The sequence below is a fragment of the Chitinimonas koreensis genome, from assembly GCF_014353015.1.
GTDB classification, from domain to species: Bacteria; Pseudomonadota; Gammaproteobacteria; order Burkholderiales; family Chitinimonadaceae; genus Chitinimonas; species Chitinimonas koreensis.
On the sequence record NZ_CP060704.1, the window covers coordinates 5127712 to 5181304 of the forward strand.

Consider the following 53593-nt stretch of genomic DNA (forward strand, 5'->3'; position numbering starts at 1 on the left):
GCGAGCACGGTCTCGCCGTGCAGGCGCTTGGGCACGATCTCGCCGTTGCGTTCGACCGCGATGCGGTGGCCGGCATGGCCGAGCCGTTCGATCAGGCCGGCGAGCGACAGGCCGGCGTCGACCTCGCGCGCTTCGCCGTTGACGGTAATCTGGATCACGTGATGGCTGGAGCTATCGATTGCGAAGCCGCGATTTTAGCAGCGCGGCCGTGCCGGCTGCGGCCGATATCGACTGAATCGACGGCGACGGGGCAATCGGCCCGGCCGTAGAGGCCGACGTCCTCATTGAGCGGCCCGCAATGCGAGCGGGAGGTCGGACATCCGTCCGACCGCGCCGCGAACCTAGCAGGCCTTCGGATTGAGGTCCGAGCTACGGCGGCCGATCACCGTGGGAGCGGCTTCAGCCGCGAATGGCGGTATGTGGCGCCCCAGGCATTCGCGGCTGAAGCCGCTCCTACAGGCACCGCCCGGCCAAGGCGACGCCGATCAATGTCCGGTCTTGAGCCGATGGATGCGCACGACGGTCTCAAGGCTGCGCAGCGTCTGCATCACCCGCGCCAGGTGCTGGCGGTTCTCGACCTGCACCGTGAAGCTGATCTCGGTGTAGCGGTCGCCCTCGGCATCGTTGTCCATGCGCACGTTCTCGATATTGGCGCCGGCTTCCGAGATCGCAGCGGCGATCTGCGCCAGCACGCCGCGCTCATGGATCGCCAGCACCTTGATCTGCACGTCGAACAGCTTGCCCGGCGGCACGTCCCACTCGACCTCGAGCAGCTTGTCCGGATCGATCCGGCCGTGGCGGCCGACCACCTGCGGGCAGTCGTGGGTGTGGATCACCAGGCCCTGGCCCTGCTTGATCAGGCCGATGATCGGATCGCCCGGGATCGGGTTGCAGCAGCGCGAGAACTGCACCGCCACGCCCTCGGTGCCGCGGATCAGGATCGGCCCCGGCCGCGCCTCGCCCTCGGCCAAGAGGCCCGCCAGCGTCAGCAGGCGCTGCGCCACCACCACGCCGAGCCGCTTGCCGAGGCCGGTATCGGCCAGGATCTCGTCGCGGCGCGACGGCGCGTTCTCGCGCAGGTAGCGCTCCCAGGCTTCGGGCGGGATCTCGACCGCGTGGTTCATCAGCGCGCGCACCGCCTGGCTCAGCATGCGCTCGCCGAGCTGTACCGCCTCCTCGTAGCGCATGGTCTTGATGAAGTGGCGGATGTGCGAGCGCGCCTTGCCGGTGACCACGAAGTTGAGCCAGTTCGGATTGGGCTTGGCGTGCGCGGCGGTGACGATCTCGACCTGGTCGCCGGTCTTGAGCACGCTGCGCAGCGGCATCAGGTCGTAGTTGATGCGCGCGGCGATGCAGCGGTTGCCGATGTCCGAATGCACGGCGTAGGCGAAATCGACCGCGGTCGAACCCTGCGGCAGCGTCAGGATCTTGCCCTTGGGCGTGAAGACGTAGACCTCGCCCGGGAACAGGTCGACCTTGATGTGCTCGAGGAATTCGACCGAATCGCCCGACATCGACTGGATCTCGAGCAGGCTCTGCAGCCATTGGTGGGTCTTCTGCTGCACGTCGCTGACGCCGTCGTCGCCCGACTTGTACATCCAGTGCGAGGCCACGCCCGACTGCGCCACCTTGTGCATGTCCTGGGTGCGGATCTGCACCTCGATCGGCGTGCCGTAGGGCCCGACAGCGCGGTGTGCAGGCTCTGGTAGCCGTTGGGCTTGGGGATCGCGATGTAGTCCTTGAACATGCCGGGCCGCGGCTTGTACAGCGCGTGCAGGTGGCCCAGCACCAGGTAGCAGGTCGGCACGTCCTGCACGATCACGCGGAAGCCGTAGATGTCGAGCACCTCGGAGAAGCTCAGGTGCTTTTCCTGCATCTTGCGGTAGATGCTGGCTAGGTGCTTCTCGCGACCGTAGACGGTGGCTTCGATGCGGGCGTCGACCAGCTTGTGGCGGATCGATTCGAGGATCTTGCCGACCACCTCGCGGCGATTGCCGCGCGCGGCCTTGAGCGCCTTGTGCAGCACCTCGTAGCGCATCGGGTGCAGGTAGCGGAAGCTCCAGTCCTCGAGCTCCTGGTAGATCGCATGCAGGCCGATGCGGTTGGCGATCGGCGCGTAGATCTCCAGCGTCTCGGCGGCGATGCGCTTCTGCTTGTCCTCGCGCATCGCGTCGAGCGTGCGCATGTTGTGCAGCCGGTCGGCGAGCTTGACCAGGATCACGCGCACGTCGCGCGCCATCGCCATCAGCATCTTGCGGAAGTTCTCGGCCTGCGCCTGCTCCTTGCTCTGGAATTCGAGCTTCTCGAGCTTGGACAGGCCGTCGACCAGCTCGGCGATCGGCTTGCCGAACTTGTCGATCAGCTCGAGCTTGCTGACGCCGGTGTCCTCCATCGTGTCGTGCAGGAAGGCGGCGGCGATCGCCTGGGCATCGAGATGGTGGTCGGCCAGGATGTCGGCGACCGCCAGCGGATGGGTGATGTAGGGCTCGCCGCTCTTGCGCGCCTGATCCTTGTGGCAGGCCGCGCTGAACATGAAGGCCGAGACCAGCAGCGGCAGGTCCTCGGCTTGAGGTAGCCCGACACCTTGGCCAGCAAGGTATTGACGTCGCGCGCGACCTGGACCGCATAGGCCTCGGGACGGGCAGGTCGTCGGCTTCGATCATGGCTTCAACCCTTGCCACATCGTTTGATATGCACAGGTCGTCGAAGCATGCGCGCCCGAGCGAAGCGAGGCCCCTCGCGGCGGCGAGGGCGGGGGAGTGGAATGAATCAGGCTTGAGAGCCCGGTCGAGCAGACACGGACCGCAAGCCCCGGCTTTGCCGGGGCCGATGCTGCAAGTTGATAACTCGATGCGGTCGGACTCATAGACAGGCTCTCAAGGTACAAAAAGCGGGCATCTGCCCGCTTTTTGGTCTTCCGTCCGCCGCCTCAGCTGCGCGCGCGGTGGAGGATCTCGATGCCGATCTTGCCGGCGGCCATTTCGCGCAGGGCCAGCACGGTGGGCTTGTCGCGGCCCGGCTGGTCGACCAGCGGGTCGAGCCGTTGGCGATCTGGCGCGCGCGGTAGGCGGCGGCCAGGGTCAGGTCGAAACGGTTGGAGATGCGGTCGAGACAGTCGTCAACGGTGATGCGGGCCATGATTTGATTACTCCGGTAGAACGCGGGCCGGCCAGCCGGCCGGCCCGATGAAAAGGGGACGGGATCAGCCCTTGAGGCTGGAAATCAGCGCGCAGTGGCGCTCGGCCTGAGCCGGCACGCGGCAGCGCTCGGCGCGGACGATGCCGACGATGTCGCGCACGGCCTGGTCGATGTGTTCGTTGACGATCGCGTAGTCGAATTCCTCGAGCCGGCCGATCTCGCCGCGGGCGTTGGCCAGGCGGCGCACGATCGCCTCCTCGCTGTCGGTGCCGCGGTTGCGCAGGCGCTGCTCGAGCACTTCGCTGCTCGGCGGCAGGATGAAGATGCCGACCGAATCGTCGAAGGCGCGGCGCACCTGTTGGGCGCCCTGCACGTCGATCTCAAGCAGGATGTCCTGGCCGGCGGCCATCGCCTCGGTGATCCAGCTCTGCGAGGTGCCGTACAGGTTGCCGTGCACCTCGGCGTGTTCGAGGAAGTCGCCGTGCTCAACCTTGGCCAGGAAGGCCTCGCGCGTGACGAAATGGTAGTCGCGGCCGTCTTCCTCGCCCTCGCGCGGTGCGCGGCTGGTGAACGAGATCGACAGCTGCACCCTGGAATCGGCGGCGAGCAGGCCGCGCACGAGCGTGGCCTTGCCGGCGCCCGACGGCCCCGCGACGATGAAAAGCTTGCCTTTGCTCATGGAGATGTTTCTCTATCGGACTCAAACGGGCTTCACGGCAGCGTAACACAATCGCCGCGCCGCTCCCATGCGCCTGGGCGCACTGGTATTACTCGATGTTCTGCACCTGCTCGCGCATCTGCTCGATCAGCACCTTCAGTTCGAGCGAGGCTTGCGAGGTATCGACCGCGACCGACTTGGAGCCCAGCGTGTTGGCTTCGCGGTGCAGCTCCTGCATCAGGAAGTCCAGCCGCTTGCCGACCGCGCCGCCGGTCTTGACGATGCGGCGCAGCTCGGTCAGGTGGGTATCGAGCCGGGTCAGCTCCTCGGCGACGTCGACCTTCTGCGCGAACAGCGCGACTTCCTGCCGCACGCGGTCGTCGTCGACGCTGCCCAGCGCCTCGACCAGGCGCTGCTTGAGCTTGTCGTCGTAGGCCGCGACGATCTCGGGCAGCCGCGGCTGCACCTCGGCGACGATGGCGGCCATCTTGTCGGCGCGCTCGGTCAGGCTGGCCGCCAGCTTCTCGCCCTCGCGGCCGCGGGTGGCGGCGAAATCGGCCAGCGCGATGTCGAGCAGTTCGAGCGCGGTCTTCTGCATGGTTTCCGGCGTCACCGCATCGGTCGCCAGCACGCCGGGCCAGCGCAGCAGCTCGCCCATCTTGAGGCCGCCGGCATCGGGCGCGATCTCGCGCGCCTCGGCGGCCAGCGCGACCAGCTGCGCCAGCAGATCCTTGTTCAACTGCAGCTTGGGCTGCGCCTCGGCGCGGGCCGAGAAGCCGATGCGGCAGTCGAGCTTGCCGCGCGAGACCTTGCCGGCCAGCTTCTCGCGGATCTGGTTCTCGATCAGCCGCAGCTCTTCGGGCAGGCGCAGGCTCAGGTCGAGGAAGCGGTGGTTGACCGCGCGCAATTCGACGCTCAGGAGGCCACCGGCCAGCTCACGGGTGGCGACGGCATAGCCGGTCATGCTGAGGATCATTGGAACTCCCTGGAAACGCCGCTTTGACTTTGCCGCGGGGCAAAACCACAATCAGCGGCAGAGCAACCCGTTGTCATCGACCGCGGGCGCAAACTAAGGCCCGAATCTTACCCCATGCCTCCGCCGAACAACCAGCCGCTCGCCCGTGGCTACCAGCTGCTCAACTACACCATCGTCAAGCAGTTGTCGGCGGGCGGCTTTTCGATCGTCTACCTCGCCCACGACGAGAACGACCAGCCGGTCGCCATCAAGGAATACCTGCCCAACGCGCTGGCCCTGCGCAGCGAAGGCGAGAAGGTGCTGGCCACTTCGGCCGAGAACCTCGCGCTGTTCCGCCACGGCATGAAGTGCTTCTTCGAGGAAGGCAAGACGCTGGCGCAGATCCGCCATCCCAACGTGGTGCGCGTGATCAACTTCTTCCGCGCCAACGACACCGTCTACATGGTGATGGAGTACGAGCGCGGCCGCACGCTGCAGAAGGAAATCCAGCTGACCGAGGGCGGCGTGAAGGAGAACATGATCCTCTACGTGTTCGCCCACCTGCTGAACGGCCTGCGCGAGGTGCACCTGAAGAAGATGCTGCACCTGGACATCAAGCCGGCCAACATCTACATCCGCCGCGACGGCTCGCCGGTGCTGCTCGACTTCGGCTCGGCGCGCGAGGCGCTGGGCAATTCGATCAACAAGTTCACGCCGATGTACACGCCGGGCTTCGCCTCGCCCGAGCAGTACGCCGACCGCGACAAGCTCGGGCCGTGGAGCGACATCTACAGCGTCGGCGCCAGCGTGTTCGCCTGCATGAGCGGGATGGCGCCGCAGGCGGCCGACCAGCGCACCAAGGACGACAAGTACCAGTCGGTCGAGAAGATGTGGGCCGGGCGCTATTCGCGCACGCTCCTCACGCTGGTCGACTGGTGCCTGGCGCTCGATCCGCTGGCGCGGCCGCAGAGCGTGCGCGAGGTACAGAAAGCGTTGGTGGAGATCGCCAACGAACCGCAGCCCAAGCCGGGCCTGCTGACAGGACTCAAGAACAACCTTGCCCGCATCGGCCGCTTCGACTTGAAGCGCGGCAGCGGCAAAGGGGAACAACGATGAAATTCACCATTTTCCAGGAGACGCGCCGGGGAGCGCGCCAGTACAACCAGGACCGCATGTGCTACTCGTACAGCCGCGACTCGCTGCTGATGGTGGTGGCCGACGGCATGGGCGGCCACCTGCACGGCGAGGTCGCGGCGCAGATCACGGTCGAGCTGATGGCCGAGCTGTTCCAGAAGAAGGCCAAGCCGGTGATCCAGAACCCGCACCAGTTCATCGCCGACGGTTGCATGAAGTGCCACGACGCGATCTTCAACTACGCGGCCAACCATTCGCTGCTGGAGACGCCGCGCACCACCGTGGTGGCGGCCATCGTGCAGGACGGCATGCTGTACTGGGCCCACGTCGGCGATTCGCGGCTCTACCTGGTGCGCAACGGCCAGGTGCTGGCCCGCACGCGCGATCACTCCAAGGTGCAGCAGCTGGTCGACATGGGCCGGCTGACGCCCGAGGAGGCCGAGCGCCATCCCGAGAAGAACAAGATCTACAACTGCCTGGGCTCGATGTTCCCGCCCGAGGTCGAGATCGGCAGCAAGATCCCGCTGATCGACGGCGACACCGTGCTGCTGTGCACCGACGGCCTGTGGGGCGGCGTCAACGACACCGAGCTGGCCCACGTGCTGTCGGGCTATCCCTCGCTGTACGCGCTGCCGCAGCTGCTCGACCGCGCCGAGATCCGCGGCGGCCCGCACGGGGACAACCTGACCGGCGTGGCGGTGAACTGGCACGAGGAGGACGACGCGCCCTCGACCGTGGCGCTGTCGACCCACAAGCTGTCGGACGGCGAGATCACCACCCGCCTCAACACGCTGAACTCCGACAAGGCGCTCAAGGAGAGCAAGGAGATCACCGAGGCCGACATCGAAGCCGCGATCCAGGAAATCCAGAACGCGATCAACAAGTACTCGCGCTGATCGTTCGCCCCTCCGTACGCCGCGCGGCCCCTCCACGCGGCGTTTCGTTTTCATCGATCGCAACACAATCCATGCCGCCGCGTTCGACGCCGTGCCGGCGAAGCTGAAGGCGCGCGGCTACCGCTTCGTCTGCCACGATGAGGCGCCGGCCGACCCGGCCTACGCCACGCCGGCCGCGGACGGCATGAGCGGGCTGCAGCGCTGAGCGCCGGCGCGCGGCCTGGCCGACGACCTGCGCAACGAGCCAGATCCGCCGATGTGGCTCTACCGCGCCTTCCGGAAACTCGAGGCGGGCGGCGGAAGCGGCCCCGCTATACTGGCGCCGCATTTCAATCCCACCGCATCGAAAGAGGTCCGCCATGCGCCCGTCCGGCCGCCAGCCCGATCAGCTCCGTCCCGTCCGCATCACCCGCCACTACACCCGCCACGCCGAGGGCAGCGTGCTGGTCGAGATGGGCGACACCAAGGTGATCTGCACCGCCAGCGTCGAGGAGAGCGTGCCGCCCTTCCTCAAGGGCAAGGGCGAGGGCTGGGTGACCGCCGAGTACGGCATGCTGCCGCGCGCCACCCACACGCGGATGAAGCGCGAGGCGGCGGCCGGCAAGCAGAGCGGCCGCACCCAGGAGATCCAGCGCCTGATCGGCCGCAGCCTGCGCGCAGTGGTCGACCTGGCGGCGCTGGGCGAACGCCAGATCAGCATCGACTGCGACGTGATCCAGGCCGACGGCGGCACGCGCTGCGCCAGCATCACCGGCGCCTTCGTCGCGCTGCACGACGCGATCGGCGGCCTGGTGGCGGCCGGCAAGCTGGCCGCCAGCCCGATCCGCGACCACGTCGCCGCGGTCTCGGTCGGCATCGTCGGCGGCGTGCCGGTGCTCGACCTGGACTACCCCGAGGACAGCGCCTGCGATACCGACATGAACGTGGTGATGACCGGCTCCGGTGGCTTCGTCGAACTGCAGGGCACCGCCGAGGGCGTACCGTTCAGCCGGGCCGAGATGGATCTGCTGGTGGCGCTGGCCGAGGCCGGCATCTACCGGCTGATCGAGGCGCAGAAGGCCGCGCTGGCCGGCTGACCATGGCCTGGGGCTTCCGTGCCGGCCGCCAGCGCAGCGGCTACCGCACCTTCACCTTCCTGCACCTGAAGTGGCCGCGCCGGCTCGGCACGGCCTTCCTCGGCTGCGACGGCCACCTGATCCACTACCCGGACGGCAGCCATATCCCGCCGCACCGCGACGCGGTGGCCCACGGCCGCCACTACCGCATCAACCTGGTGCTGTGGCGGCCCCGCGCCGGCGGCGTGTTCGAGGCGCTCGGCGACGATGGCCGCCGCGGCTGGGCGCTGGGCCAGCGGCTGTTCTTCTTCCGGCCCGACCTGATGACCCACAGCGTGAGCCGCTGCGAGGGCGCGCGCTGGGTGCTCAGCTTCGGCTGGGCGCTGGCCGATCGCGGCTGAGCCGCAACGTCTTCTTCTGCACCGCATCGATCCGGCCGTTCTGCACTAGCATTGATTGCAAAGGCAATCCGGCGGGAACGACCGGGAGCCGCGCAGCAACGATGCATAGAGGAGAAGAGGACATGAACCGCAGACAGCGCAGCAGCAGCCAGAGCTTCAGCCCGATCCCCGCGCCCGAGCGGCCGAGCCGCAAGGTGGAAGCGCTGCTCGACCCGCCGACCACGCCCGCCAAGCGGCAGGAGTACAGCCAGGTGGTGTCGAGCGGCATCAAGCCGGACATGCGCCGGCGCAACTCGGTATCGCTGCCGGGCTCGGAATACAACCCGATGATGCGCATGCACCAGAAGGCGCCGCAGCAGCAAGGCGTGCAGCAGCCGGATTACCACTACCACATCACCCATCCGGACAATTTCCTCGGCATCGTCGAGCACGGCGGCCTGATGCCGCGCGGCTTCCTGCCCAGCGAGCCGTCCGGGCTCGACAAGCAGACCGGCCGCGACAAGGTGCCGAACACGGTGCTCAAGCGCTTCGAGCACTTCAAGACGCAACAGCGGGAAATGCTCAAGGAAAAACCGTTCGGCCTGGATTTCCCGCAGGAACTCAGGCAACCGCACATGAAGTCCGAGCTGGAGGCGCTGCATACCGACCTGAAGGAGGGGACCAACCAGGAAAACCTCTACATGGGCCGCAACGAGCATTCGCCCAAGACCTATATGGACGGTTTCACCGAATCGGGCGCCGTGCTGTTCCGCACCCGGGCCAATCCGGATCCCGACGTGAATGGCTTCATCAAGGACTCGCAGGGCCGCAAGAACGACATGCGTTCGCGCGGGCTGATCATTCCGTCGTCCCATCTCGAATACGCCAATGTCTCGCCGGAGATGGCCCGCACGCTGATGGACAAGGAGCAGTCCAAGTTCGAGGAACTGGACTGGCAGGCCATGCCGCAACCGACGCCGCCCGACCCGCAAACCGATCGCATGATCACCGACTTCATGCTGAAGCTGCCCTTGCCCAAGATTCCGAAGAAATTCAAGAAGCTGTGAGCGATCGCCGCGCCGCGGGATCCGACCGTCGCGCTTGACCCGCGGCGGTGCGCGGCCTGACACTGCGGCGCTTTCGCCGCCTGCCGACGGTGCAGCATCACGCAGCACAGCCCATGACCCCAGCTTCCGCCTCCCCGTCTTCCGCCCCGGTCAATCCGCGCCGCATCTGCCTGGCGCCCATGCTCGATCGGACGCACCGCTAAATAGAACATCAATTAATCAAGACGTTAAGAATCATCACCAAGGACGTGTAGCAAATTCGAATGCACCAAAGGTGCGCAACTGCCGCCCGATTGGTCATGAACATGTCGAGCCCGCCCAACATGGCGGGCTTTTCCATTTGCAGCAAAGGGGATGGACGGCGCCATGCCGGCGCCGCAGTGCATGTGCAAGCGCTTGGCTGCATGAAAGTGCAAGTTTTTCGAGGGCGGTTAGACCGGGCCGCCTACGTGGACTGGCGCGCCTCGTGGGCCGTCATGCACCTGCACGGAAAGCGCCACATCAAGCGGGCAGGCGTGGCGGGGCTACGAGCGCGCGCCGGCGGTGCTGAGGACGCAAAAAAGCCGCCCCGGCTGGGGGCGGCTTGGCCGGCGGCGGCGGCCGGGACGGCGGGGCGGATCAGGCCCGCGGCAGCCCCTCGCCGCGGTCGCTGTCGTCGTCCAGACGGTAGGGCTCGAACCGGATCACCTCGTCGCCGAACCAGTCGTTCAGCTCCCGCATGCGGTCCTGCAAGGGCTGCAGCTCGTTTCGAGCGAACACGCGCGCGGCCTTCTCGACGTCACCGAACCCGCCCGTGTTGTTGGGCATGATGCCCATCAGCTGGGCAGGCACCCGGTGTGCTGCGAGCTGGTCGTCGCGGGTCACCGATTTGATGCCGAGGAACTCGTCCTTGGCGGCAACCTCGGAGATCGGCAGCAGCTGGATGCCATCCTTCTTGCCGTTCGGCGCGTAGAGCAACAGGTTGCGGAAATTCCCCGGCCCCTTGCTGCGCTTGAGCGCATCGCGCAGGTTGTCGAGGTCCGCTTCCTGTTGCAGCGCATCGGTCATGTAGAGAATGAACCCGGCGTGGCTCCCGTTCAGGTAGTAGCGCCGACGGAACAGCGTGGCGCTCTCATTGAGCCAGGTGCTGTTGTTCGCGCTCAGGTATTCGGGCAGGCCGTACACCTCCTGATTGATGTCGGGTTCGAGCAGGTGAAACACCCGACCCCGCTCGAACTCGTGCTCCTTGCCATCGCCCGTGACGTACCAGTAGGTCTCAAGGTCGGCCCCGCGCCGCGTGTACTTGGCCAGCGGCGGCGCCAGTTCCATCGGCCGGCCCGTCACGCTGCGCCGGTCCTCCATGTAGGCATTGCCGAAGGTGAGGTAATCGAGCACCCAGCGCGAAAACGCCGTCCGGCTCAACAACGGGTGGGGCTTGTAGCAACTCACCAAGATGTTGCGCTTCGCATAGACCGCGCTGCTGTGGTGAACCGCGGCGCGGAACGTGCGAGCCAGGCCGTCCCACGACAGCGGCGGCTCGTACCAGCGCCCCATGTGCAATGGACACTCGAGATAGTCGAGCAGCTGGCGCCGGTCGAGGACCGACTCGGGATCGCCGAAGGTGAAAGCCTCCATGGCCGGCAGCGCCGGCGCTACCGACGCCGCCGGCGTAGTGGTGTGGCCATGGACGCCGTGGCGCGCGGGTCGTTTACTCATCCGATTATCTCCATGATGGTGCGATTCGTTGGGGTCGAGCCCTCGAGCGGCTCGTTGGCCATGGCGTGCATGACTGCCCACGCCACGTCGGCGTGGCTGACCTCTTCGGATCGGCTGGCCTCGAACGTGGCGTGGCGGCCGCTGGCCGTGGTGGTCTTGTGGATGGCCATGAAGGCGGCGGCGACGTCGGTCGCGCCGGCATCGAACTCGAAGCGGCCGTGGCTGATGACGTGCAGGGCTTTGAGCACGAGGCGGGTTTTGACGTCGACCGAGTAGTTGTACGCGGTGACACCGGGGAAAAACTGCTTGACCAACTGGTAGACGCCTTGCCCGATGCCCGTCGTGTCGATGCCGATGTGCGCGACGTTGTAGGTCTCGGTGATGCGCTTGATCTTGTCGGCCTGGGCCTGGAAGTCCAAGCCCTTGAACTGGTGCTTTTCCAGCAGCCGGAACTTGCCGCCCGGCACAGCCGGCGGCGCCAGGACTACCAGCGCGGCGCTATCGCCAGTATGCGCTGGGTCGTAGCCGATCCAGACCGGTTTGTTGCCGAACGGGCGGGCCGCGAAGGGTTTGAAATCTGCCCACACCTCCCAACTGTCGACCATGCAGCGTTGCAGCATGGCCAGCGGAAACACCGACTCGCCGTCGTCGATGAACTGGCATAGGTACAGCTGCGCGAATTCCTCGGCGCTGTTCTCGAAGCGCAGCTCGTCGACGTCGAACAGGTCGCAGCCGCCGGCCTCGGCGTCCAACAGCGTGACGATCTGGCGATATTGGCGGTCTTCACACAGCCGGCCGGCGGCCAGCGCCTGGTGCGACACGTCGAGCGCGATCTGCTCGGCCTTCGAGCGCCCCCGATTGAACAGCTTGCCCGACCAGAACGGATAGGCCTCGTGCGACAGGCTGGACGGCGTCGAGAAGTAGGTCAGCCGCCATTGCTTGTGGCTGGCCATGCCCGCCGCCACCTTGCGCAGCTTCTGGAAGCCCGGAATCCAAAAGTATTCGTCGAGGTACAGGTTGCCCGAGTAGGACTGCGCCGTGCGGAAGTTCGTCCCGAGGAAATGAAGCTTGGCGCCGTTGGGTAACTGGATCGGATCACCGCGCAGCTCGACGCCGATGGTTTGCCGGACGAAGTCGCACAAGTAAGCCCGGAACTGGTGGGCCTGCGCCTTGCTGGCGCTCAAGAAGATCTGGTTGCGGCCCGTGGTCAGCGCGTCGACCACCGCCTCGCGGGCGAAATACCACGTGGCGCCGATCTGCCGGCTTTTCAGGATATTGCGGATGCGATGCTTGCCGGCATCGAACCATGTTCGCTGGTAGGCGAACATCGAATCCATGAACGCCTGGACCAGCTCGTCGCGCTGCTCGTCGCTGATTGGGTTGCGTTCGGCCTGTTTCCGGTCGCCCTTGTTGCGGCTCGCAATCTTCGGGTTCAGGTCGGTTTCATTACCGCCGCTGCGGTAGCGCTGCACGCGCGCCAGGCGCTCGACCTGGCGGCCGAGCAAGTCGATTTCCTTGTAGTCCCCGCCCTCCTTGATCGGCTTCGCAATCAGCTGCTGGATGCGCGCCTCGAGTGCAATCTCGACGCGGTCGATCGGGTCCGTCTCGTCCCAGCTGTCGCGGCGCTTCCAGCTGTGGATAGTGGCCGGCCGCAAGTCGAGGTGCTCGGCGATGCGCTTGATGCGCCAGCCCTGCCAGTACAGCGACCGCGCCAGGCGGCGCGGGTCGACTTCGGGCGGTGCGAGTGCAGGTTCGGGGGTACGTTTGGCGGCCATGCCGGCATGCTGACCGCCCGCGCGAGCCCTGCCACGCAGGGCCATTTGTGCCCCGCCGTGGCACAACCAAACCAAATGGACCGCCCCCGGAGCCCGCCCGAAACTGCCTCCATCGCCACAAGGAGGCCGAGATGTCCGCCAAAACCAAGTTCTTTGCCGTCGCCACCGAAGGCGCCACCACCGACGGCCGCACGATCGATCGCGCCTGGATCGCGGAGATGGCCGCGCAGTACAGCCCCAAGACCTACGGCGCGCGCGTCAATCTCGAACACTACCGCGGCGTGCTGCCCGACGGCCCGTTCAAGGCCTACGGCGACGTGGTCGAAGCCAAGGCGGAAGAAGTCAACGGCAAGCTGACGCTGTTCGTGCGCATCGACCCCACGCCCGAACTGGTCGCCATGAACAAGGCACGCCAGAAGGTCTACACCTCGATCGAGGTCAATCCCAAGTTCGCCGATACCAGCAAGGCGTACCTCGTCGGCTTGGCGGTCACCGACAGCCCCGCCAGCCTGGGTACCGAGATGCTGCAGTTCTGCGCGCAGCACCCCGACGCGAGCCCGCTGGCGTCCCGCAAGCAGCACCCAGACAACCTGTTCACGGCGGCGACCGAAACGGCCATCGAGTTCGAGGACGACGACGCGAACGCCGGCGCCGCGCTGTTCTCCAGTCTGGTCGCCAAGTTCCGTTCCATCGGCAAGCGCGCCGACCGCACCGACGGCCATTTCGCCGAGATCGCCCAAGCCCTCGAAGCGGTGGCCGACCACCTGGCCGACAGCGAAGGCCAGAACAACGAACTGCGCGACCAAGTGGCCCGGCTGGAAGCCCGCCTCGGCGAGACCGAGAAGGCGGCCGCCAACGACCGCCAAGCCTTCACCACCTTCCGCGACAAGCTCGACGGCACGCCGGCCGGCAAGAGCCGCCAGACCGCAACGGGCTCGAGCGGCGGCGCGATCACAGCCGACTACTGACCCGCGTCGCGCCCTCCCCCGTCACGAAAAGGAACCGCCCCTCATGCGCAACGAAACCCGCAAGCTGTACGCCGCCTACCTGGCGCACATCGCCAAGCTCAACGGCGTCGATGACCCGACGACGAAATTCACCGTCGACCCGACGATCCAGCAGCGGCTGGAAACCAAGGTGCAGGAAAGCAGCGACTTCCTGCGCCGGATCAACATCACCCCGGTCACCGAGATCGAAAGCGAAAAGCTCGGCCTCGGCATCGGCGGCCCGTTGCCAGCCGCACCGACACGACGCAAAACGAGCGGCAGACCACCGACCTGTCCAGCCTCGACGCCCAGCGCTACCGCTGCGAGAAGACCAACTCCGACACCCACATTTCCTACGGCAAGCTGGACATGTGGGCCAAGTTCAAGGATTTCCAGACGCGCATTTCCGGCCTCGTCATCCAGCGTCAGGCGCTCGACCGGATCGCCATCGGCTGGAACGGCGTCTCGGTGGCGGCCAACACCAACCGCGCCGCCAATCCCAAGCTGCAGGACGTCAACAAGGGCTGGCTGCAACACTGCCGCGAACAGGCCCGGGCCGCGTGCTGAAGGAAGTCCGGGCCGGCTCGGGCAAGATCAAGATCGGCGGCGGCATCCCCGCGGCGGATGGCTATCGCAATCTCGACGCGCTGGTGTACGACATCACCGGCAACCTGATCGACCCGTGGCATCAGGAAGACCCCGAACTGGTGGTGGTCTGTGGCCGGGAACTGCTGCACGACAAGTATTTCCCGATCGTCAACGGCACCGATGATCCATCCGAGAAGCTCGCCGCCGATCTGGTCATTTCGCAGAAGCGCATCGGCGGCCTGCCGGCGGTGCGCGTGCCTTACTTCCCCCCGAACGCGCTGCTGGTGACCCGCCTCGACAACTTGTCGATCTACTGGCAGGAGGGCAGCCGCCGCCGCACCGTGGTCGACAAAGCCAGTCGCGACCGCATCGAAAACTACGAGTCCAGCAACGACGCCTACGTGGTCGAGGACTACGGCCTGGTCGCCCTGGCCGAAAACATCGAGCTGGTGCAGTGATGATCAGCCCCGCCCGAGCCCACGCGATGCGGGCGGCGGCTGCCGCCCAACAGGCGGCGCCGGCCGACACTGCGCGCGCCGATGCCACCGCCTACGAGCTGATGCTGGCCAAGCTGCACGCCGACAAGCGTCGGCTCAAGGCCATCGAAAGCCAAGCCGCCAAGATCGAGTGCAAGCGCAAGCTGCTGCCCGACTACGTCCACTGGATCGACGGCGCGCTACGCGGCACCGGCGCGCAGGACGACGTGCTGATGACGGTCCTCGTGTGGCGCATCGACGCGGGCGACTGGCGGGGCGCCCTCGATATTGCGGCCTATGCGCTCAAGCACGGCCTGCTGTTGCCCGACCAGTACCAACGCAACCTGCCCTGCCTGATCGCCGAGGAAATCGCGGACAACGCGCTGAAGTTCGAGTCCGTGCCGCGCGACGTCCTGATCGAGACCGACCAGATGCTGGCCGGCCACGACATGCCCGACCAAGTCCGGGCGAAGCTGGCCAAGGCCATCGGCTACGCCCTCGTCAAGGAAGCCGGCGACGGCACGGCGGGAACATCGCTGTTCCTGAAGCAGCAGGCGGTTCAAGCGCTGGAACGTGCGAAGCGGCTGCATGACAAGGTCGGCGTCACCAAAGACCTCGAACGGCTCGGCCGCGAGCTGAAGAACTCCGCCCCGCCGGCGCCCCCGCCGGCACGGGCTGACACCGGGCGTTCCCCGCGCCGGGCGGCAGGGGGCGGCGACGTGCATCCGCACCGTTCAAAGCCCCCTCCACCGCCCCCTCCGATTCCTTCGACCTGACCGGACGCCATGCAAACCGCCTTCATCGCCACCCCGACCACGCCGACCGCTGCGCCCGACCCCATCACCAACACGCCCTTTTTCCCGCCGATCGACCTGACGCACGCCCGCGAGGTCCTGCGTCTGGACGGCACCGTCACCCGCATCCGCCTGCGCTCGGCGCTCGTCGAGGCGATGACGCACGCCAACGGCGAGCTGGCGGCCTGGGCTGATGGCCACAAGAGCCAGGGCCGCGCGACGCTGGCCGCCGTACAGGCCGACACCATCGACGGCGAAACCGTCCATGTGCAGCGCTACCGCCGCGGCGTTTACGCCTGGGCACATGCCGAGCTGCTCGACCGCCAGGCCAATGTCGACACCACGCCCGCCGGCCAGCGCCAAGCCGACGCGACCGGCCCGACGGCCGACTCCCTGCGCGCGGATGCCCGCCGCGCCTGGCGCGAAATCCTCGGCCGGTCTGGCTGGACCGTGGAGCTGCTCTAGTGCGCGTGATCGCGCGCCAGGGCGACAGCCTCGACGCCGTTTGCTACCGGCATTACGGCCGATCGGCCGGCGTGCTCGAGGCGGTGCTGGAAGCCAATCCCGGACTCGCCGCGCTGGGCCTGATCCTGCCCGAGGGCACCGCCGTCGAGCTGCCGGAAGTTGCACCACCCGCCACCCAACCGCTCATCCAACTCTGGGAATGAACCAATGGCCGAACCCATCACTGCAACCACCAGCGCCACGCCCGCACTGCTCGGCGTCACGCTGCTGGCGCTGTTCCCCGGCCTCGACGCCGCAACCGTGCTCGGCGCATTCGCCGGCGCCGCAGTGTTCGTGGTCAGCGCTCGCGAGCTGACCCGCTGGCAGCGACTGGCCTACTTCGCCGCGGCCCTGGCCGCCGGCGTGGTGCTCGGCCGTTTCGCCGCCGACCTGCTCACCGGCTGGCTGCCGATGCGCGTCGCCATCCCCGCCGGCGTCGGCGCGCTGCTGTCCTCGGCGGTGGTCATCAAGCTGCTGCTGTGGCTGATCGGCCAGGCCGACAACCCGGCCGGCCTGCTCGCGGAGCTGCTCGACACGATCAAGCAGCGAGGGGGCCGGCCATGACGCTGCTGACCTGCCTCTATGGCCTGTGCTGCGCAGTCATCGCCCTGCGGCTGGCGACATTCGCCCGAGGCGCCGGCGCGCACCGGCCGCGCGCGGCCTGGCTGGCCTACCTGCTCACCGTGGCGGCCGGTTCGGTGCCTATCCGGCTGATGCTGGGCCAACCCGTTGCCGTCGACCTGGCCGGCCTGCTGCTGCATGCCGCCTTGGCCGCCGCCCTACTGGCCGTCCGCGGCAACGTGGTCGACCTATTCCGATCTCCCTGCGCGTCGCATTCCGGCGTGCTGTCCCGTCTCCTGAAAGGTGGTGCCCGATGAGCGTCCTGAAAACCATTGCGAAAACCGTCCTGAAGGCCGCATTGCGGCGGCACGACGTCGGCCTCGACGTGGTCGAGCTGCAAGAGCTGCTCACCATCGCGGGCCACGTCGTCAAGGCCGACGGCCTGTTCGGCGACGCAACCGAGGCGGCGGTTCGCGCCGCGCAAGCCCGGTTCGGCCTGGTGGTCGACGGCCAGGCCGGCCCCAAGACCCTGGCCGCGCTGCGCGCCGGTGACGCCGATCCGCGCCACCTGCGCGAAGCCGACCTCGTCGCCGCGGCCGACAAGCTCGGCGTGCCGCTCGCCACGGTGAAGGCGATCAACGCCGTCGAGAGCAAGGGCGTGGGCTTCCTGCCCGGCGGGCAACCGGTCCTGCTGTTCGAGCGGCCCGTCATGTATCGCCAGCTCAAGGCCGCCGGCCACGACGCCGACGCGCTGGCCGTGCAGTTTCCCAACCTGGTCAGCCGCGAGCGCGGCGGCTACGCCGGCGGCGCGACCGAATGGCACCGCTACCTGTCGGCCTGCCATATCGATCCGGCGTGCGCGATCGAGGCCGCGAGCTGGGGTGCATGGCAGGTGATGGGCTACCACTGGCGCGAACTCGGCTACACATCGGCCGCGGCCTTCCTGGCCGAGATGCAGACCAGCGAACGCGCGCAGCTCGATGCGTTCGTGCGTTTCGTCCTCAACGACGAGACGCTGCTCAAGGCCCTGCGCGCGCGCAAGTGGGCCGAGGTCGCCCGGCTCTACAACGGCCCGGCCTACCGCGACAACGACTACGACGGCAAGCTGGCGCGCGCCTACGCGCGGTTCGACGCGGCCACGGCGGGCAACGATGCTCAAGCCGCAGCAGCTGCGTGAGCACCTGGCCAGGCTCGTGCCTGGCCTGGCCACCGAACCGGACAAGCTGCTCGTGTTCATCAAGAACGGCCGCATCCGCTCGACCGGCGGCGGCTCGTTGTCGTTCGAATACCAGTACACGCTCAATGTCGTCCTGCTCGACTACGCCGGCCACAGCGACGCAGTCTTCGTGCCAATCCTGGCCTGGCTGCGGGCCAATCAACTCGACCTGCTGCAAAACGCAGACCGCCAGGCGCAGGGCTTCAAGTTTGAAGCCGAGCACCTCAACAACAACAGCGCCGACCTGTCGATCGAACTGGCATTGACCGAGCGGGTACTGGTCAAGCAAGTACCGGGCGGCCTCGACGTCCGGCACCCCGACGAGCCGGCCGATCCGCACGCCGGCATTGAGCGCTGGCAGCTCTTCGTCAAAGACGAGCTGCTCGGCGAATGGGACGCCCATCCATGGACGACCTGACCGCGCTCGCCGACTGGTGCGACCAGTTGCTGGCGCGGCTCAGCGCCGGCGAGCGCCGGCAGCTCGCCCGCGAGATCGCCCGCGACCTGCTGCCGGCCAACGCGCGCCGCATCGCGGCCCAGCAGGCACCCGACGGCACGCCGTACACCCCACGCAAGGCCGGCGCGGCCCGCGACCAGCGCGGCCACATCCGCCGCGGCGCCATGTTCGCCAAGCTCCGAACGACGCGCTGGCTACGGGCCGAGGCCACGGCCGAGCGCGCCACGGTCGGTTTCGCCGGCCGCGTCGGCCGCATCGCCCTCGTACATCACGAGGGCCTGCGCGACCGCGTGCGCCCTGGCGGCCCCGAGGCCATCTATCCGGCCCGCCCGCTGCTGGGCCTGGCCGCCGCCGACGTCGAGCGCATCCGTGACACCGTCCTCGCACACCTCGCCGGCCGCTGACCGCACCGCTCGAGTACCGCCGTTTATGGCGGGGCGGGATCTGGCCAGCCTCGCCAAAAGTGGCGATGCGATCCGCTCGCCGTTTTTGGCGAGCCTGCAGGACGACTTTCCGGGTGCCTTTTGTGCCCCGCTCCCACACAACCAGACTCGCATGACCCGCGCAGGCGCGGGCGGCATCCTGCCCGCATGAACGCCAACGCCGAAACCAACCGCCGACTCGAGAGCGTCCTACGTGATGGGACGGTGTTCGCCGTCGACCACGAAACGGCGCGCTGCCGGGTCAAGTCGGGCGGTCTCGAGAGCGAGTGGCTGCCCTGGCTGGCCGCTCGCGCCGGAACGACCACGACCTGGGATCCGCCCACCATCGGGGAACAGGTGCTGGTGTTTGCCGCCAGCGGAGAAGGCGCGACCGGCCTCGTGTTGATGGGCATCTACAGCGACCAGATTCCGCCGCCCGACCGCAGCCCCCACACCCACGTGCGCGCCTACCCGGACGGCGCCCGCATCGCATACGACCACCAGCTCAGCGCGCTGACCGTCACCGGCATCAAGACGGCCCTCGTTGACGCATCCGACAGCATCACCGCTACGGCCGGCAAGTCCATCACAGCCGAGGCCGGCGAAACCGTCATGGTGAAAGCCGGCGTGTCGGTGACCATTGACGCGCCAGACACCCACGTCACCGGCAACCTCACCGTGGACAAGCTGCTCACCTACCTCGGCGGCATGGCCGGCTTCGGTACGCCAGGCAGCGCCGGCGGCAACGTGGCCACGATCCACGGCACGGTGCAGACCGTCGGCGGCGACCTGATCGCCGACGAGATTTCGGTGAAGCAGCACGTCCACATCGAGCAGGGCGACAGCCAGCCCACCAGCCCGGCCCGGAGCGCCTGACCATGGCCGCCTATCTCGGCATGCACGCCAGCACCGGCCGATCCCTGGCCGACGATGACCACATCGCCCAATCCGTCGCCGACATCCTGACCACGCCGGTCGGCTCCCGCCTCATGCGGCGCGAGTACGGCTCGCAGCTGTTCGACCTGATCGACCAGCCGGCCAACGGCGCGACCGCGATCCGCCTCAACGCCGCCGCCGTGATGGCGCTGATGCGCTGGGAACCGCGCATCCGCCTGTCGCGCGTGGCCATCACGCTGGGCAGCCAGGCCGGCGCCGTCGACGTGGCGATCGAGTACAGCCGCCGCGACGGGCTCAGCGCCGGCGAGCCGCGCTCGCTCGCCCTCACCCTGCGAGGCCGCCCGTGACCGTCGTCGACCTGTCCCGCCTGCCCGCCCCCGACTGCGTCGAGCCGCTCGACTACGAGACGATCCTGGCCGACAAGCGCGCCCGGCTGCTGGCCATACTCCCGGCAGAGCAACGCACCGCGATCGCCGCCGCCCTGGCGCTCGAATCCGACCCGCTGGCCAAGCTGTTGGAATTGGAGGCTTACGCCGAGCTGGGCCTGCGCCAACGCGTCAACGATGCCGCTCGCGCGCTGATGCTGGCCTACGCCAAGCGCGGTGACCTTGACCAGCTCGCAGCCCGTGAAGGCGTGATCCGCCAGGTGATCGACGCCGGCGACCCTGCCGCTATCCCGCCCCGCGCGCCGGTCTACGAAGAGGACGATCGGCTGCGCCGTCGCACGCAATTGGCCTGGGAAGGCTTGAGCTGCGCCGGCAGCCGCGAGGGCTATGAGTTCCACGCGTTGACCGCTGCGGTCAATGTGCTGGACGTGCAAGTCGAAAGCCCGGCGCCGTGCATCATCGACCTCTACGTGGTCGACCGGCGTGGCGACGGCGTGCCGGACGCCGCCCTGCTGGCGGCCGTCCAAGTGGCGCTATCGGACAAGCGCGTGCGGCCGATGGGTGATCGCGTCACCGTCCGCGCCGCACGGCCTCGGGCCTACACCGTATCGGCCGGCCTGCGCATCGCTGCCGGGCCGGATGCTGCGGTGGTCCTGGCCGCCGCCCGCGCCGCGTTGGTCGCGCTGCTGGACAAGACGCGCACCACCGGCGCGACCGTCTCGCTCGCGATGATGACCGCGGCCCTCGTAGTCGAGGGCGTGGTCGACGTCGAGCTACGGGCGCCCACGGCCAACATCGTCTGCGCCCCCGACGAATTCCCGTCGCTGGTCGCCATCGTCTTGGATCGCCTGCCATGACGGCCCGCCTGCTCCCGCCGAACGCGACGGCGCTCGAGCGCGCGCTGGCCGACGTGCTCCCGGCCGCCGTCGATCCGTCGCCGCTGGCCACGCTGCACGACCCGTGGCGCGCGCCGGCGGCCTTCCTGCCGGCGCTGGCCTGGCAATGCTCCGTCGAGGGCTGGGACATCGCCAGCAGCGAAGCCCAGCGCCGCGCCATGATCGACGCCTCGTTTCGCGTCCATCGCCACAAGGGCACGCCCTACGCGATCGAACAGGCCCTCGCGGTGCTCAACGTTCGTGCCGACCTGGTCGAGTGGTGGCAGACCACGCCGACCGGCCAGCCCGGCACCGCCACGCTGACCGCCTGGGTCAATTCCGTCGTGGCCGGCGAATCGGCCGTCATCACGCCCACGCTCTATGGCCGGCTGGCCGACTACCTGGGCGCCGTCAAACGCCATTCGATCCACCTGACCATTCGGCTCGGCGCGCGGCTCGACGCCGGCCTGGTGCTCACGGCCGGCGGCCAGGCCTTCACCGCCCTGCGCCACACCGCCCGCGCCGTCGGCGTCACCGTGCCGCCGCTGCGCGCCAGTTTTCAGCCGGTCGTTGGCGGACAGCTCTTCGCCGTGCAGCGCCACGCGCTGCGCCCCAGCGCGCCCACGCTGCCTCCCCTCGCCGCCGGCCTCTGCTTCGCCGCCGCAGCCGGCGCCGTCTCCGTCATCCGTCTACCGCTGGAGGTCCGCCTGTGAGCGACGTCATCCCATTGGCACCGCGCATCCAAACCGCGGCGCTCGGCGCCCTGTCTCGCGCCACCCCGCCCGGCATCGCGCTGGAAATCACCCACATCGCCATTGGCGACGCCGCCTATGACGTGGGGCAAGGTCACCTCACCTTGCGCCACGAACTGGGCCGCTATCCCGTGGCCGCCGGCAAGGATCAAGGCGACGGCCGCCTGCATGTCGAGGCACTCGCCGACGGCCCGGCCGCGGGCTGGATCAACGAAATCGGGATCATCGCGAACGGCAACATCCTGCTGGCCGTGTGGAGCCACCCGACCGTCAAGGTCGGCTACAAACCTGCCGGCCAAACGATGCTGCTGGCGTTCGACCTCGACTTGTCCGAGCTGCCGCCCGGCAGTGTCACTGTGGTCGCCACCGCGCCCGATGCCGGCCTCTGCCTTGCCAGCGAGTTCGCCCAACTGGCCGCGGGCCACCTGCGCGAGTTGCGCCGCGGCGTCATCCAGCGCGATCGCCTCGACACGCTCGAACGACGCGCCAGCCAGGCCGAGGCGCGCGCCGGCGACCTGAGCCAGCGGCTCGACGCGCAGGCCGCCGACCAAAGCCAGCGAGCCACCGCGCTCGGCCAGCGCATCGATCAGCAGGCCGCGACCATCACCGAAAAACACGATGCGGTGCTGGCCATCGCCGCCGCCAATGCCGCCGGCCTGCTCAAGTTGCAGCGCCTGCAAGTCAAGACCATCCCCGTCAAAGGAGCCTGATCCATGTCCCTGGAATCGAACATTGCCGACCTCGTCAGCGCAGCCAACGCGCTGACCGCCGAATTCAACGCCAAGGCGAGCAGCATCAATACCGCGGTGGCCAGTGCAATTGCCGCCATCCCCGTCAACGTGGTGTCGTACTACGTCGACAGCGTGGTCGGCGACGACAGCGCCACCGGAGCGCTGGAAGCCCCGCTGAAGACGCTCAAGGCTGCGATCGACCGGACTCCGACCGGCGGCGCCGCCACCATCTACCTCAACGCAGGCACGACGCAACGGATCACCGCACCGGTCACCATCTTCAACAAGTACCTTTACATCGGCTCCTACGGGGCTGGCGACAAGCCCGTGCTGCAATCCGATGCCTTGGTGCAGGCCGGCCAGAACACGGCTTACGGCTTGACCCTGCGCGAATCGACCATCGCGTTTACGGGCCTGAAGCTGCGAACTGCAACGCTCGCAGATGGGGCGCTACCCGTCGCCGCGGCAGGGCTGATCCAACGCGCCGACCGCGCCGTCGGCAACATCATCGTCGGTAGCTGCGACATCGAGCTGAACGCGCAGCACCTGGCAGGAACCGCAACCAGCGGCGGCATGCTGCGCATGCATTTCTACAGCTCGGCGGTCACCCGTCCCAGCACTGACGGCCGCCTGCTGGCGCTCTCCGGTTCGGTCGCTGACGTCTCCATCAACGCCCTCACGCTGCCGGCCGGCACGGTCCTGGCCGACCTGTTCAGCGGCATCGTCCGCGACGGCAGCAATGTGCCGCGGAACTTCAATTCCAACATCGTCCTGTAGCCGCACGGGCTGTGCCAACCACTCCAATCCATTGAGGACCGACATGTACCTGACTCTGACCTACGACGGCGCCGACCTCGTCAACTGGACGCCCGAAGAACTGCGCGAACGAGGTGTACCCGCGACCATCATCGCCGCAGCCATCCTCGAGAAGCACCTGGCCGCCCTGCGTGCCGAACGCGACCGGCGCCTGGCTGCCTGCGACTGGACCCAGATCGCCGACGCCGACCTGACCAACGAACAGCGCGCCGCCTGGAGCACCTACCGCCAGGCCCTGCGCGACCTGCCCGACACCGTCGCCGATCCGGCCGCGCCGGTCTGGCCGGACAAGCCGTAGCCGGCGCCCGCGCCGCTGGCCGTGCCTGAGCCGCACACAACCAGCGCGCGTATCGCCCGCCCCGCCCGCGCGCCACGATAGGCGCACTAATGCCCGCCCCACTGGAGAGCTTCCATGCCCACCGATTACCACCACGGCGTCCGCGTCACCGAGATCGCCGACGGTATCCGTTCGATCCGCGTGCCCTCGACCGCCGTCGTCGGCATCGTCTGCACCGCCGCAGACGCCGATGCTGCGACGTTCCCCATCGACACCCCGGTGCTCGTCACCAACATGAAGGCCGCCCGCGCCAAGGCTGGCACGCAAGGCACGCTGTCCAAGACCCTGGCGGCGATCAGCTCGCAGTGCGACCCGCTCATGGTCGTGGTTCGGGTCACCGACAGCGGCACCGTCGCGACTCGCAACACGGCGGTGATCGGCGGCGTCAACGCCAGCGGCCTGTTCACCGGCATGCAGGCATTGCTCGGGCGCAATCGACCCTGGGCGTGAAGCCGAGAATCCTGGCCTGCCCTGGCCTCGACACGCTCCCCGTCGCAACGGCGCTGGCCAGCGTCGCGCAGAAGGCGCGCGGCATGGCCTACGTGGCGGCCGACGGCGCGACCACCAAGGAGGCCGCGACGACCTACCGCAATAATTTCGGCCAGCGCGAAATCATGGTCCTGTGGCCCGACTTCACCGCGTGGGACAGCGTGGCCAACGCCTCTTCGACCCTGTGGGCGACGGCGGTCGCGGTCGGCCTGCGCGCCAAGCTGGACGAGGAGGTGGGCTGGCACAAGACGCTGTCGAACATCCCCGTCAACGGCGTGACCGGCCTGTCGCGTTCGGTCTATTTCGACCTGCAATCCACGGCCACCGACGCGGACTACCTCAACAGCCACGAGGTGACCTGCCTCATCAACGCGCAAGGGTTCCGTTTCTGGGGATCGAGGACGGCCAGTAACGACCCGCTGTTCGCGTTCGAGAACTACACCCGCACCGCGCAGGTGATCGCGGACATGGTCGCCGAGAATCACATGTGGGCGGTCGACAAGCCCATGAGCGCGCAGCTGGTGAAAGACATCCTCGCCGGTATCAACGCGGGCTTTCGCCGGTTGAAGGCTGCCGGCTACATCGTCGACGGCCAAGCCTGGCTCGACGAAAGCATCAACACGGTCGACGCGCTGAAGGCCGGAAAGCTGACGATCGACTACGACTACTGCCCGGTCCCGCCGCTGGAAGACTTGGGCTTCCGCCAGCGCATCACCGACCGCTACCTGGCCGACTTCGCCGCGCGCGTCGCGGCCTGACGCCAGCGCCGCGGCCGCCGGCCGCTACTGAAAGGACAACCGAAAGGGCAACACGATGGCACTCCCCAACAAGCTCAAATACTTCGACGTCTTCACCGACGGCAACAACCACGGCGGCGAGGTGAAGGAAATCACGCTGCCGAAGCTGGCGCGGAAGATGGAGGATTGGCGCGCCGGCGGCATGGACGGCTCGATCAAGGTCGACCTCGGCCAAGAGCCGCTCGAACTCGAGCTGACCTTCGGCGGCGTGGTCCGCGACGCGCTGTCGGCCTACGCGGCCACGACGCACGACGCGGTCCTGCTGCGCTTTGTCGGCGCCTACCAGCGCGAGGACGTCGACAACTACGACGCCATCGAGATCGAGGTACGCGGCCGTTACCAAGAGATCGACATGGGCACGGCGAAAGCCGGCGACGAAAACGACTTCAAGGCCAAGCTGCCGCTCAGCTATTACCGACTGGCCATCAACGGCGCGACGGTTATCGAGATCGACAACATCAACTTCGTCCATATGGTCGACGGCGTCGACCGTCTGGCGAAGGCCCGTAAAGCCCTCGGCCGCTGATCGTCGCCGGCAACACCGCCCACCGCTCACCCCATCCCTCGGAGCCCACCACCATGGACCTCAACAAAGACCAGCAAGCCCAAGAAGGCCAGCCGCCCCAGAACCCTGACACCGTCACCGTGACGTTCGACACGCCGATCGTCCGCAGCGACCAGACCATCGCCAGCGTGACGCTGCGCAAACCCAAGGCCGGTGCGCTGCGCGGCGTCGCCATGGTCGACCTGGTGCATATGGAGGCCGGCGCCGTCATCACGGTGCTGCCGCGGATCAGCACGCCCACGCTGACCAAGCAGGACGCCGAGCGCCTCGACGGCGCCGACCTGGTGCAATGCGGCCTGGCGATCGCCGGTTTTTTAACGCCGAAGGCGCTCGCGGCAGTCTCCCCGCAGTCGTAGACGACGCCATGGCGGACATCGCGACCGTGTTCCACTGGGGACCGCGCGAGATGGACGAAATGGACGTATCGGAGCTGATGGATTGGCGCGAGCGCGCCCGAATCAGGAGCGGCGCCGAGGAATAGGCCGCAGGACGTAGAGACGGTGACCGGGCGGACTGCGCGAACAGCCCACCCGGACCCGACCCACTGCATACCCAGTGAGCCAGCGAGACCGCCCCCCCGACGTCGAGGGACGGCGAGCCTAGCACAACACCCGCTCACTCAACATGGAAACGATCCGCTGCACCAGCTGTAACCGCAAGCTCGCCGAAGCCCGCGCCGAAGCCGGTTTCGAGCTGGCGATCAAATGCCCGCGCTGCCGGGCCTACAACATCTGGAGGGCCGCGCGCCCCTGACCCCGCGCGCCACCGAGCGCCATGGAATCATCTATGGCGCTCGATCCATCCCCTCGCCTCACCCTGCACAACGCCGACTGCCTCGACGTCCTGGCCACGCTGCCCGATGCCAGCGTCGACGCCATCATCACCGACCCGCCCTACTTCAACGCCCGCCCCGACCACTGGGACCGCCAATGGCCGAACGCAGACGCGTTCGCGCGCTGGCTTGGCGACGTGCTCGACCAGTTCGCCCGCGTGCTGCGGCCGGCCGGTTCGCTCTACCTGTTCGCCTCGCCACGCATGTCGAGCCGCGTCGAAGGCCTGATCGGCGAACGCTTCCGTGTGCTGAACCACGTCGTGTGGGTCAAGACCACCGGCGTGCATCAGAAGGCCTGCCGGGCCGCCCAGCGCAGCTACCACCCGCAGACCGAGCGCATCGTGTTCGCCGAGCACTACGGCGCCGAGCACGCCGCGGCTGCCGCGGCCGGCTACGCTCGCCAATGCGCCACACTCCGCGGCCAGGTGTTCGAGCCGCTGCGCGCCTACCTTGACGGCGAGCGCCAGCGCGCCGGCTGGAGCGGCGCCGAGATCGATGCGGCTTGGCGAGCCTGGCGCGGCAAGTCGGGCGGCGGCATGGCCGGCCACTGGTTCGGCCGATCGCAATGGGCGCTGCCCACCCGCGAGAACTACGAGTGGCTGCAACGGCTGCTGAACAGCCGCACGCCGGGCGTGTTGGCTGCACCGCATGCCGTCCTGGCCGAGGACTATGTCCACCTGCACGCACGCTATGACGTGCTGCGGCGCGACTACGACACGCTCAAGGCCGAATACGCCGCGCTGCGCCGGCCGTTCCAGCTCGCCGCCGAGGCACCGAACACCGACGTGTGGATATTCAACCCCACGCCGGCGCGCCCGGGCCGGCATCCCTGCGAAAAGCCCCTGCCCTTGATGCGCCACATCGTCCGCACCTCGACCCGACCCGGCCAGGTCGTACTCGACGCGTTCCTCGGCTCGGGCTCGACCGGCGTCGCGGCCCTCGAGGCCGGCTGCGACTTCATCGGCATCGAGCAGGATGCGGCGATTTTCGCGGCCGCCCGCGATCGGCTCACGCGCCGGCAGCCCTCGACTTAGCCGGCGTCGACCACCGCCGGAAGCGGCGATGGCAGATCCGTGGGCCATCGCCGTTTCTGGTGGTGGCGGCCGACCTCGCCAAATCCGGCGAGGCAGCAGTCTCGTCGATTTCGGCGATGCTGCAGGCGGCCGGCCCACCGTCGCATGTGCCCCCACCTGGCACAACCAAACCCAAGGGCGACCGCCCTACGCGCGCGGCAAGATCGACCGGCCCCACCACCGACACCGCCATGTCCCAGACCCTCAAGCTGCAAGTCCTCCTAGCCGCGGTCGATCGCGTCACGGCGCCGCTGCGCAACATCAGCGCAGCCGGCAGCAAGACCGTCGGCCGGGTCAAGGAGCTACGCGACCATCTCAAGCAGCTGAACGAGACGCAGCGAACCGTCGACCAGTTCGACCGCCTCAAGACCAGCAGCCAGGAGACGGCGCAGTCCTTGGCTACCAGCACCGGCAAGCTGCGCGAGCTGTCGCAGCAGATAGGCGCGGCGCGCGCGGCGGTGGCGCCGCTGTCGGCCGCCTACGACGAGCAGGCGCGCAAACTGGAAGGCCTGCGCGCCGAGCAGCGGCGCCAGAAGGCCGAGCTACAGGCCACGACGGCCGAACACGCCACCGCCAACGCCGAATGGAAGCGCACCGCCGATCGCATCAAGGCAGCGCACGCGCAGATGGCCGCGGCGGCCGAGCCCACCGCCACCCTGCGCGCGCACTACGACGCGCTGGTCAAGCAGCAACAGACCAACCTGACCACCGTCCGTGCGCTGGAACAGCGGATGAAGGCGCTACGCGAGGAGAACCGCGCCACTGGCGGCGAAGCGCGCAAGCTGACCACGCAGACCGCCACCCTCAAGCGGGAATTGGGCGAGGCCGGCAAACCGCTCAAGGCGCTGGAACGCGAGTTCGGCACGGCCCGGAAGGCCGCCGCGAAGCTCAAGGAAACCGGCGCTGGCCAGGCGGCCCAACTGCAAGCCCTGCGCAGCCGGCTGGCCGCCGCCGGCGTCGAGACCGGCAACCTGTCCAGCCACCAGCGCCGGCTCAGGAACGACACCCTGGCCGCCAGCCGCGCGCTGGCCGAGGAAGAAACCCGGCTCCGCCGCATCAACGAGCGGTTGCGCCAGGTGCAAGCGGTCAAAGCGCACTACGCGGCCGGCCTGGCTACCCGCGACAAGATCGCCGGCGCTGGCATGGCCACGACCGCCGCCGGCGCCGCCACCGGTGCCGCCGTGCTGGCGCCGGTCAAGGCCTACGCCGAAGCCGAGGACGCCGCGAAACAGTTGTACATCGCCATGATGCGACGGGGCGGCATGGTCGCCCCCGAGTTCGCCCGCGTCACCGCGCTGGCCGATGCGCTCGGCAATCGCCTGCCGGGCACCACAGCCGATTTCCAGAACATGATGACCATGCTCATTCGCCAGGGCATGACGGCCAAGGCCGTGCTCGGCGGGCTGGGCGAGGCCACCGCCTACCTCGGCGTGCAACTGAAGATGGCGCCGGCCGACGCGGCCGAGTTCGCCGCCAAGATGCAGGACGCGACCCGGACCACCGAGGCCGACATGATGCGGCTCATGGATGCGATCCAGCGCACCTATTACCTCGGCGTCGATCCGTCGAACATGCTGCAAGGGTTCAGCAAGGTCTCGCCGGCGCTGCGCACCCTGCGGATGGAAGGCCTGAAGGCGGTCAACGCGCTGGCGCCGATGCTGGTGATGTTCGACCAAGCCGGCATGAAGGGCGAGGCCGGCGGCAACGCCCTGCGCAAGGTGCTCGACCTCGGCCTCGATCGAGAGAAGCGCGAGAAGGCCAACGCCGCGCTCAAGGCCAGCGGCGTCGGCATCAACCTCGATCTGTCGGACGGGAAAGGCGAGTTCGGCGGACTCGACCACATGTTCGCCGAGTTCGCCAAGCTGCGGCACCTCAACCGCGAAACACTGATCGCCGCGCTGAAAACCCAGTTCGGCGACGACGCCGAAACCCAGCAGGTGCTGTCGATCCTGATCGACAAGGGCCGGGCCGGCTACCTCGACACGCTCGACCGGATGCAGGCCCAAGCGGATCTGCAAACCCGCGTCGCCGAGCAGCTCGGCACCCTGCGCAACCTGTGGGACGCCGCCACCGGCACTATGACCAACACGCTCGTGCGGTTCGGCGAAGCGATCGCCCCCGAGCTGAAGGCCGCAACCGAGTGGATCGGCGACGCGGCCGAAGCGGTCGGCGCGTTCGCGAAGGAACACCCGGTACTGACCAATGCCGTCATGAAAACCGTCGCGATCCTGGCCGTGCTGCTGACCGTCATGGGCGCGCTCACGCTCGGCCTCGCCGCCATGATGGGGCCGATGCTGGTCGTGCGCGCCGGGCTGGGCCTGCTCGGCATCCAGTTCGGCGGCACGCTGCGCTTGGCCGGCAGCGTCGCCGGCATGATGGGCCGAACGCTACCGGCGGTGCTGGGCAAACTGGGCGGCCGGCTCGGCCAGTTGGCGCCGGCGCTGGCTGGCTACTGGCGCGCAGCCGATCCGGCCACCGCCGGCCGCTCGACGCTCCAATTCGCCAAGACCCTGCGCGAGCGCATCCCGGCGGCGGCCGGCGCCGCCGCGCAAAGCGTCCGCCGCTGGGCTGGCATGCTCAGCGGCACCGCGGCGACCGAGCTGACCGTGGCCGAAGTCGGCGTGCGCCGCTACACCGCTCGCGTGTGGCAAGCGGTCCAAGCCCAGCGGGCCGCCATGGCCGCCCGCTGGACCGGGGGCCGCCAGTACCTGGCCACCCGCGGCATTGGCGGCATGGCCGCCGACGCCGGCCGGGGCGGGCTCAATCTCGCCAAGGGGCTGGCGCTCGCCCCCATCACCGCCGCCACCAGCGCCATGCGGCTGCTGGGTCAGGTTGTGCTGTTCGTCGGCCGCGCCGCGTTGATGAACCCCATCGGGCTGGGCATCACCGCCATTGCCGTGGCGGCGCTGCTGGTGGTCAAGTATTGGGAGCCGATTCGCGCGTGGTTCGGCGGCTTCTGGCAGGGCCTGCGTGAGGGGTTGGCTCCGATCGGCGAGCTGTTCGGCCGTGCCTTCGGTGTGATCGCCCCGATACTCGCGCCACTGCGGCCGGTATGGGACTGGCTGCTGGGGGCGCTCGCGGACGCATGGAACTGGGCGTCGCAGCTCTTCGAGCCCTTCCATGCCACCCAACAAGGGCTCGAAGCCGCCACCGCCAGCGGCCGCGGCTTCGGCCGCTGGCTCGGCTCGCTCATCACCATCACCACCGAGTTGCTGGCGGCGTTCGCCACCCTGCCGCTGCGCTTCGTGGAGATCGGCGTGCAGCTCATGCAGGGGCTGGTCGACGGCATCACCCGCGCGCTCGGCACCGTCAAGGCGGCCATCGTCAACGCCGGCGATCAGACCATCGGGTGGTTCAAAGAACGGCTCGGCATCCACTCGCCCAGCCGCGTGTTCGCCTCGCTCGGCGGCCACACCATGGATGGCCTGGCCATCGGGCTGGACCGCGGCAGCCAGGCGCCGCTGGCGGCCATGCTCGCGCTGACCCGGCAGCTGACCCAGCCCATCGTCGGCGCCGTCGCCCTCGGCACCAGCGTCGCCGCGCCGGCCGGCCAGGTCGCGGTCGACCCGCTCGCCGCGCTCGGCCGCATCACCATCGACCACCGCCCACCCCTCGCCGCGTCGCGGCCGGCCGCCGCCGAAGCCGGCCCGGCGCTGGTCATCCAAGAGCTGCACGTCCACGCCGCGCCCGGCATGGATGCCCAGCAGCTCGCCCGCCTCGTCGCCGACGAGATCGCCCGCCAGACGCGGGCCACCCAAGCCACCCGCCGCGGCCGCCTGGCCGACGGCGATTAGGAGACCGCCAGATGCTGGCCCTTGGATTTTTCGTGTTCACCCTGTCGACGGTGCCCTACCAGCAGCTCGAGCGGCACCTGGCTTGGCGTCACGCCTCGACCAGCCGCGTCGGCGTCCGGCCGGCCCGGCAGTTCCTCGGCCCGGACGACGAGACGCTGACCCTGTCCGGGGTGCTCGCCCCAGAAATCACCGGCGGCGATGAATCGCTGGACAACCTGCGCAGCATGGCCGACGAGGGCAAGGCGTGGCCGCTGGTCGGACTCACCGGCGAGCTGTACGGCCTGTTCGTCGTACAGTCGCTCAACACGACGCACGACCACTTCCTGCCCGATGGCTCGGCCCGTCGCATCGAGTTCACGCTCACGCTGGCGCGCGTCGACGACGATCAAATCGACCTGCTCGGGAGCTACCTGCAATGACCGATACCCGCCCCCGCATCCCGCCGGCGCCGGTCTTCCGGCTCACCCTGGGCGGAAAGGACATCACGGCGGATTTCGCCACGCGTCTGGAACAGCTCACGCTGACCGACAACCGCGGCTTCGACGCCGACGCGCTCGAGGTGACACTGTCCGACCACGACGGCCGGCTCGACATTCCGCCGCGCGGCGCCCAGCTCGCACTCAGCCTAGGCTGGGCCGGCGGCGCCATGGTCGACAAGGGGCTATACACGGTCGACGAAGTCGAGCACAGCGGCACGCCGGACAAGCTCACGCTTCGCGCCAGGTCGGCCGACCTGCGCGCCGGTCTCACGACCAAGAAGGAGCGCAGCTGGCACCGCCGCACCGTCGGCGACATCGTGCGGACCATCGCCGGCGAGGCCGGGCTGGAGCCGGCCATCGGCGCCGGCCTCGCCGCGCAGGCGATCGACCACGTCGACCAGACGGCGGAGAGCGACATCAACCTGCTCACGCGCCTGGCGCGGATGTTCGACGCGATCGCCACGGTGAAGGGCGGCCGGCTCCTGTTCACCAAGGCGGGCTCGGCCACCAGCGCCAGCGGCCAGCCCTTGGCCGCCGTCACCATCACACGGGCCGCCGGCGACAGCCACCGATTCAGCGTCGCGGATCGCGAGACCTACACGGCGGTGCGCGCCTACTACCAGGACATGCGCGCGGCGAAGAAGGGCGAGGTGCTGGTGGACGGTACGGCGCCGACGGCCGGCAAGAAGGGGAAGAAGCGCGACAAGCGCACCGCGCCGAGCGCCGACAACGTCAAGACGCTGCGGCACACCTACGCCAACAAGGCGAACGCCGAGCGGGCCGCGCGGGCCGAGTGGGACAAGTTGCAGCGTGGTGTCGCTACGTTCGCGCTGACCCTGGCGCATGGCCGGCCCGAGCTGACGCCCGAGCTACCGGCGACCGTGAGCGGGTTCAAACCGGCGATCAACGATTTGCCGTGGATCATCGCCAAGGTGGTGCATACGCTGGGAGATTCCGGCCTGACGACCCAGCTCGACCTCGAGGTGAGGGCCGAGCAGGTCGAATAGCCCCGAGTCCTGCCAAGACACCGACGAACGGCATTGCACACACCAAAGGTATTACATAAAGTAACACCAACAGCAGCGCACTGCTGTGACCGTTCCGGCGGACCCGGAAATCCTAAGAAGCCGGCGTAAGCGCGGCATGCAAGGAGATACGAAATGGCACGCTTCATCCTGATCGACAATAACTCCGGTTACATCTTTGGCGACACCGCTGATTTCGCAGCTGGCCGGCAGTCCGAAATTGAATCCATCATTGATGCCGCTCGCATGATGGACGAGTCAAATGGCGAATATGGGCGTGATTACATCGAATACTGCTCGCTCGGCAACAGCAATATGAGTGGGTACCATGTTTATCGGGCCGACATTCGAGGCAGCGATGCCGTCCCGACAGTATTGGACGGGCAGAACCAAGAAACCATCGATGCCGTAGAGCGCGATTGCGAATATGCGGGATTTGTCGAAATCCTGTGAATTAGACCATGCCCGCTCCAGCGGGCATTTTTACGGAGTACACCATGAGCAAGAAAGCCAGTATTTATCTCGGCGATCGAGCCGAAACGGTAATCGGCGAAATAAAGGATAGCGATAGCCTTTCCGGTCGGTTAAACGCTATAGCCGATCGCTACGGCGAAATCATCGACCGCGCTCGTCGGCAGGTACTGCGGAATTTCAGTGAAACCGAATTGTCGGCAATCCGTATTGCCTGTATGTCATGGGCAACGCGGCAGGAGCCTGCCGGAATCCTCATTGGCGGCATTGCCGCAGAAGTCGAAGATGCGTTGCAAGGTGGCGATCTATCTGTGCAGCAGTGGCAACCATCCGACGGCAAAGCGTTACTGGAGAAACTCAACGCCTTATCGCCTGCCGAGCAGATTGCACTGATCGAATGGCTTGAGCGATAGAGCAAGGCCGCTGTGACACAGCATGCCGGTCGCCAAGTAGAATAGGCAGCATCCAGCCCCCAGCAGTAGGCGCGCCCGATCATCCGGGGCGAGCCGAGCCTGGGGCTTCATCGTTTCAGCAGCACGCTCATCGGCGGGAAGGTGAACGAACGTTCACCGTGTAAAATCGTGACATGTACGCGATTGAATACTTCGGCCGCGAGGTCCGCTTTCGGAGCGCCGGCGCCAGGCTGCCCATCCGCTCACGCCAGGGCGCTGTCAGTTGGTTACCGTGGGGACTGACGAGACAGGAGAATCATGTCGCGTTCCCCCATGGCGCCTGGCTCGATCTGTCCGTAGTCGAATCACCAGACCTGTACGCGCTGATGCCGCGGCCGGTCGTCATTGCTGCGCGCCGCTTCATGTTGACCGGCCAAGACAAGGTAGAACACTGGTTCGACGTCGAGGAAGGCCAGGTCATGCGCGGCGTACTGCTGACCTGGCACGATGAAGCGCGCGTCTACGTCGTGGCGGAGCGCGCCACAGGGATGAAGGGGCGTATCGCCAGCCGTGCGCCGAGATCGGTTACAGCGCCTGAGTTGCGCGCTAATGTACCTAAGACCGCAACAGCAGCCCATTGACGAAATGCCGAACTGCAAATCGGCCATGTTCATCAAGCGATCGCACCTCATCTAGCAGCACTGACTCATCGCTAGTCAGCGCCGCCGTACTATGAATGCCAGAAATGACGTAAAGGACATCAAATCCATTGGCACACAGAACAGCTAGAAATGCAGCCGATGGAGAACTAGTGCCAAGCTCGTAACGCCCGTAAGTCCGTATGGTCAAACCGCCACGGCGGGCAATCTCGGCCTGGGAAAGACGAAGCCGAACACGCTCCAGCTTAAGCCGGCCTCCAATGGCGGAATTTGTGCTCACCGTCATGTTAAAACGCCAAGATGCCAAGCTAAGGCCGCGGCCGTATCTGGATTATTGGTGCCGAGCTTTCGTGCGGCATTGGTCAGTGTGATACGAACAAAATCATGGCCGCGCCGAAGCTTAAATGGCAAATCATGAGGCGGGCACCCTCCAAACAGACGCTTTAGCATTTCCTTTTCGTCTTCATTGAGCGCAACCTCTAACTTGGAGCGATGATCGTAACGGGCAATCATGGCTCCGGCGAGGCCGTGGGCAAATTTTCCCAGCGCAGCGACTTTATCGGCAATTTGGGCTGGCGTGCCATCAATCTCGTATGGACTATCAAGCGATATTGACAACCGCCGCCGGCCTCCAGGGCGAATTGGCGCAATGATTCCGGATCGAATACCGTAAGCCCTGCCAACTTCATATATGTGATCGAAGCCTTTGTAGGTTAAACCATTCCAATGAAAGGGCCGGGGCTTCTTCGCGCGTATCATCGCAATAACGGGGTCAATATCGGCCACGTTTGGAATATCAAACTGAACAGGGGCTTGTCGTACAAGAAAAAAGCCCGCTCACTCAATGCAGGATTGATATAGCCAATCACAAGGGACTCAAGCCCCAATTCATGTGCAAAACTAGAAGTCTCGGCCATAATATCCTTATCGCTACGAATATCGGCATATCTTCTAGGGAATGAGCGGGCATCAAACATTAACGTATAGCCTTTTTATTGAGCGTCACTTATACGCCATGGACAATCGAATCAACAAAGGCCATCACGGCCCGCATGAACGAACTGCCCGACGTGGCCGAGGTAGCAGCCTGAGCGGCAGCGGAAACGGCGAACGAGGCGATGATGGCAACGAACTTTTGCATTTTGCAACTCCTATGAAGTTAAGTGGTTTTGCTCAGGCGCGCTGACCAGGGGTCAACGCTCGGAGCGCCACCAGTATACGAATCGCGTTTTTCTCAACGAAAAAGCGACCGTTCACAGGGTCTGCATGGCGGATATCACTTGTAACTACGAGGGTTTGCACAACATCGCCAACGATGCGGCAGGCCTGATCCGCCAGTAGCTCAGCGGTGGGCGAGTTCAGGATGAGCACCGCGGGGCGGCATGATCCTCGTGACGTCGGATCATCAGGAGACGGTCGCAGTGCGTACAGGAGCGCGTGGTCGTCGTCATAGACCGCAGGCAGGTAGCCGCTATCTCCAAGAATGTGCGCGACCTCCGCTGAAAAAACTGTGTCCGTACAATGAATGGCGATCGTCGGCTTATCGTCAACAACCACACGTGTAATCACGTCGAGGCGCAAGACCGACCGGCCAGGTCCGTACCGGCCAACTCGATAGACGCTGCCGTCTTGCCGCGCGCGCATGACTCTCGTACCTGAATCCTCAAGAGTTCCCAGCCAGGCGTAGCAATCGTATTGCGCGCCATCAACATCAACTCGCGCGCGCACTACATCGATGTCGCAGGCGGCCGAGCTAAGCAATGCCACCGGCGAAACTCCGAACGCTTCGGCCAGTTGCCCAAGCACCTTGATCGTCGACACGCCGTGCATGTGTCGATGGGCCGCTGACCGATGCACCGACAATAGCGTCGCCAGCGTCCTGAGCTGGTGCCGGGGATCACGTTCGTAAAGCGTAAGTAGCCGGCGAACGTTACGAGAAATCACAGCGGAGAGCGCGCCACTGTCTGGCATGTCATCAGGCCCAGGTCGGGCAATGATGTCGAGACGTGATACGAGGCGGCCTGCCTGCCTGCGACGATGGAAGCGGTTGACCTGCCACCCATTGCTATCTGACACCGCAAGTAACGTATCTGACGCATACGGGGTCGTAAGCGTCGGGAGTAGCCAAGCTCGACAACCGTGCTGTTCACCCTCCACGTCAACCTGCGCCGCCACTACCTCACTGCCAGCGGGAGCATCAAGCAGCGATACGGGTGAAACCCCGAGCGCCTTGGCCAGTCGCTGCAATACCGAAACAGTCGCGACGCCATCAAGGTGGCGATGGGCAACAGAGCGATCCACGCCAAGCAGGTCGGAAAGCTTCCGAAGCTGGCGCCGCGGGTTCGGCTCCAGCTCGGCCAGTCGCCGACGAACGTTGCTTCGGATAAGTGCCTGTAGATCCATGAAATGCAGCAAGCTGAGGTTTTAAGCCAAGTGTTGCACATTATGGGACAGTTGATACTTGCGCCACAGCCGACAGCAGGGATAGCGTCCGAGCAAAGGCGATTCATCGACCCACAACAAACGCCATCAGGCGGAGGAAACCATGTACGACGCACAAGACGTTCCAATGCGACGGGCTGCTACCGGAAAAGCACGGGCAGGCAGTCAACAAAACAGGCAAGTAAGTTCAAAGATATTGCCGAGGGCGGCAAATTCAGACCTAAAACAGGCCAGATTGATTGAAGAGTTAATACATCCACAGCAGAAAGATAAATAACAACCATGCTGGGGAGATCATGCGGGAGTGTCACCTAAGCAACGTGAAGCATAACAATCAGCATTTGAAGCTTCTGAAGCTACATAGTGGACTGGAGGGGCTTACGGAAATACTTGAGGCCGCAGGAGAAAAGCCAATTCCAGCCGAATCGATCGCCTATCTATTAAGGCCGATGCTAGATCAGATGGAGAGCATAATTGATGGCACAGGAAAGCCATCGGAGTAAGAAAGTAAAAAGCCCGGCGATGCCGGGCTTTTGCTATTCAATCACTAGCTACTCAAAGTCTGCGCTAATTGCTTGACCGCGGCCCGGCCTCGCTCATCCAGCCGGAGCCAGCAATGTAGTAGCGCGGCCTGGTCGTCAGGAAGCTCGTCCTTGGACTTCTTCCCGGTGACGATGAAAAACACATCAAATCCCTTGGTATGGAGGATGTGCAACGCGTCAGCGTTAGGCGACGTTTCGCCAAGCTCGTACTTGCCGTAGGTGAGCAGGGAGCGCCCGATCACCTCGGCCGTCTGCCGCTGCGTCATGTTCATGCGCAGGCGTTCGGTCTGGAGCCGCTGGCCGATGGCCGAGCTGATGTCTAAGTTTTCTATGCTCATCGCTTGCTCATGCAAAGAAAAGTATGTATCCTTCGCAATGTGTAATACATTTCTTGGCGATCATACCATGACGAACAAAGACGACCTTCCCGCAAAGTCGTATATGCCGCGCGGCCTGAACCTGAGCGCGAAGCCGGTGCCGTTACGCCTTACCGACCCCGAGCGGGATGAGCTGGTAGCGGAATGCAAGCAGCGTGGCGTCACGCTGACCAGTAGGGCGCGTGACCTGTACCTCCTCGGAAGAAGCGCCGAAGCCAATCAGGTGCAAGCGTAGCCTCATCCGAACATTCAGAAAATCCGAATATTCACATCGAGGAAGGTATGGCCACCTACTGCCCGCACTGCAAGACGCTCGCTCCGACACGAACGAGCCGCACGCTGTCCAGCACCTGCACCGAGCGCACACATCAATGCCTCGACGTGGACTGCGGCCACACCTTCGTCACCTACACGGAAATTGTTCGAACAATTCGACCGAGTGGGAAGCCCTGCCCTCGAGTCATGCTGCCAATCAGCGCCCGCACCCAACCCCCACCCGACCGCGATCAGCTCGCGCTGACGCTGTAGCGGCAGCTCCAAACCCCTGAAACCACGCCACCCACGACGGCCAGAAATGGCCGCGAGGGGATCGGCTTGCCTGCTGAAACGCAAACCGGCCACGCCGGAAGGAACGCCCGATGAATACCGCCATGTTGCTCGCCGCCCGCTTCGAGAGCCCCACGGTGCCGCTGGAGCAAATCTCCGACGAGTTCTTCGGCTTGAGCCCGGCCAAGGCGGCCCGCCAGGCCTCGGCCCGCACGCTGCCGGTGGCGGCGATGCGCCTGACCAATTCGCAGAAGGCGCCGTGGCTGGTCCACGTCGACGACTTGGCCGCGCACATCGACGCGACCCGTGCCACGGCCCGCGCGCAGTGGGCCAACAGCGCGACCGCGCCGCGGTAACCCCATTCACCACGAAACCACCAGGAGCGAGGCATGTACGACAAACCCGAGAACCGCACAGCCGCCACCGGCGAGCCGTCGATCATTTCCACGATCCGCGCCTGGATGGCGCAGGAAGGCACCCGGAAGGCGACCGAGCCGACGGCAATCACCGCGCTGCGCGTTCAGTACGGCGAGCTGATCGGCCGCGACGTCTTCGTCCTCGAGCGCAACGGTGTCCGCCGCGGCCGCCTCGACCAAGTGCGCGTCGCGCTCAATGCGCCCGAGCTGGGCCTGCCCGGTTTCCGCGTCGCCTATTTCGTCGCGTTCCCGCCGCGAGACGGCGGTGCCCCCACCGTCTCCGAGGTCGGCATGGTGTTCCCGTCGGCGGGCCACGCCTTCGACGCCCTCGACGCGATCACCCAGCACAGCGCCGCACTTACTTATGGAGACGCACCATGAACCGTAAATCCAACGCTGTACCCGAGAACAACGCCCCAGCCGACTATGCGCTGGTCGAGCAGGTGGAGCCGACCGCCACCGAAGAGTGCGACGGCGGCGTGAGCTGCGGCTGTGGTGGGCTGGGCTGCGGTGGGTTCGATTACTTCATGGACGTACAGTCGGAATTTTCCGGTCAGGCGGAATTCTGCGAGGGCTGCGGACTGGAGGATTGCAAGTGCGCGCTGGCGGCCGCCGCAGATGCCGCCGCCGAGCAGTTCGAGGGCGTACCGCGGGAGCTGTCCAACCCGGCCGAGTGCTGCGATTGCGGCCTGCCGCCGTCGGATTGCCCGTGCACGCCGACGGTCGGCGAACTGACGTCGGCGGGCCATGTGGTGGACGGGCACCCCGTGGCCGATCAGTGCGACGAACTGTTTGAGGTGCTCGGGTCTTGCGGGACGGGCTGCGATTGCCAGCGGGATCGGGACGAGGCGAAGGAGGCGAGGCAGGAATCGGAGGATCAGCCGGACCCTGTGCCGCCGGCCCACCTGGAGCGCACTTTCGGCCACCGGGGCGCGGCCAAGCGCCTGAAGGCGGCCGATCGCGGCGAGGGTAAAGCTACGGCGCAGGACGTCGCACTATGAAGCGCGACCAGTTCCAGTTGCCGATCCACGCGAAGCTGATCGTGGATCTGTTCGCCGGTGGTGGCGGCATGTCGACCGCCATCGAGTGGGCGCTCGGCCGCTCGCCGGACATCGCCGTCAACCACGACGACGACGCGCTGTCGATGCACCGCGCCAACCACCCGCAGGCCGAGCACTACATTGCCGACGTGTTCGAGGTCTGTCCCTACACGGTAACGCGGGGGCTGCTGGTCGGCCTGCTGCACCTGTCCCCGGACTGCACGCACCACAGCCAGGCCGCCGGCGGCCAGCCGCGAAGCAAGAAGCGCCGCGCGCTGGCGTGGGTCGGCTACCGCTGGGCCGGCCAGGTCGCGCCGGACGTCATCACGCTCGAAAACGTCGTGCAGGTGCTCAAGTGGGGGCCGCTGATCGCCAAGCGCGACCCGGCCACCGGGCGGGTGGTGAAGCTCGACGGCAGCGTCGCAGCCAAAGGCGAGCGCGTGCTGGTGCAGGAGCAGTTCCTCATTCCCGATCCGATGCGCGCCGGCCGCACCTGGCGCCGCTTCGTCGCGCTGCTGGAAGGGCTGGGCTACCAGGTCGAGGTCAAGGAGCTGTGCGCGGCCGACTACGGCGCGCCGACCACGCGGGAGCGCCTGTTCATGGTGGCGCGCCGCGACGGGCTGCCGATTGTGTGGCCGGCACCCACGCACGCGAAGCAGCCGACCAAGGGGCTCAAGCGCTGGCGCGCCGCGGCCGAGTGCATCGACTGGTCGATACCCTGCCCGTCCATCTTCGATCGCGACCGGCCGCTGGCCGAGGCCACGATGCGGCGCATCGCCAAGGGGACCGTGCGCTACGTGCTGGAGAGCGCCGACCCGTTCATCGTACCGATTGCGCACTACTACAGCGGCATCGACCGCGTGCATGACATCGGCCAGCCGATGCAGACGATCACGGCGCATCCGAAAGGCGGCGCGTTTGCTGTCGCCGCGCCTACCGTGGTGCCTGTCACCCATCAAGGCGGCGACCGCACGCATGCCATCACCGAGCCGTTACGCACGATCACCGCGGCCAACCGCGGCGAGACGGCGATCAGCGCGCCGGTGCTGGTGCAGGCTGGATATGGCGAGCGGCCCGGGCAGTCGCCGCGGGCGCTCGACATCGAGTCGCCGCTCGGGACGGTGACTGCTGGCGGGGTGAAGCACGCCTTGGCCAGCGCGCAACTGGTCAAGTTCCGCGGGCAGGCATTCGGCTCCGCGGTCGACGCCCCGATGCCGACGATCACCTCGGGCGGCGGCTCGGCCCGGCCGGCCGGCTGCGCACATGCCCTGGGCTTGGCTACCGCCTACCTCGCGCAGGCGAACGATGGCAACAACACCAACCCTGGCCACGACCTGCGCCGGCCGGTGTCGACCATCACGAACAAGGGCAGCCAGCAGCAGCTCGTCACTGCGCGCCTGACGACGCTACAGCGGCGGAACGCTTGGAGCCGTGCTGGTGCACCGCTACCGACCGTGCTCGAGGTGACGGAGACCAACATTGATTCCGAAGGGGATGTGGCCGCCGGGAAAGTCGACTACCAGCTATCACCCGAGCAGGAAGCCGGCGCACTGCGCGTCGCAGCTTTCCTCATGCGGTACTACGGCACCGGTGGGCAATGGGGCGATCTGCGCGACCCGATGCAGACCATCACCACCCGCGACCGCCTGGCGCTGGTCACGGTCACCGTTCGCGGCACGCCCTACGTCGTCGTGGACATCGGCCTTCGCATGCTCCAGCCGCCCGAGCTGTATCGCGGCCAGGGCTTCCCGCGCGACTACCGGATCGATGTTGGCCACGACGGCCGGCGCTTCACCAAGAGCGCGCAGGTGCGCATGTGCGGCAACAGCGTCAGCCCGTATCCGGCGATGGCGCTCATCCGCGCCAATGTGCCCGCGCTGTCGGTCCAGAGCACCCGCGAGCAGGCACAGCGCGACATGGAGATGGCCGCATGAGCCGCATCACATCCGCCCTCGCTACGCCATGCCATGCGCTGACCGCACGCCAGCGCTGGCAAGTCGCCCAGCACGCCCGCCGCTACTACCGCCGTCTGGCCGCTGCCCTGCCGGCCGGCCGTCCTTCGTGAGGCAACCATGTCGACGCAACAAAGCACGCAACACACGGTATCCGGCCAATACGCCTTGGCGCACATCCGGGGATTCATCGCCAGCCGAAAAGGCCAGCTCACGCCGAACGAAGGCGCGCTGATCTGCGCCGTGTTGCCGGGTGACCTCGCCGTGGCACTGATCGGCCTGGCCTGGGCCGCGAAAGAGTCGGCCGGCTCGATGGATACCGACGAGTACGGCCCCGAGTTCGAGCGCCACATGCAAACGCTGTTCGGGGAGAGCTGGTAATGATCGCCGCCCGATCTGTCGCCGAACTTTCGGCCGACACCGCCCGATTCCTGGCCAACTTGTCGGAGACGCTGGAAGGCGCCGTTGAGCGTGGCGAGGTGAATCCCCGCGACCTCGCCCATTTCACCCACGCCACCGAAGGGCTGCGCGGTGCCGCCGATCTGGCGCTCGGCGCGGCCACAACCCTGCTGAAGGTCGAAATCTGACCATGGCCGGCCTGTCCGCAGACGCCACGGTCGCAGCTCGCCAGGTCGAAATCGACCTGAGCAACGTCACGCGCCAGCCGCTGACCCCCGCGCAATATTTAGCCACCAATGAGTTCGGCGATGGCCTGATCGCTGCCAGGAACGAATTGGCGGAAATGGTCAACGCAATGGTCGCGCAGGGCATTGCGGTCGGGCCGACCGGCGTGCAGATGATCAGCGATTTGCATGTGGCGCTAGATGCTATCCAGCGCATGGCGGGCCACCTAGTCCGGCGGCAATGCCTCACGCTGGAAAGCCGCGGGAAGAGCCGCTCGTGAGCTGGAACAATCTCGACTGGCACGACGACGGCACCCAGCAGACCGATGCCGAGTGGCTTGCGGACAATTGCCCGCCGGAATTCCGGCGCCGCCAGTGCAACCTCGAACTCGACGGCGCCGACTATCAGCGCGCGCGCCTGATGGCCGAAATGCCGGCCGGCACGGTCGAACTGACCGAGCTGACCGAAGAGCTGCGGCGCTGGATCGGGCACGACGAGACAACCGGCCGCGACCTTGAGGACTTGGCCAAGCGCGGCGCGGACTGCGCCGGCCGGCTGCTGACCTGGCTGGACCCGGAAGAGGCTGCCGATATGCTGCGAGAGGCGCTGCCCTGGCTTCGCCTCCCGCAGCCGTCGTGCCGCGGCATCACGGCCGAGGGCCTGGGCATGCGCATGGTCGAGTCCACGACCTGGCGGCGCTATCTGCGACGCGAGCACGAGCAGCGCCGCGAAGTGGCAGCCATGGTCCGAGGCGAGGTGATGGCCGGCCGCGACGCGTATTGCTCCCAGCGTGCCTACCGCGATCACACCGCCCGACAGCGCAGCAGCCGGCGTGCGATCGAGGACGCTGAAATCGTCAGCGAGGACGGCGAAATCCTTGACCTTGCCGCGGCCGTCGATGCGAGTGTGAGCAACAGCCACAACCGCCTTGCCGAGCTGGCGGTGCGGGGCAAAGGCATGGAGTTGATCGCCGAAGCCCACGGACACTCGGCAGCGTTCGTCACGGTGACCGCGCCCGGCGCATTTCATGCGAGCCACCGGGTAGCGCACAAGCGGTCACGAGGCCGGCAGGCCTACACCCAAGAGATCAATCCGGCATGGATCGCCGCGGGGCGCCCGTCGCCGGCCGTGGCGTCGTCCTATCTCTGCGGCGTGTTCGCGGACGTCCGAACCGTAGCGAAGAACGCGGGGCTGCACGTTTATGGCATCCGAACAGCCGAGCCGCATGCGGACGGATGCCCGCACTGGCACATGCTGATATTCGGCGATCGCGCCACGCTGAAGCAGTACCTCGCGCTGTTCGAGCAATACGCCTGCCTCGTCGATGCCCACGAGCTGGAAGGCACCGTGCGGGTAAAGCGCCTTGTCGAACGCCGTCAGGCCGACGGCACCTATCGTGCGGTCGAGCGCTGGCAGACCGCCCCGCGCCGCGAACTACGCTTCTTCGCCAAATGGCTGAGGCCGGCAAAGCTCGACGCCGACGGCAAGCGCCGCGGCGGCCCGCTGGCCTACCTGCTGAAGTACCTCACCAAGAACCTGCACGGCGAGAACGACCAGGGCCGTGCGTTCGGCGATGACCACGAGGCCGGCGGCGACACAGCAACCGCCGCCAGCCGTGTGCGTGCCTGGGCGAGCCTCTGGCACATCCGGCAGTTCCAACAGTTTGGTGACGCCCCTGTCGGCGTGTGGCGCGAGTTGCGGCGACTGCGCGGCAAAGCGATCGACGACGACGGCCTGGCGCTGGCCGTCGAGGCTGCCTGCGCCAACGACTGGGCCGGCTATCACCACCTGCACCAGGCGGCGCAGCTCGTGCTGTTCAAGGAGCCTGCCGAGCAACCCAACCGATACGGCGAGCCGCAGGCCGATCGCGTGGTCGGCGTATTCAGCTGGAGCACAGAGGCAAAGGCCCTGACCCGAACGAAGGTCTGGAAGATCAACTGGCGTGCGAAGTCACGCCGGAGCGGCGCAGCCGCGACAGAGCGCGCAGCGCGACCTCGGATTTGTACCAATAACTGTGCGGACCACCCGCCAGAACAATCGCCGGAAACGGCGTCCCCATCGAGCACCGCCGGTTTCGGCGATGCGAGATCCGCACCGTCGCGCCGTTCGGCCTATTTGAACCCCGACTTTTCCGACGATGCAGGCCCGCCGCCCTGGGCCGACCCCGCAGAGAGCCGCCGCTATGCCTGACGCACGCCTTTTCAACCAATGGGCGGGCGCCCTGCTGGCCGTGCTCGCCTTCTTTGCAGCGCAAACCTTCATCCACCACACCGAGACCGAGGAGACCACACCATGTCCGACGAAGTCGACCTGGCCAACGACGCCGTACAGAACCGACTGGATGGCGCCATCGCCATGCAGCGCGCCGCCCTGCACCGGCAGGGCACACCCGAGTGCGAGGACTGCGGCGACGACATCCCGCTGGACCGCCGCGCCGTCTACCCGGCCGCCACGCGCTGCGTCGCGTGCCAAGGCCGCCGCGAAACGCTGAACCGGCAAGGAGTACGAGCATGAGCGCGACAAAACTGCGGGAGTGGGTTGAAGCCCAGCTTGGCCGGGCGCCCGTGCAGTACGACGCGGTCCAGTTGGCCGGCCAAGAATGGTGGGTGCATATCTGGGAGCGCTCGGGCTCGATGGAGCTGACCCACCAGGTCGTAGTCGGGGGAGATCGTCGGTTCTACAAGGTGAGCGACGGCGTCGATAGTCCCCGCTGGGAATATGTCGTAAAGCCAGACGACACGACTAGGCCGGACGACAGCTTCTACGTGCGCCGAGGTGGCTACGCCCCGTCACTGGAAGAGGCCGCCGCTTGCTGCCTGGCGGTCGTTGAACGCCGGGAGCTTGTCGACGGCGTGTGCTGGTTTGAGGGTAACGACGACTGCTGGACCGCCCGCCACGATAGCGAGGAAATCGAGGTACGCCGCAAACAATTCGTCACCGATTGTGTCTTGCCATGGCACTGGGAGCGAAAGCACGCCTCCGCAAAATGCTTGGCCGCGCTCGTCGGGGCCATAGCGACGGCTCCTTGGGCGGGAAGGAGGCGACGCTGGAGGATGCGCGCAGAGCGGCCTTGCGGGCGCCTGCCGACTTCAGGGCGGCGTGCGCCGCGGCGGCAGGACTGGAAGGCAGCGACCTGTTCAGGGCCGGCCGCCAAGCCGCGCTCGTGGAAATTGAGGCGGCAATCGGGCGCATCTCTGCACAGGGGGGCGCATGAGCATCTTGCATGTCGTGAGCGTATCGGGCGGAAAGGACAGCCTGGCAACGCTGCTCATTGCCATCGCGCGATTCGGTCGACATCGCGTAATCGCGATCTTCTGCGACACGGGGAACGAGCACGACGAGGTGCACACCTACCTCGATTACCTCGAGCAAGCGTTGGGCATTGCCATCATCCGACTGCGGGCGAGTTTCGACGATGAGATTGCCGCCAAGCGGCGATTCATTGCCAACGACCGCCGCACCCGGCGCGAATACAAGACCGAGCCGGTATTCGACGAGAGCGGAACGCCCGTACCGGCTCGCGACGGCCGTGGCAGGATCGTCACGCGAACGGTGAAACGCGGCGGCGTGATTGTGGAAGAGGCCGTGCAGAAGACCCGCAAGGTCGGCGGTGGCCGCCGGGTACGGTGGACCAACAAAGCCAAGCGCCGCGCCCTCGCGATTCTTCAGCCAACGGGGAATCCCTTCCTGGACTTGTGCCTATGGAAAGGCCGGTTCCCCAGCCGCAAGGCCCAGTTCTGCACGGAACAGTTGAAGCGCAACCCAGCGGTGGAATTCCAGCTCGACCTCGTCGATGCCGGACATACCATCGTGAGCTGGCAAGGCGTCCGCCGTGACGAATCGCAGAACAGGCGCGATGCGCTCAAGTTCGAACGAGTCGCGCCCCGCATGTACATCTTCCGCCCAATCGTCGACTGGACCGCGATGGAAACCGTGGCCTACTCGACCGCGCGCGGCATGCGGCACAACTCGCTGTATAGCCAGGGCTGCGATCGTGTCGGCTGCATGCCCTGCATAAACGCGGGCAAGGACGAGCTGCGGCAAATCGCGGCGCGCTGGCCTGAACACTTCGCCAGGATTTCCGAATGGGAGGATCTGGTAAGCCAGGCGTCGAAGAGGGGTTTTCCACCTTCTTCAATAAGGAGCTGCACCAGCCGGGCACAAGCGATCGGCGCGTGCACGCGGCTAACGCGGTGGCTGCCGTGATTGAATGGGCGCACACCGCACGCGGTGGCCGGCAGTTCGATATGTTGAGCGATCAAATCGAGCCGAACGCTTGTGCTTCGTCGTATGGCCTTTGCGATCAAGCCGCAGGGTTCGACAGTAAAGTGCAAATCGCGCGCTCGCAGAATCATGCCGCAAACGTCCGGGCAGCCTCACTATCCACACCGGGGCAGGAACTCGCCATTGCTGACGATGCGCGATCGTGCACGCTCGACCTGTTCGACTCCAACGCCGCCGAGGCCTTTGCGCTTAACGTCATCGGCTATCAGCGCGAGACGAGCTGATGCGCTACCCCGGCGGAAAAGGCGGGTCCGGCGTCTACCAGACCATCATCAACCTGATGCCAGCTCACGACCGGTACATCGAAACCCACGTCGGCGGTGGCAACGTGCTCGAGCGGAAGCGGCCGGCCCGATCGTCGATCGCCATCGACATCGATCCGGCCGTCGCCGAACACTGGCGCCGCCAGGCCCTGCCAGGTGTGACCGTGGTCAACGGCGACGCCGTCGCGTGGCTGGCCAATCAGACCTTCACCGGCACCGAGTTGGTATACAGTGACCCGCCCTACCTGATGGAGACGCGCAGGAGCGGGCCGCTCTACCGGCACGAGTACACCGTCGAGGATCACGTCGCGCTGCTGGATGCGCTGAAGCGGCTCCCCTGCCCGGTGATGCTGTCCGGCTACCGCTCCGAACTCTACGACGACACGCTGGCCGGCTGGCGCAGCGTGGACTTTCAGGCGATGACACGGCGCGGGCCGGCGATCGAAACCGTGTGGATGAACTACCACCCGCCGAAGGTGCTACACGAATCGACCTACGTCGGGCGCGATTTTCGCGAGCGCGAGCGCATCAAGCGCCGCCGGCAGCGGTGGCGCGAACGCCTGCTTCGCCTCGACCTGGCCGAGCGCCAGGCCCTGCTCGACGAGCTGCGCGAGCTGCTGGCGGACGGCGGGCACGACCGAACCGAGCTGATCGCCGCGGCGGGAACCGTACTTCCTGCAGGCTCGCCATTTGCAGCGATGCCGGATCTAGTCGGAAACAGCGATGGTCGACCGCACACGCTCGACCTGTTCGCCATCGCAGACGCCGCCGCCGGCGGCATCGCTATTTCTGGCGAGCCTGGCCAGACTCTCACTTGCGATCGTTCTTCCCTGGCGGAAGGGCAATGCAACCAGCAGTTGGCCACTTCGTAACGCGGTCGTGCAACGACTCGGGGCGCAGATTGGTATAGCGCTTCAAGCTCTTCCAATCCTTGTGCCCTGACACCATCGCAACTTGCTCGATCGAATACCCCAGTTCGAAGAGCCGGCTTATCCCCTCGTGCCGCATGTCGTGAAACCGCAAATCGACGATGCCGGCCTCCGTTCGGATTTGCTGGTATGCCGCCGTGACCGATCGCGGGTCGTAAGGAAAAATCCGGTCATCCGTGACAGGGAGCGAGGCCACAATATCCCACGCAGGCCCCAGCAGCGGCACCACTTGGTCGTTCAGCTTCTTGTTGTTGGGGTCTTTACGTTCGCGCGCCAACACGCACCGCTTGTCCCGGTCGAGATCGTCCCATCGAAGCGCCGTTACCTCGCTGATTCGCATGCAGCTATAGATTGCGAATTCGAAGATTACGTCGTGCGGGATGAAGGCATTTGGGCCTGTCTGCCGCTTGCGGAGCCCCTCAAGAATCTTGCCGATTTCGATCGACGTGGGGCGACGATCCCGGCGCCGGCTGCGCCCAATGAGCCCCAGTCGCTTCAGCTCGATCGTCGTGTCGGCGTATAGCTCCAAGACATTCCCGAGCGGCAATCCCCACATCCTCTTGGCGTAAGACAACACGCCATGCAGATATGAAACATCATGCGCGACCGTTGCAGGCCCTGCGCCGGACTCTGCCCGCTCGCGACAGTGAGATAGAAGGTCGGCGGGCACAAGCTCAGTGGCAACGCGGCGCGCGATGTCGAAGCCGAGGAGCATGTCGAGGACGTGGCGCTTCGTCCGGCCAAGCGGCTGAATCCGTTCAACCTCGTCGACGTACTTCTCGATCAGCTCGCCGATCGTGAGCTTGGGAGCCTTTCTCCGCTCGACGGCGCCGGGCTCGACCAGCTCAAGTTCCACGCGGGCCGCCCATTCCTTGGCCAACCTTTCGCGGGGGAAGGTCCGCGCTTCGCTGTAAACTACGGCCCCTCCGCGCTTGATTCTGATCTGCGCGCGGTAGGAAACCGCGCCCTGCTTCCCCGTCCGTTTCGTGATCGTCGCCATGGTGCTACACGCTCAATTTGGAGCACCAAATGTAGCACTGAGCCACAAGAAACGGGCAAAAACGGGCAGAAACAAGCCGCAATACGGCAAGGCATCAATCGCATGAAACCCGCATCATCACTGGGAAATCCAGCAATCACGAGACCGCGCCGCGTCTGCTTGGCGCCGATGCTCGACTGGACGGACCGCCACTACCGCTTCTTCCTGCGCCAGATCACGCGCCACACCTATCTGTATACCGAGATGGTGACCACCGGCGCGCTGCTGCACGGCGAGCCGCCGCGTTTCCTCGACTACTCCGACTGCGAGCACCCGGTAGCGCTGCAGCTGGGCGGCTCCGAGCCGGCCGAGCTGGCTGCCTGCGCGCGCATGGCCGAGCGCTGGGGCTACGACGAGGTCAACCTCAACGTCGGCTGCCCGAGCGAACGGGTGCAGTCGGGCGCCTTCGGCGCCTGCCTGATGGCCGAGCCCGAGCTGGTGGCCGATTGCGTCAAGGCGATGCGCGACGCGGTCGGCATCGACGTCACCGTCAAGCACCGCATCGGCATCGACGAGATCGAGCACTACGAATACCTGCGCGACTTCGTCGGCACGGTGGCCGCGGCCGGCTGCGACACCTTCGTCGTGCATGCGCGCAACGCCATCCTCAAGGGTCTGTCGCCCAAGGAGAACCGCGAGATCCCGCCGCTCAAGTACGGCTACGTGCACCGGCTCAAGCGCGACTTCCCGGCGCTCGAGATCGTCCTCAACGGCGGCCTGGCCGACTGGGACCAGGTCGATGCCCAGCTCGAACACGTCGACGGCGTGATGATCGGCCGCATGGCCTACCACGACCCCTACCGCTTCGCCGAGGTCGACGCGCGCTACTACGGCGACAGCCGGCCGGCGCCGAGCCGCGCCGAGGTGGCGCGCGCGCTGATGCCCTACATCGCCGAACGCATGGCGGCCGGCCGCAGCGAGGTCAAGCACATCGTCCGCCACGTGCTGGGCCTCTACCAGGGCCGGCCCGGCGCGCGGCAATGGCGCCGCATGCTGAGCGACAGCAACTTGCTGCGCGGCGCCACGCCGGCGCTGATCGAGGCCGCGCTGGCCCAGGTCGAGCGCGACGCCCTGCCCGCCTGACCCACCCGGAACACGCCGCCATGCCGCTCCGCTTCCTCCGCCTGCTGCTCGCCCCGCTCGGCCTCGCCGCGCTGGCGGCCGAGCCCACGCTGCTGGCCACCATGGGCGGCAAGGCCTCGGTCTCGTTCGGCGCCCGGCCGGTCACCATGGCGATCGGCGACAGCCGCGACGGCGTGAAGCTGGTGGCGGTCGGCGAGGACAACGCGACTTTCCTGATCGACGGCAAGCGCAAGCAGGTCCGGCTCGGCCAGTCGTTCTACGCCTCCGGCTCCAGCCCGTCCGCCGGCACGCAGGGCGGCGGCAACACGCTGACGCTGTTCGACGCCGGCCGCGGCCATTTCCTCGCCAACCTGGCGGCCAACGGCGGCGCGGTGCGCGGCATGATCGACACCGGCGCGACCTTCCTGTCGCTGTCGGCGCCCGACGCGGCGCGGCTCGGCGTGCGGCCCGACCGCAGCAAGGCAGTGCGCCTGAGCACTGCCCAAGGCACCAAGATCGCCTGGCTGGCCAAGGTGACCGAGCTGAAGCTCGAACACATCACGCTCTACAACGTCGACGCGGTGGTCTCCGACGGCGGCTACCCCGAGATGCCGCTGATCGGCATGAGCGTGCTCAACCAGCTGAACCTGCAGCGCGACGGCGACCGCATGACGCTGAAGAAGAAATACTGAACCCCTGGACCTTGCGACATGAACAAGCGTGACGATCTGAGCCAGTGGAGCATCTGGCCGCCGGCCTTCGCCGGCGCAGTGGCGCTGGCCGCGCTCGGCGGCCTGCTGCTCGCGCTGGAGATGCCGGTCTGGCTGCTGGCCGGCTGGGCGCTGGCCACGGCGGCGCTGGCCTGGCTCGGGCTGCCGCGGCTCGGCTTCCACACCTGGCGCGACGGCGACGCGCTGTGCTGGCGCTGGGGCCTGCTGCGGCACGGCGCGGTGCGGCGCCTGCCGCTGGCCGGGATCGCCGCGGTCGAGGTCGCCGCGCTGCCCGACCGGCCGAACCGGCCGGTACGCAGCACGCCCGGCGTCGAGCTGCACGGCGGCAACTTCACGCCCAAGCTCAACCGCGGCGTGAAGCTCGCCACGCGCGACGGGCAGATCATCTGGCTCTGCCTGCCCGAACCCGGCAAGGTCGCCCAAGCGCTGCGCGCCGTGCTGCAAACCGCCGCCCAGCCAGAAATCCTCCCGCAGGAAGGTCATCAGCCATGAAGCAGCTCGTCCTCGCCAGCAACAACGCCGGCAAGCTCCAGGAATTCCAGCGCCTGTTCGCGCCGCTCGAGATCGAGCTGATCCCGCAGGGCCGGCTCGGCGTCGGCGAGGCCGAGGAGCCCTATGCGACCTTCATCGAGAACGCGCTGGCCAAGGCGCGCCACGCCGCCGCGGCGACCGGCCTGCCGGCGCTGGCCGACGACTCGGGCATCTGCGTGCGTGCGCTCGGCAATGCGCCCGGCGTGTATTCGGCGCGCTATGCCGGCGAGCCGAAATCGGACGCGCGCAACAACGAGAAACTGGTCGCCGCGCTGGCCGGCAACGCCGACCGCCGCGCCTTCTACTACGCGGTGCTGGTGCTGGTGCGCCATGCCGACGACCCGCGCCCGCTGATCGCCGAGGGCCGCTTCGACGGCGAGGTGATCGACGCGCCGCGCGGCAGCCATGGCTTCGGCTACGACCCGCACTTCCTGGTGCCCGCGCTCGGCCTCACCGTGGCGGAACTGACGCCCGAGCAGAAGAATCCGATCAGCCACCGCGGCCGCGCCCTGGCCGCGCTGCTGGACAAACTGAAGGAGGACGCGCTGTGAGCGGCTGGCCCAAATGGCTGAAGGACGACGGCTCGGTGGTGAGCTGCTTCGAGAAGGTCAAGGTGATGGAAGAGAACCTCGGCGAGATCCGCCAGATGACGCAGGACGCGTTCGAGGACGGGCTCTTGATGGAAGTGTCGGAGGCGCAGATGCGCGAGGCGCTGCACCGCATGGTCGACGAGCTGGTCAACCCCTATGGCCGCAGATAGCGCGCCGGGCCGCGAGCGCCGGCGCTTCGCGCTGCTGATCGGCGTCGGTCTGTTGCTCGCCGCGATCCAGTTCTTCGTGCTGCCATCGAAAGGCCGCACGCCTTCGCTGCCGCGCGGCCTGGCCGAAGAGGCCTACGCATCGGCGCGCGAGACGCCGGTCGAGGTCGCCATCGGCCAGCTCAACGGCGGCCGCTGGGAGCACGCGCAAATCGTCTACCCCGGCGACGATGCGGCCGCGCTCTGCCCGCCGCTGGCCGAGGGCCGCGCCGCCTGCGAAGCCGCGCTGGCGCCGCCGCTCAAGCAGCCGGTGCTGCTGGGCTTCAAGGCCGGCCGGCTGAGCCATATCGAGCAGGTGCCGGCCAACCTGCTGCAACTGGCCGGCTGCAGGCGCGAGCTGCTGTCGGCGCAAAAGGCGCGGCTGCTGCGCGAAGGCGGTAGCCAGCCGGCCCAGCTCGGCTGCCTGCCGGCCGCCCGAGACGAATCCCGATGAGCATCCCGATCCATCCGCATCCGACCTACCGACCGGCCGCGATCCAGCCGATCGGCCGCAGCCACTGGCAGCTCGACGCGCTGCCGCCGCTGTCGCTCTACATCCACTTCCCTTGGTGCGTGCGCAAGTGCCCCTACTGCGACTTCAATTCGCACGAGGCCAAGACCGGCTTCGACGAGGCCGGCTACGTCGAGGCGCTGCTGCGCGACCTCGAACACAGCCTGCCGCTGATCTGGGGCCGGCCGGTGCATACGGTATTCATGGGCGGCGGCACGCCGAGCCTGTTCTCGCCGGCGGCGATGGAGACGCTGCTGGCCGGCCTGCGCGCGCGGCTCAAACTGCTGCCCGACGCCGAGATCACGCTCGAGGCCAATCCCGGCACGGTCGAAGCCGCCAAGTTCGAGGGCTACCGCGCCGCCGGCATCAACCGGTTGTCGATCGGCATCCAGAGCTTCGACCCCGGCCACCTGCAGGCGATCGGCCGCATCCACGACGCCGACGAAGCGCGCCGCGCCGCCGCGCTGGCGCGCGACACGTTCGACACCTTCAACCTCGACCTGATGTTCGCGCTGCCGGGCCAGACCCTCGCGCAGGCGCTGGCCGACGTCGAGACCGCGCTGTCGTTCTCCCCGACCCACCTGAGCTGCTACCACCTGACGCTGGAACCGAACACCTGGTTCTACCGCCATCCGCCCGAGCTGCCCGACGACGATGCCGCCGCCGAGATGCACGACGCGATCGAGGCGCGGCTGGCCGCGGCCGGCTTCGAGCACTACGAGACCAGCGCCTACGCGCGGCCCGGCCATGCCGCCCGCCACAACCTCAACTACTGGCGCTTCGGCGACTACCTCGGCATCGGCGCCGGCGCGCACGGCAAGCTCAGCTTCCACGACCGCATCATCCGCCAGGCGCGCTACAAGCAGCCGGCGGCCTACCTGAAGGCGGTCGCCGCCGGCAACGCGGTGCAGAGCGAGGACGTGCTCGGCCACGACGCGCTGCCGTTCGAATTCATGCTCAACGCGCTGCGGCTGGCCGAAGGCTTCGCCGTGCCGCTGTTCAGGGAGCGGACCGGCCTGCCGCTCAACGTGATCGAGAAGCCGCTGCTGGAAGCCGAGCGGCTCGGCCTGATCGAGCGCGACCACCAGCGGATCCGGCCGAGCGAACGCGGCCGGCGCTACCAGAACCAGCTGCTGCAGCTGTTCTTGCCCGCTTGAGCGACGGCCGCCTCCCCGTAGGTCGAGTTTTACTCCCGACAGCGCCCTCGGCCGGCATTGCCGTCGGGAGTAAATCCCGACCTACGACGACACCGCTGCCGCACCGGAAATCCCGGCTGGAGCGCCGCGCAGCCCCGGCGCAGAATAGCGGCCGCGACACGATCACACCCCAACCCAAGAGACCCTTGCCATGAACAAGCAGATCATCCACAGCGACCACGCAC

The 53593-nt window shown here is 67.0% G+C and carries 69 protein-coding genes and 3 pseudogenes (2 of these 72 running past the window's edge); 58 read left to right on the forward strand and 14 right to left on the reverse strand.

Features of this window, described 5'->3' with window-relative positions:
- The 6 genes and pseudogenes from thiS to H9L41_RS21720 all read right to left on the reverse strand — a co-directional run.
- Positions 1-158, reverse strand: the 5' portion of a protein-coding gene (gene thiS, locus H9L41_RS21700; protein WP_308417342.1) for a sulfur carrier protein ThiS. 46 nt of this gene lie to the left of the window's left edge; only the first 158 of its 204 coding nucleotides appear in the window; the start codon lies at positions 156-158; its stop codon lies off the left edge, out of view.
- Positions 159-485: 327 nt separating this feature from the next.
- A complete protein-coding gene (locus H9L41_RS26440; RefSeq protein WP_444542109.1) occupies positions 486-1658 on the reverse strand; it encodes an ACT domain-containing protein in 1173 nt (390 codons plus the stop codon).
- Between the two features lie 77 nt (positions 1659-1735).
- A pseudogene (locus H9L41_RS26445) lies at positions 1736-2533 on the reverse strand (HD domain-containing protein); the annotation flags it as partial.
- Between the two features lie 396 nt (positions 2534-2929).
- A pseudogene (gene rpoZ / locus H9L41_RS21710) lies at positions 2930-3138 on the reverse strand (DNA-directed RNA polymerase subunit omega).
- Between the two features lie 64 nt (positions 3139-3202).
- Positions 3203-3817, reverse strand: coding sequence for a guanylate kinase (gene gmk / locus H9L41_RS21715; protein ID WP_028447743.1), 615 nt, complete (start codon positions 3815-3817; stop codon positions 3203-3205).
- A gap of 88 nt (positions 3818-3905) precedes the next feature.
- Positions 3906-4772 (reverse strand): YicC/YloC family endoribonuclease, encoded by an 867-nt coding sequence (locus H9L41_RS21720; RefSeq protein ID WP_028447744.1) that lies wholly within the window; start codon positions 4770-4772, stop codon positions 3906-3908.
- A 114-nt stretch (positions 4773-4886) separates the two neighbouring features.
- On the opposite strand from H9L41_RS21720, the gene H9L41_RS21725 reads away from it, so the two are divergent.
- The 5 genes from H9L41_RS21725 (at position 4887) to H9L41_RS21745 (ending at position 9283) form a co-directional block, all read left to right on the forward strand.
- Positions 4887-5867 (forward strand): serine/threonine protein kinase, encoded by a 981-nt coding sequence (locus H9L41_RS21725; protein ID WP_051319350.1) that lies wholly within the window; start codon positions 4887-4889, stop codon positions 5865-5867.
- Entirely contained in the window at positions 5864-6781 is a 918-nt protein-coding gene (locus H9L41_RS21730; protein ID WP_028447745.1) for a PP2C family protein-serine/threonine phosphatase, read from the forward strand. Before H9L41_RS21725 ends, H9L41_RS21730 begins: the two co-directional genes overlap by 4 nt.
- Before the next feature lie 359 nt (positions 6782-7140).
- On the forward strand, positions 7141-7857 hold the full coding sequence (gene rph, locus H9L41_RS21735) for a ribonuclease PH (protein WP_028447746.1): 717 nt from the start codon (positions 7141-7143) through the stop codon (positions 7855-7857).
- Positions 7858-7859: 2 nt separating this feature from the next.
- A complete protein-coding gene (locus H9L41_RS21740; protein WP_051319351.1) occupies positions 7860-8237 on the forward strand; it encodes a 2OG-Fe(II) oxygenase in 378 nt (125 codons plus the stop codon).
- 122 nt (positions 8238-8359) lie between these two features.
- Positions 8360-9283 (forward strand): hypothetical protein, encoded by a 924-nt coding sequence (locus tag H9L41_RS21745; protein ID WP_028447747.1) that lies wholly within the window; start codon positions 8360-8362, stop codon positions 9281-9283.
- Between the two features lie 618 nt (positions 9284-9901).
- Here the strand turns inward: H9L41_RS21745 and H9L41_RS21750 are convergent.
- A complete protein-coding gene (locus H9L41_RS21750; RefSeq protein ID WP_028447748.1) occupies positions 9902-10978 on the reverse strand; it encodes a phage portal protein in 1077 nt (358 codons plus the stop codon).
- Positions 10975-12753 (reverse strand): terminase ATPase subunit family protein, encoded by a 1779-nt coding sequence (locus tag H9L41_RS21755; protein ID WP_051319352.1) that lies wholly within the window; start codon positions 12751-12753, stop codon positions 10975-10977. Before H9L41_RS21755 ends, H9L41_RS21750 begins: the two co-directional genes overlap by 4 nt.
- A gap of 131 nt (positions 12754-12884) precedes the next feature.
- On the opposite strand from H9L41_RS21755, the gene H9L41_RS21760 reads away from it, so the two are divergent.
- The 30 genes and pseudogenes from H9L41_RS21760 to H9L41_RS21895 all read left to right on the forward strand — a co-directional run bounded on the left by H9L41_RS21760 (position 12885) and on the right by H9L41_RS21895 (position 34109).
- Positions 12885-13721, forward strand: a complete 837-nt coding sequence (locus tag H9L41_RS21760; RefSeq protein ID WP_028447750.1) for a GPO family capsid scaffolding protein — start codon at positions 12885-12887, stop codon at positions 13719-13721.
- A 43-nt stretch (positions 13722-13764) separates the two neighbouring features.
- A pseudogene (locus H9L41_RS21765) lies at positions 13765-14785 on the forward strand (phage major capsid protein, P2 family).
- Positions 14785-15579, forward strand: a complete 795-nt coding sequence (gene gpM / locus H9L41_RS21770; protein ID WP_187523592.1) for a phage terminase small subunit — start codon at positions 14785-14787, stop codon at positions 15577-15579. The pseudogene H9L41_RS21765 and the gene gpM overlap by 1 nt, the downstream one beginning before the upstream one ends.
- Before the next feature lie 9 nt (positions 15580-15588).
- Positions 15589-16062: a head completion/stabilization protein gene (locus H9L41_RS21775; RefSeq protein WP_028447753.1), complete on the forward strand. Its 474-nt coding sequence runs from the start codon at positions 15589-15591 to the stop codon at positions 16060-16062.
- Complete coding sequence (locus H9L41_RS21780; protein WP_028447754.1) at positions 16062-16265, forward strand: tail protein X; 204 nt, start codon at positions 16062-16064, stop codon at positions 16263-16265. The genes H9L41_RS21775 and H9L41_RS21780 overlap by 1 nt, the downstream gene beginning before the upstream one ends.
- Positions 16266-16269: 4 nt before the next feature.
- Complete coding sequence (locus H9L41_RS21785; protein ID WP_028447755.1) at positions 16270-16665, forward strand: putative holin; 396 nt, start codon at positions 16270-16272, stop codon at positions 16663-16665.
- Entirely contained in the window at positions 16662-16979 is a 318-nt protein-coding gene (locus H9L41_RS21790; RefSeq protein WP_051319353.1) for a phage holin family protein, read from the forward strand. The genes H9L41_RS21785 and H9L41_RS21790 overlap by 4 nt, the downstream gene beginning before the upstream one ends.
- Positions 16976-17839 (forward strand): N-acetylmuramidase domain-containing protein, encoded by an 864-nt coding sequence (locus H9L41_RS21795; protein WP_084300554.1) that lies wholly within the window; start codon positions 16976-16978, stop codon positions 17837-17839. The genes H9L41_RS21790 and H9L41_RS21795 overlap by 4 nt, the downstream gene beginning before the upstream one ends.
- Positions 17814-18296 carry a phage tail protein gene (locus H9L41_RS21800; protein ID WP_034607950.1) on the forward strand — a complete coding sequence of 161 codons (483 nt, stop codon included), beginning with the start codon at positions 17814-17816 and terminating at the stop codon, positions 18294-18296. The genes H9L41_RS21795 and H9L41_RS21800 overlap by 26 nt, the downstream gene beginning before the upstream one ends.
- Positions 18284-18739 carry a phage virion morphogenesis protein gene (locus H9L41_RS21805; RefSeq protein ID WP_028447758.1) on the forward strand — a complete coding sequence of 152 codons (456 nt, stop codon included), beginning with the start codon at positions 18284-18286 and terminating at the stop codon, positions 18737-18739. Before H9L41_RS21800 ends, H9L41_RS21805 begins: the two co-directional genes overlap by 13 nt.
- Before the next feature lie 186 nt (positions 18740-18925).
- A complete protein-coding gene (locus tag H9L41_RS21810; RefSeq protein WP_028447759.1) occupies positions 18926-19633 on the forward strand; it encodes a phage baseplate assembly protein V in 708 nt (235 codons plus the stop codon).
- Positions 19634-19635: 2 nt separating this feature from the next.
- Positions 19636-20001 (forward strand): GPW/gp25 family protein, encoded by a 366-nt coding sequence (locus H9L41_RS21815; protein ID WP_028447760.1) that lies wholly within the window; start codon positions 19636-19638, stop codon positions 19999-20001.
- A complete protein-coding gene (locus tag H9L41_RS21820) occupies positions 19998-20897 on the forward strand; it encodes a baseplate assembly protein (protein WP_051319354.1) in 900 nt (299 codons plus the stop codon). The genes H9L41_RS21815 and H9L41_RS21820 overlap by 4 nt, the downstream gene beginning before the upstream one ends.
- On the forward strand, positions 20894-21628 hold the full coding sequence (locus H9L41_RS21825; RefSeq protein WP_051319355.1) for a phage tail protein I: 735 nt from the start codon (positions 20894-20896) through the stop codon (positions 21626-21628). The genes H9L41_RS21820 and H9L41_RS21825 overlap by 4 nt, the downstream gene beginning before the upstream one ends.
- Positions 21625-22377 (forward strand): hypothetical protein, encoded by a 753-nt coding sequence (locus H9L41_RS21830; protein WP_051319356.1) that lies wholly within the window; start codon positions 21625-21627, stop codon positions 22375-22377. The genes H9L41_RS21825 and H9L41_RS21830 overlap by 4 nt, the downstream gene beginning before the upstream one ends.
- Before the next feature lie 3 nt (positions 22378-22380).
- Complete coding sequence (locus H9L41_RS21835; RefSeq protein WP_028447762.1) at positions 22381-23175, forward strand: hypothetical protein; 795 nt, start codon at positions 22381-22383, stop codon at positions 23173-23175.
- A 43-nt stretch (positions 23176-23218) separates the two neighbouring features.
- On the forward strand, positions 23219-23512 hold the full coding sequence (locus H9L41_RS21840) for a tail fiber assembly protein (RefSeq protein ID WP_051319357.1): 294 nt from the start codon (positions 23219-23221) through the stop codon (positions 23510-23512).
- Between the two features lie 114 nt (positions 23513-23626).
- Positions 23627-24001 carry a phage tail sheath protein gene (locus H9L41_RS26450; RefSeq protein ID WP_308419549.1) on the forward strand — a complete coding sequence of 125 codons (375 nt, stop codon included), beginning with the start codon at positions 23627-23629 and terminating at the stop codon, positions 23999-24001.
- Positions 23998-24798 (forward strand): phage tail sheath subtilisin-like domain-containing protein, encoded by an 801-nt coding sequence (locus H9L41_RS21845; protein ID WP_308419550.1) that lies wholly within the window; start codon positions 23998-24000, stop codon positions 24796-24798. Before H9L41_RS26450 ends, H9L41_RS21845 begins: the two co-directional genes overlap by 4 nt.
- Before the next feature lie 55 nt (positions 24799-24853).
- Positions 24854-25363, forward strand: a complete 510-nt coding sequence (locus tag H9L41_RS21850) for a phage major tail tube protein (RefSeq protein WP_028447764.1) — start codon at positions 24854-24856, stop codon at positions 25361-25363.
- Between the two features lie 53 nt (positions 25364-25416).
- Positions 25417-25758 carry a phage tail assembly protein gene (locus tag H9L41_RS21855; protein ID WP_028447765.1) on the forward strand — a complete coding sequence of 114 codons (342 nt, stop codon included), beginning with the start codon at positions 25417-25419 and terminating at the stop codon, positions 25756-25758.
- 8 nt (positions 25759-25766) lie between these two features.
- On the forward strand, positions 25767-25883 hold the full coding sequence (locus tag H9L41_RS21860; RefSeq protein ID WP_028447766.1) for a GpE family phage tail protein: 117 nt from the start codon (positions 25767-25769) through the stop codon (positions 25881-25883).
- A gap of 143 nt (positions 25884-26026) precedes the next feature.
- Positions 26027-26155, forward strand: coding sequence for a Com family DNA-binding transcriptional regulator (locus H9L41_RS21865; RefSeq protein ID WP_157462119.1), 129 nt, complete (start codon positions 26027-26029; stop codon positions 26153-26155).
- A gap of 33 nt (positions 26156-26188) precedes the next feature.
- The gene (locus H9L41_RS21870; protein WP_034607951.1) at positions 26189-27268 is read left to right on the forward strand and encodes a DNA-methyltransferase; all 1080 of its coding nucleotides are present in this window, start codon (positions 26189-26191) and stop codon (positions 27266-27268) included.
- Between the two features lie 1181 nt (positions 27269-28449).
- Positions 28450-31101, forward strand: coding sequence for a phage tail tape measure protein (locus H9L41_RS25270; RefSeq protein ID WP_265584074.1), 2652 nt, complete (start codon positions 28450-28452; stop codon positions 31099-31101).
- Positions 31102-31112: 11 nt separating this feature from the next.
- On the forward strand, positions 31113-31520 hold the full coding sequence (locus H9L41_RS21875; RefSeq protein WP_028447767.1) for a phage tail protein: 408 nt from the start codon (positions 31113-31115) through the stop codon (positions 31518-31520).
- Positions 31517-32587, forward strand: a complete 1071-nt coding sequence (locus tag H9L41_RS21880; RefSeq protein ID WP_034607952.1) for a phage late control D family protein — start codon at positions 31517-31519, stop codon at positions 32585-32587. Before H9L41_RS21875 ends, H9L41_RS21880 begins: the two co-directional genes overlap by 4 nt.
- Positions 32588-32740: 153 nt before the next feature.
- Positions 32741-33058 (forward strand): hypothetical protein, encoded by a 318-nt coding sequence (locus H9L41_RS21885; protein ID WP_028447768.1) that lies wholly within the window; start codon positions 32741-32743, stop codon positions 33056-33058.
- Between the two features lie 44 nt (positions 33059-33102).
- Positions 33103-33489, forward strand: a complete 387-nt coding sequence (locus H9L41_RS21890; protein WP_157462120.1) for a hypothetical protein — start codon at positions 33103-33105, stop codon at positions 33487-33489.
- 173 nt (positions 33490-33662) lie between these two features.
- Positions 33663-34109 (forward strand): hypothetical protein, encoded by a 447-nt coding sequence (locus tag H9L41_RS21895; RefSeq protein WP_028447769.1) that lies wholly within the window; start codon positions 33663-33665, stop codon positions 34107-34109.
- Here H9L41_RS21895 and H9L41_RS26320 read toward each other — a convergent pair.
- The 5 genes from H9L41_RS26320 to H9L41_RS21915 form a co-directional block, all read right to left on the reverse strand.
- Positions 34084-34413: a helix-turn-helix domain-containing protein gene (locus H9L41_RS26320; RefSeq protein ID WP_084300557.1), complete on the reverse strand. Its 330-nt coding sequence runs from the start codon at positions 34411-34413 to the stop codon at positions 34084-34086. The two genes, H9L41_RS21895 and H9L41_RS26320, sit on opposite strands and share 26 nt — an antisense overlap.
- A complete protein-coding gene (locus tag H9L41_RS21905) occupies positions 34410-34913 on the reverse strand; it encodes an autoinducer binding domain-containing protein (RefSeq protein WP_187523593.1) in 504 nt (167 codons plus the stop codon). Before H9L41_RS21905 ends, H9L41_RS26320 begins: the two co-directional genes overlap by 4 nt.
- A gap of 220 nt (positions 34914-35133) precedes the next feature.
- Positions 35134-35268, reverse strand: coding sequence for a hypothetical protein (locus H9L41_RS25275; RefSeq protein WP_265583875.1), 135 nt, complete (start codon positions 35266-35268; stop codon positions 35134-35136).
- 32 nt (positions 35269-35300) lie between these two features.
- Complete coding sequence (locus H9L41_RS21910) at positions 35301-36542, reverse strand: helix-turn-helix domain-containing protein (protein ID WP_157462121.1); 1242 nt, start codon at positions 36540-36542, stop codon at positions 35301-35303.
- Between the two features lie 574 nt (positions 36543-37116).
- Positions 37117-37449, reverse strand: a complete 333-nt coding sequence (locus tag H9L41_RS21915) for a helix-turn-helix domain-containing protein (RefSeq protein ID WP_028447770.1) — start codon at positions 37447-37449, stop codon at positions 37117-37119.
- Positions 37450-37516: 67 nt separating this feature from the next.
- On the opposite strand from H9L41_RS21915, the gene H9L41_RS21920 reads away from it, so the two are divergent.
- From H9L41_RS21920 to H9L41_RS21985, 15 genes are all read left to right on the forward strand, one after another.
- Entirely contained in the window at positions 37517-37723 is a 207-nt protein-coding gene (locus H9L41_RS21920) for a hypothetical protein (protein ID WP_157462122.1), read from the forward strand.
- 47 nt (positions 37724-37770) lie between these two features.
- A complete protein-coding gene (locus H9L41_RS26325) occupies positions 37771-38016 on the forward strand; it encodes an ogr/Delta-like zinc finger family protein (RefSeq protein ID WP_084300560.1) in 246 nt (81 codons plus the stop codon).
- Between the two features lie 110 nt (positions 38017-38126).
- Complete coding sequence (locus H9L41_RS21930) at positions 38127-38390, forward strand: pyocin activator PrtN family protein (RefSeq protein ID WP_034607953.1); 264 nt, start codon at positions 38127-38129, stop codon at positions 38388-38390.
- A 33-nt stretch (positions 38391-38423) separates the two neighbouring features.
- On the forward strand, positions 38424-38831 hold the full coding sequence (locus tag H9L41_RS21935) for a hypothetical protein (protein ID WP_028447771.1): 408 nt from the start codon (positions 38424-38426) through the stop codon (positions 38829-38831).
- Positions 38828-39451 (forward strand): hypothetical protein, encoded by a 624-nt coding sequence (locus H9L41_RS21940; RefSeq protein WP_028447772.1) that lies wholly within the window; start codon positions 38828-38830, stop codon positions 39449-39451. Before H9L41_RS21935 ends, H9L41_RS21940 begins: the two co-directional genes overlap by 4 nt.
- Positions 39448-41424 carry a DNA cytosine methyltransferase gene (locus H9L41_RS21945; RefSeq protein WP_028447773.1) on the forward strand — a complete coding sequence of 659 codons (1977 nt, stop codon included), beginning with the start codon at positions 39448-39450 and terminating at the stop codon, positions 41422-41424. The genes H9L41_RS21940 and H9L41_RS21945 overlap by 4 nt, the downstream gene beginning before the upstream one ends.
- Complete coding sequence (locus H9L41_RS25280; RefSeq protein WP_265583876.1) at positions 41421-41555, forward strand: hypothetical protein; 135 nt, start codon at positions 41421-41423, stop codon at positions 41553-41555. The genes H9L41_RS21945 and H9L41_RS25280 overlap by 4 nt, the downstream gene beginning before the upstream one ends.
- 7 nt (positions 41556-41562) lie before the next feature.
- Positions 41563-41823 carry a hypothetical protein gene (locus tag H9L41_RS21950; protein ID WP_157462123.1) on the forward strand — a complete coding sequence of 87 codons (261 nt, stop codon included), beginning with the start codon at positions 41563-41565 and terminating at the stop codon, positions 41821-41823.
- Positions 41823-42029, forward strand: a complete 207-nt coding sequence (locus H9L41_RS21955) for a hypothetical protein (protein WP_028447775.1) — start codon at positions 41823-41825, stop codon at positions 42027-42029. Before H9L41_RS21950 ends, H9L41_RS21955 begins: the two co-directional genes overlap by 1 nt.
- 2 nt (positions 42030-42031) lie before the next feature.
- Entirely contained in the window at positions 42032-42346 is a 315-nt protein-coding gene (locus tag H9L41_RS21960; RefSeq protein WP_028447776.1) for a hypothetical protein, read from the forward strand.
- Complete coding sequence (locus tag H9L41_RS21965; protein WP_028447777.1) at positions 42343-44256, forward strand: replication endonuclease; 1914 nt, start codon at positions 42343-42345, stop codon at positions 44254-44256. Before H9L41_RS21960 ends, H9L41_RS21965 begins: the two co-directional genes overlap by 4 nt.
- Positions 44257-44358: 102 nt before the next feature.
- Positions 44359-44580 carry a TraR/DksA C4-type zinc finger protein gene (locus H9L41_RS21970; RefSeq protein ID WP_028447778.1) on the forward strand — a complete coding sequence of 74 codons (222 nt, stop codon included), beginning with the start codon at positions 44359-44361 and terminating at the stop codon, positions 44578-44580.
- 696 nt (positions 44581-45276) lie between these two features.
- Entirely contained in the window at positions 45277-46272 is a 996-nt protein-coding gene (locus tag H9L41_RS21975; RefSeq protein WP_187523594.1) for a phosphoadenosine phosphosulfate reductase domain-containing protein, read from the forward strand.
- Positions 46260-46574 (forward strand): hypothetical protein, encoded by a 315-nt coding sequence (locus tag H9L41_RS21980; RefSeq protein WP_187523595.1) that lies wholly within the window; start codon positions 46260-46262, stop codon positions 46572-46574. Before H9L41_RS21975 ends, H9L41_RS21980 begins: the two co-directional genes overlap by 13 nt.
- Positions 46574-47485, forward strand: coding sequence for a DNA adenine methylase (locus tag H9L41_RS21985; RefSeq protein ID WP_245589256.1), 912 nt, complete (start codon positions 46574-46576; stop codon positions 47483-47485). The genes H9L41_RS21980 and H9L41_RS21985 overlap by 1 nt, the downstream gene beginning before the upstream one ends.
- Here the strand turns inward: H9L41_RS21985 and H9L41_RS21990 are convergent.
- Positions 47424-48542: a tyrosine-type recombinase/integrase gene (locus H9L41_RS21990; RefSeq protein ID WP_051319359.1), complete on the reverse strand. Its 1119-nt coding sequence runs from the start codon at positions 48540-48542 to the stop codon at positions 47424-47426. The genes H9L41_RS21985 and H9L41_RS21990 overlap by 62 nt on opposite strands.
- A 168-nt stretch (positions 48543-48710) precedes the next feature.
- Between H9L41_RS21990 and dusA the strand changes: the two genes are divergently transcribed.
- From dusA to H9L41_RS22030, 8 genes are all read left to right on the forward strand, one after another.
- On the forward strand, positions 48711-49664 hold the full coding sequence (gene dusA, locus H9L41_RS21995) for a tRNA dihydrouridine(20/20a) synthase DusA (protein ID WP_034607954.1): 954 nt from the start codon (positions 48711-48713) through the stop codon (positions 49662-49664).
- A gap of 20 nt (positions 49665-49684) precedes the next feature.
- Positions 49685-50335, forward strand: coding sequence for a retropepsin-like aspartic protease family protein (locus tag H9L41_RS22000; protein ID WP_028447780.1), 651 nt, complete (start codon positions 49685-49687; stop codon positions 50333-50335).
- An 18-nt stretch (positions 50336-50353) separates the two neighbouring features.
- Complete coding sequence (locus H9L41_RS22005) at positions 50354-50866, forward strand: hypothetical protein (RefSeq protein WP_028447781.1); 513 nt, start codon at positions 50354-50356, stop codon at positions 50864-50866.
- Positions 50863-51456: an RdgB/HAM1 family non-canonical purine NTP pyrophosphatase gene (gene rdgB, locus H9L41_RS22010; protein WP_028447782.1), complete on the forward strand. Its 594-nt coding sequence runs from the start codon at positions 50863-50865 to the stop codon at positions 51454-51456. Before H9L41_RS22005 ends, rdgB begins: the two co-directional genes overlap by 4 nt.
- Positions 51453-51665: a hypothetical protein gene (locus H9L41_RS22015; RefSeq protein WP_028447783.1), complete on the forward strand. Its 213-nt coding sequence runs from the start codon at positions 51453-51455 to the stop codon at positions 51663-51665. The genes rdgB and H9L41_RS22015 overlap by 4 nt, the downstream gene beginning before the upstream one ends.
- Positions 51652-52155 carry a hypothetical protein gene (locus H9L41_RS22020; RefSeq protein WP_028447784.1) on the forward strand — a complete coding sequence of 168 codons (504 nt, stop codon included), beginning with the start codon at positions 51652-51654 and terminating at the stop codon, positions 52153-52155. Before H9L41_RS22015 ends, H9L41_RS22020 begins: the two co-directional genes overlap by 14 nt.
- A complete protein-coding gene (hemW, locus tag H9L41_RS22025) occupies positions 52152-53369 on the forward strand; it encodes a radical SAM family heme chaperone HemW (RefSeq protein ID WP_084300565.1) in 1218 nt (405 codons plus the stop codon). The genes H9L41_RS22020 and hemW overlap by 4 nt, the downstream gene beginning before the upstream one ends.
- Positions 53370-53559: 190 nt before the next feature.
- Positions 53560-53593, forward strand: partial view of a Rid family detoxifying hydrolase gene (locus H9L41_RS22030; protein WP_028447786.1) — the beginning only. The gene runs 347 nt beyond the window's last position; 34 of the gene's 381 nt are visible here — the first part of the coding sequence; the start codon lies at positions 53560-53562; its stop codon lies off the right edge, out of view.

What these genes read in the sequence shown, in the direction of transcription:
- dusA (WP_034607954.1), top strand. Translation starts at nt 48,711, where the DNA reads ATGCTCGACTGGACGGACCGCCACTACCGCTTCTTCCTGCGCCAGATC.
- H9L41_RS21730 (WP_028447745.1), top strand. Translation starts at nt 5,864, where the DNA reads ATGAAATTCACCATTTTCCAGGAGACGCGCCGGGGAGCGCGCCAGTAC.
- H9L41_RS21805 (WP_028447758.1), top strand. Translation starts at nt 18,284, where the DNA reads ATGGACGACCTGACCGCGCTCGCCGACTGGTGCGACCAGTTGCTGGCG.
- H9L41_RS21955 (WP_028447775.1), top strand. Translation starts at nt 41,823, where the DNA reads ATGATCGCCGCCCGATCTGTCGCCGAACTTTCGGCCGACACCGCCCGA.
- H9L41_RS25270 (WP_265584074.1), top strand. Translation starts at nt 28,450, where the DNA reads ATGGCCACGACCGCCGCCGGCGCCGCCACCGGTGCCGCCGTGCTGGCG.
- H9L41_RS21970 (WP_028447778.1), top strand. Translation starts at nt 44,359, where the DNA reads ATGTCCGACGAAGTCGACCTGGCCAACGACGCCGTACAGAACCGACTG.
- H9L41_RS21840 (WP_051319357.1), top strand. Translation starts at nt 23,219, where the DNA reads ATGTACCTGACTCTGACCTACGACGGCGCCGACCTCGTCAACTGGACG.
- gmk (WP_028447743.1), bottom strand. Translation starts at nt 3,817, where the DNA reads ATGAGCAAAGGCAAGCTTTTCATCGTCGCGGGGCCGTCGGGCGCCGGC.
- H9L41_RS21810 (WP_028447759.1), top strand. Translation starts at nt 18,926, where the DNA reads ATGAACGCCAACGCCGAAACCAACCGCCGACTCGAGAGCGTCCTACGT.
- H9L41_RS21875 (WP_028447767.1), top strand. Translation starts at nt 31,113, where the DNA reads ATGCTGGCCCTTGGATTTTTCGTGTTCACCCTGTCGACGGTGCCCTAC.
- H9L41_RS21920 (WP_157462122.1), top strand. Translation starts at nt 37,517, where the DNA reads ATGACGAACAAAGACGACCTTCCCGCAAAGTCGTATATGCCGCGCGGC.
- H9L41_RS21775 (WP_028447753.1), top strand. Translation starts at nt 15,589, where the DNA reads ATGCAAACCGCCTTCATCGCCACCCCGACCACGCCGACCGCTGCGCCC.
- H9L41_RS21885 (WP_028447768.1), top strand. Translation starts at nt 32,741, where the DNA reads ATGGCACGCTTCATCCTGATCGACAATAACTCCGGTTACATCTTTGGC.
- H9L41_RS22000 (WP_028447780.1), top strand. Translation starts at nt 49,685, where the DNA reads ATGCCGCTCCGCTTCCTCCGCCTGCTGCTCGCCCCGCTCGGCCTCGCC.
- H9L41_RS26320 (WP_084300557.1), bottom strand. Translation starts at nt 34,413, where the DNA reads ATGACGGTGAGCACAAATTCCGCCATTGGAGGCCGGCTTAAGCTGGAG.
- H9L41_RS21750 (WP_028447748.1), bottom strand. Translation starts at nt 10,978, where the DNA reads ATGAGTAAACGACCCGCGCGCCACGGCGTCCATGGCCACACCACTACG.
- H9L41_RS22020 (WP_028447784.1), top strand. Translation starts at nt 51,652, where the DNA reads ATGGCCGCAGATAGCGCGCCGGGCCGCGAGCGCCGGCGCTTCGCGCTG.
- H9L41_RS21835 (WP_028447762.1), top strand. Translation starts at nt 22,381, where the DNA reads ATGTCCCTGGAATCGAACATTGCCGACCTCGTCAGCGCAGCCAACGCG.
- H9L41_RS21800 (WP_034607950.1), top strand. Translation starts at nt 17,814, where the DNA reads ATGCTCAAGCCGCAGCAGCTGCGTGAGCACCTGGCCAGGCTCGTGCCT.
- H9L41_RS21720 (WP_028447744.1), bottom strand. Translation starts at nt 4,772, where the DNA reads ATGATCCTCAGCATGACCGGCTATGCCGTCGCCACCCGTGAGCTGGCC.
- H9L41_RS25280 (WP_265583876.1), top strand. Translation starts at nt 41,421, where the DNA reads ATGAGCCGCATCACATCCGCCCTCGCTACGCCATGCCATGCGCTGACC.
- H9L41_RS21745 (WP_028447747.1), top strand. Translation starts at nt 8,360, where the DNA reads ATGAACCGCAGACAGCGCAGCAGCAGCCAGAGCTTCAGCCCGATCCCC.
- H9L41_RS21975 (WP_187523594.1), top strand. Translation starts at nt 45,277, where the DNA reads ATGAGCATCTTGCATGTCGTGAGCGTATCGGGCGGAAAGGACAGCCTG.
- H9L41_RS21790 (WP_051319353.1), top strand. Translation starts at nt 16,662, where the DNA reads ATGACGCTGCTGACCTGCCTCTATGGCCTGTGCTGCGCAGTCATCGCC.
- H9L41_RS21785 (WP_028447755.1), top strand. Translation starts at nt 16,270, where the DNA reads ATGGCCGAACCCATCACTGCAACCACCAGCGCCACGCCCGCACTGCTC.
- H9L41_RS21825 (WP_051319355.1), top strand. Translation starts at nt 20,894, where the DNA reads ATGACGGCCCGCCTGCTCCCGCCGAACGCGACGGCGCTCGAGCGCGCG.
- H9L41_RS21950 (WP_157462123.1), top strand. Translation starts at nt 41,563, where the DNA reads ATGTCGACGCAACAAAGCACGCAACACACGGTATCCGGCCAATACGCC.
- H9L41_RS21890 (WP_157462120.1), top strand. Translation starts at nt 33,103, where the DNA reads ATGAGCAAGAAAGCCAGTATTTATCTCGGCGATCGAGCCGAAACGGTA.
- H9L41_RS21855 (WP_028447765.1), top strand. Translation starts at nt 25,417, where the DNA reads ATGGACCTCAACAAAGACCAGCAAGCCCAAGAAGGCCAGCCGCCCCAG.
- H9L41_RS21880 (WP_034607952.1), top strand. Translation starts at nt 31,517, where the DNA reads ATGACCGATACCCGCCCCCGCATCCCGCCGGCGCCGGTCTTCCGGCTC.
- H9L41_RS21915 (WP_028447770.1), bottom strand. Translation starts at nt 37,449, where the DNA reads ATGAGCATAGAAAACTTAGACATCAGCTCGGCCATCGGCCAGCGGCTC.
- H9L41_RS26325 (WP_084300560.1), top strand. Translation starts at nt 37,771, where the DNA reads ATGGCCACCTACTGCCCGCACTGCAAGACGCTCGCTCCGACACGAACG.
- H9L41_RS21960 (WP_028447776.1), top strand. Translation starts at nt 42,032, where the DNA reads ATGGCCGGCCTGTCCGCAGACGCCACGGTCGCAGCTCGCCAGGTCGAA.
- H9L41_RS26450 (WP_308419549.1), top strand. Translation starts at nt 23,627, where the DNA reads ATGCCCACCGATTACCACCACGGCGTCCGCGTCACCGAGATCGCCGAC.
- H9L41_RS22005 (WP_028447781.1), top strand. Translation starts at nt 50,354, where the DNA reads ATGAACAAGCGTGACGATCTGAGCCAGTGGAGCATCTGGCCGCCGGCC.
- H9L41_RS21945 (WP_028447773.1), top strand. Translation starts at nt 39,448, where the DNA reads ATGAAGCGCGACCAGTTCCAGTTGCCGATCCACGCGAAGCTGATCGTG.
- H9L41_RS21815 (WP_028447760.1), top strand. Translation starts at nt 19,636, where the DNA reads ATGGCCGCCTATCTCGGCATGCACGCCAGCACCGGCCGATCCCTGGCC.
- H9L41_RS21865 (WP_157462119.1), top strand. Translation starts at nt 26,027, where the DNA reads ATGGAAACGATCCGCTGCACCAGCTGTAACCGCAAGCTCGCCGAAGCC.
- rph (WP_028447746.1), top strand. Translation starts at nt 7,141, where the DNA reads ATGCGCCCGTCCGGCCGCCAGCCCGATCAGCTCCGTCCCGTCCGCATC.
- rdgB (WP_028447782.1), top strand. Translation starts at nt 50,863, where the DNA reads ATGAAGCAGCTCGTCCTCGCCAGCAACAACGCCGGCAAGCTCCAGGAA.
- H9L41_RS21725 (WP_051319350.1), top strand. Translation starts at nt 4,887, where the DNA reads ATGCCTCCGCCGAACAACCAGCCGCTCGCCCGTGGCTACCAGCTGCTC.
- H9L41_RS21895 (WP_028447769.1), top strand. Translation starts at nt 33,663, where the DNA reads ATGTACGCGATTGAATACTTCGGCCGCGAGGTCCGCTTTCGGAGCGCC.
- H9L41_RS21860 (WP_028447766.1), top strand. Translation starts at nt 25,767, where the DNA reads ATGGCGGACATCGCGACCGTGTTCCACTGGGGACCGCGCGAGATGGAC.
- H9L41_RS21795 (WP_084300554.1), top strand. Translation starts at nt 16,976, where the DNA reads ATGAGCGTCCTGAAAACCATTGCGAAAACCGTCCTGAAGGCCGCATTG.
- H9L41_RS21740 (WP_051319351.1), top strand. Translation starts at nt 7,860, where the DNA reads ATGGCCTGGGGCTTCCGTGCCGGCCGCCAGCGCAGCGGCTACCGCACC.
- H9L41_RS21985 (WP_245589256.1), top strand. Translation starts at nt 46,574, where the DNA reads ATGCGCTACCCCGGCGGAAAAGGCGGGTCCGGCGTCTACCAGACCATC.
- H9L41_RS21870 (WP_034607951.1), top strand. Translation starts at nt 26,189, where the DNA reads ATGGCGCTCGATCCATCCCCTCGCCTCACCCTGCACAACGCCGACTGC.
- H9L41_RS21930 (WP_034607953.1), top strand. Translation starts at nt 38,127, where the DNA reads ATGAATACCGCCATGTTGCTCGCCGCCCGCTTCGAGAGCCCCACGGTG.
- H9L41_RS21935 (WP_028447771.1), top strand. Translation starts at nt 38,424, where the DNA reads ATGTACGACAAACCCGAGAACCGCACAGCCGCCACCGGCGAGCCGTCG.
- hemW (WP_084300565.1), top strand. Translation starts at nt 52,152, where the DNA reads ATGAGCATCCCGATCCATCCGCATCCGACCTACCGACCGGCCGCGATC.
- H9L41_RS21940 (WP_028447772.1), top strand. Translation starts at nt 38,828, where the DNA reads ATGAACCGTAAATCCAACGCTGTACCCGAGAACAACGCCCCAGCCGAC.
- H9L41_RS25275 (WP_265583875.1), bottom strand. Translation starts at nt 35,268, where the DNA reads ATGCAAAAGTTCGTTGCCATCATCGCCTCGTTCGCCGTTTCCGCTGCC.
- H9L41_RS21755 (WP_051319352.1), bottom strand. Translation starts at nt 12,753, where the DNA reads ATGGCCGCCAAACGTACCCCCGAACCTGCACTCGCACCGCCCGAAGTC.
- H9L41_RS21850 (WP_028447764.1), top strand. Translation starts at nt 24,854, where the DNA reads ATGGCACTCCCCAACAAGCTCAAATACTTCGACGTCTTCACCGACGGC.
- gpM (WP_187523592.1), top strand. Translation starts at nt 14,785, where the DNA reads ATGATCAGCCCCGCCCGAGCCCACGCGATGCGGGCGGCGGCTGCCGCC.
- H9L41_RS21990 (WP_051319359.1), bottom strand. Translation starts at nt 48,542, where the DNA reads ATGGCGACGATCACGAAACGGACGGGGAAGCAGGGCGCGGTTTCCTAC.
- H9L41_RS21760 (WP_028447750.1), top strand. Translation starts at nt 12,885, where the DNA reads ATGTCCGCCAAAACCAAGTTCTTTGCCGTCGCCACCGAAGGCGCCACC.